Source organism: Streptomyces sp. NPDC096048, assembly GCF_044763415.1.
GTDB lineage: Bacteria > Actinomycetota > Actinomycetes > Streptomycetales > Streptomycetaceae > Streptomyces.
In genome coordinates, this window is record NZ_JBIWGG010000006.1 from 338,324 (window position 1) to 393,372 (window position 55,049).

Consider the following 55,049-nt stretch of genomic DNA (forward strand, 5'->3'; position numbering starts at 1 on the left):
GTCGCACCCTAGAGGGTAGGTGAGGCGGATCGGGGGCGTGTACCACCTGCGGGCCGCCGGGGCGCGCATTGACACAAAGGGGCGTGCGGTGTCGGACGTGCCGACTACATTCGGAGAGACGGTGGCCGCAGGCTGGAGACCGGCACGGGCGGCGCACGGGCACGGAACGAGCAGAGGACCGCACAGGGGGTGAAGGGGCCGTATGGCGAAGAGGGACGTACCACTGCGCTGGGACCGCAAGATGCAGCAGCGGCTCGCGCGCGGGGAGGCCGCCGCTCTGGGCGAGCTCTACGACCGGTTCGCCTCGCTCGTGCACGGCCTGGCGCACCGCGTGCTCGGTGACGAGCGGGCCGCCGACCACATCACGCGCGACGTCTTCGCGCACGTCTGGGAGCATCCGGACGCCTACGACCCCCGGCAGGGCCCGCTGCGCACCTGGGTCGCCACGCTGACCCACCGCCTGGCCGTGCAGCGGCTGCGCGCCACCGAGACCGCCGCCCTCGCCCGCGGCGGCCCCGGCACCACCGAGGAGCTGGAGAGCAAGGTGCGCCACGCCTCGGTCGCCGCCCGCGCCGACTACATCGTCCAGTCCATGCCGGCCCCGCTCCGGGCCGCCCTGGAACTGGCCTACTTCCAGCGCCGCGACTACCGCCAGACCGCCGCCGACCTCGGCGTCACGGAGGACGAGGCCCGCCGCCGCCTCCGCCTCGGCCTCCAGCTCCTCTCCACCGCCCGCGACGCCGGCGCCCCGCAGACCCCCGGGGCACCGCCGGGATACGGGGGTGCGGCATGAAGGGGGCGTACGACGAGGCCGGGGGCCCCGGGGCCGCCGACAACCCCGGCACGTACGGCGGCCCCGGGCACCGCGGCCGCCCCGGCACCACCGAGGACGTCAACGCCCTGCCGGGTGCCCCCGGGGGGCCGGAACACCATGACGGGGGCGACGGGCCCGGCGGGCCGGTGCCGGACGAAGGGGCTCATGGGCCGGAAGCGCCCGATGCGCCTGAAGGGCCGGACGTGCATGAGCCCGAAGTACCGCCTCATGGACCTGACGGGCCCAGGCCTCACCGCGGGGTCGGCGGCCCCGATGGGCCGGCGTCCCACGACGCAGGCGGCGGATCCGGTCCCGGTCCGCGTGTACCGCTGCCCCGTGTGTCCGCCGAGGACGGCGGGCGGACGTTGCCCGACGCGGTACCGGGCGGGGCGATCGCGCTGGGGCACCACGTGCTGACGTCGCTCCTCGGGGCGTGGGCGCTGGCCGCCTGCTCGGCCGAGGAGGCGGCCGCCGTCGATGAGCATCTCGGCGAGTGCGACGCCTGTGCCGACGAGGCGCTGCGGCTGCGTGAGGCCGTCGGGCTGCTCCAGCGGCCGGAGAGCCTCGACCTGGACCCCGCCCTGCGCACCCGCGTCCTGGAGGGGTGCCTGGAGCGGCGCCCGCCGCGCATCCCGGTGCCCGAGTGGGCCACGCCGTACGACGCCGAGACCGCGCGGCTGGACGCGCTGCTGCAGGACATCGGCGACGCCGAGTGGCACGCGCCGGTCCGGCTGCGCTGGTTCGAGGCCGACGAGGCCGCCAGCCGCCGTACCACCGTCGCCGGTGTCATCGCGCACCTGCTGACGGTGGACGGGCTGGTCGCGGTCACCCTGGGCCTCGACGACCCGCTGGGCGACATCACCGCACCCACCCCGGCGCCGGCCGGCCGCACCGAGGCGTACTGGCGGGCCTCGCACTACCCGCCCACCCGCGCGGTGCGGGCACCCTGGCGCGAGCAGGGCCACGGCATCGTCCGCACCGCGTCGTTCACCGGCGACGCGGGCCGGATGCCGGTGTCGTACGGCGACTTCGAGCTACCGCTGCACGACGCGATGCTGGACCGGGCGTTCGAGTGCTGGGTGCACGCGGAGGACATCGCCGACGCGGTGGACTACCCGTACGAGCCGCCCTCCGCGCGCCATCTGAACCGCATGATCGACCTCGCGGCCCGGATGCTGCCGGGCGCCCTGGCGGCCCGCCGCAGGGCCGGGCTGGCCGCGCCGGGTGCCCGCCCGCACCTGGTCACGGCGGGTGAGCCGGGGCGCAGCCTGCGGCTGGAGATCGAGGGCTCGGGCGGCGGCGAGTGGCTCATCCCGCTCGACTCCCCGGGCGCGGTGGGCTCCGCCGAGCACGAGGTGGCCCATGTCGCCCTGGACGGCGTGGAGTTCTGCCGGCTGGCCGCGGGCCATGTGCCTCCGGCGGAGGCGGCGGCCGGTCAGGTGGGCGACCGGGAGGCGATCAGCGACGTGCTGTTCGCGGCGGCGAGCTTGAGCCGGATGTAGGGGCGGGGGGCGGTTCGTGGGCGGCTGCGGGTGAGTGGGGGCTGGTCGCGCTGTTCCCCGCGTCCCTTCAGGAGGCACGGGGACTACGCGAGCAACCACCGGCCCCCCGCAGCCGCCGCTGAACCAGAACCCCCGCCCCGCTAGGCGAACACCACCGTCCGGCGACCGTTCAAGAGAATCCTCCGCTCCGCGTGCCACTTCACGGCCCGCGCCAGCGCCTGGCACTCCACGTCCCGCCCCACCGCGACCAGCTGGTCCGGCGTGGCGTCGTGGCCGACCCGCTCGACCTCCTGCTCGATGATCGGCCCCTCGTCGAGGTCGGCCGTCACGTAGTGCGCGGTCGCGCCGATCAGCTTCACGCCCCGCGCGTGCGCCTGGTGGTACGGCTTCGCGCCCTTGAAGCTCGGCAGGAAGGAGTGGTGGATGTTGATGATCCGGCCGCTGAGCTGCTTGCACAGGTCGTCCGAGAGGACCTGCATGTAGCGGGCCAGCACGACGAGTTCGACGTCCTCCTCGCGCACGATCTCCAGGACGCGCGCCTCGGCCTCCGCCTTGGTGTCCTTCGTCACGGGGATGTGGTGGAAAGGGATGTCGTAGGACCCCACCAGCTCGGCGAAGTCGGTGTGGTTGGACACCACCGCGGCGATCTCCACCGGCAGCGCGCCGATCCGCGCCCGGAAGAGCAGGTCGTTCAGGCAGTGCCCGAACCTGCTGACCATGAGGACGATGCGCATCTTCTCGTCGGCCCGGTTGATCTGCCAGTCCATGTGGAAGGCGTCACCGATGGCCGTGAAGCTGGCGCGCAGCTTGTCCACGGTCACTGCGGGTACCTCCCGCGCTTCAGGCAGCGGGGGAGCGTCGGCCGAGAAGTGGACGCGCATGAAGAACAGTCCCGTGTCGTGGTCGCCGAACTGCTGGCTGTCCTCGATGTTGCAGCCGGTCATGAACAGGTAGCTCGAAACGGCGTGCACGATGCCCTGCTTGTCGGGGCAGGACAGGGTGAGGACGTACTGGTCGGCCGGGGCGGCGGCCCGGGTGACGGCCGCGGAGGACTGCTCGTTCATGCAGGACAGGGTCCCATATCCGGACCCTTTCCCGGCGGGTGTCCCGTCAGGCGGACCGGGTCAGGATCCGCAGCACCTCCAGCGTGCGCGGCTCCGTCTCCGGGTCCTCGCCGTCACCGGCGGCCAGCCGCACGTGCGCGTCGCGCGCCGCCCGCACCGCCTCCGGCCAGTCCGGGTGGTCGAGGTACGCGTGCACGGGCGCGTCCGGCCCCACCTGGTGCATGATCCGCAGGACGCGCAGCACGGCGGTGTCCACGAGCGCCGCCTCCTGCGAGTCGCGGAAGACCGTGCCCACGTACTTCTCGGCGGACCAGTGGTCCAGCCAGGTGTCCTCCACCAGCCGGTACACCGCATCGGTGACGTCGCCGTAGCCGTCCACACCGGCCAGCCAGACGTCCCGCTGGAAGGCGGGGGCGGAGAGCATGTGCAGCGCCGAGCGCACCTGGCTGCGCCAGCGCCACCACGGCATGTCGTTGAGTGGCATGCCGCCCATGGTGGAGGAGCGACGGCCGCGACGGGAAGAGTTCTCCGAACCTTGCACGGTCATCGATCGTACGTTCCCCTCCGCCCGAGCCTCACCTACCCCCGCAATTCACCCCGGCGTCACCACGCGTTGACCGCAGGTCACTCACAGGTTAGCCGTGTGACGGAATCGTGCGGGTACATGACCGGCAGGCGACCCACCCGCAGCACCTTCCTCCGCGGCCCGCGCGGCCGCTCCCGGGCCACCCGCACCGGCGCGCTGTCCGCGGGCGCCCTGGTGGCGTGTGCGTCGCTCGCCGCCGGCTGCGGGATCGTCCCCGGTGCCACGGGGGGCTCCGGGGACGATCCGATCACCGTCATGACCTGGGCCCCGCAGGACACGGGCGCGACCAACAAGCCGGGCATGCCCGCCTTCGCGCAGGCCTACGCCCGCTGGATCAACGACCGGGGCGGCCTCGACGGCCGCGAACTCAACGTCCTGACCTGCAACGACCACAACAACGGCATCGCCGCCGCGAAGTGCGCCCGGCGCGCCGTCAAGGAGAACGCGGTCGCCGTCGTCGGCTCCTACAGCCAGCACGCCGACTCCTTCTTCCCCGTGCTGGAGAGCGCCGGCATCCCGTACATCGGCGGCTACGGCATCACCAACACGGAGTTCACCAGCCCGCTGTCCTACCCGGTCAACGGCGGCCAGCCGGCGCTGCTGGCGGGCCTCGGCAGCACGCTCGCCGACTCGTGCGGGCCCGTCACGCTCGTCCGGCCGGACACCATCGCGGGCGACCAGCTGCCCGCGCTGCTCGACTCGGGACTGACCGCGGGCGGGCACGAGCGGGCCGAGGACCAGCGGGCGGCGGAGGACGCCACCGAGTATGACGGACAGTCCGAGCAGGCGCTGGAGAGCACGACCACCGGCTCGGCCGAACCGGGGTGCGTGGTACCCGTCCTGGGAGACCGCACCGGCACCTTCATGGACTCCTTCCGGCGCGCCCGCGAGGACTACCCCGAGGTGGGCACCGCGAGCGTGCTCGGCAGCGTCGACCAGGCCACGATCAACGCGAGCGGCGGGGCGGCCGGACCCTACGAGGGGGCGTACGTCACCGGCTGGTACCCGGCGGTGAACGACCCGGCCTGGAACGCGATGAAGAAGGTGATCAAGGAGGAGTCGTTCGGGGACAACGACGTCGACGCGGCGGACGCCGGGGTGCAGACCACCTGGATCGCGTACACCGTCTTCAAGGCGGCCGTCGAGTCGCTCGGCGGCGGCGAGGTCAGCGCCCACACCCTGACCCGCGCCCTCGACGACGGACCGAGGATCGACACGGGCGGGCTCACCCCGCCCCTCCGGTGGAAGTTCCAGGCCGGGCTGGCGTCGGTCGGCTTCCCGCGCCTGGTCAACGCCGAGGTCACCCTCCAGGTCGTACGGCAGGGCCGCCTGGTGTCGGCCCGCGAGGGCGCCGTGGACACCACCCGCACCCTGCGGAACGCCGACGTGGCCTGAACGAGCCGGCGGCACGGGCGGCCGGGCGGGGGCCGCCCGCCCGGCGGGTCACAGCTGGGTCGGCTGGCGTTCCGTCAGGCCGTACTTCTTGGCGATGGTGTTCCAGAGCTTGGCGGCCTCGGCCTTCTCCTTGCTCGCCGTGCCGCTCGCCCGGTTGCCGGCCTGGGTGTGGCTGGTGGTGCGGGCCTTGCCCTTCTTGCAGCCCTTCTTGCCGGCCGTCTGGTCGGCCCAGGCCGCGTAGTGGTTGTCGGCCGACGCCGAGGCCTGCCACGCCTTGGTGAGCGCGGTGGTCAGCTCGGTGTGCCGCGGCAGCTTGTCCACGGACAGCTGGGAGAGGCTGGTGACCAGCCCGGTGCGCTGCTTGGCGGCGTCGCGCAGGTCCTTGGCCGCCTTGGGCAGGTTGTCGCAGGACTTCACGTCGCCGACGGCGTTGATCACCGTGGTCCGGCCGGTGCCGCTCTCGGCCAGCAGCTTGTCCAGCTCGACGGCCTGCTGCCGGACCGGGTCCACGGACGGCGAGGGGGAGGCCGACGCGGACTCGGAGACCGGGGCCGTGGCGGACACGGTCTGGTTGCCGCCCTCGTCCTCCTCGCCACCCCCGCCGGCCATCATGGCGCCGGCGCCGACACCGACGACGGCGATACCGACGCCCACGGCCGCGAGGAGCGGCAGGCGCGAACCGGTCCGCCCGCCGCGGCCGCCCCGGCCGCCCCCGCCGTCGTGCCCGCGTCGCCTGCCGCCACCACCACTACCGCCGCCGCCCGGGCCCTGCGGGGCATACGTGGGCTGGTCGCCGGGGCGCGGATGCTGCGGCTCGTCGAAGGCGGGCAGCTGCTGGGTGGCCGAGGCCGGGCCGTCGGCGCCCGGCGCGCTGCGGAAGAGGTTGTCGAACTCGGCGGGCGGCTGCCGCCCCTCGTCACCGCCGGGCGCCGCACCGTACGGGGCCGGGGCGGGGCCGCCGGGCACGGGCGCGATGAACTGCGTGGCCTCGGCGTCCGGGTGGGGGGCGGGCGCGGCGGGGGCGGGCTGGTAGCCGGACGCGGGCTGCGCGGGGTACTGCGGTGCCCGGCCGAGGAACTGCGTCGACTCGGCGTGCGGCTGGGCCGGTCTCTCCGGCGGCAGCGCCCCCGGCGCCACGGGGGGTATGTACTGCGTGGCGCCCTCGTCCGCGGGTATCCCGACCGGCGGCAGGTACTGCGTGGCGCCCTCGTCGGCGGGCGCCGGAGGCGCGGAGGGGTGCGGCGCGTGCGACTGGTGCGCGTGCGGCACGTGCTGCTGATACGTCTGCGGCTGGGGCGCGGACGCCTGGGACTGGGGCGCGTGCGGCGCGTGCGGCTGATACGCCTGCGGCTGAGGCGCGGGGGCCTGGCCGTGATGTCCGTGCTGCCCGTACGACGGCTGCGCTCCGTAGGTCCGGCCGTCGGCCGGTCCGCCGTACGCGGGGCCCTGCGCGCCCTCCGGGGGGAGCGGGCCCGGGCCCGCCTGGGGCGGCAGGGCGCCGGGGGCCTGCGCCGGGCCGCTCTGCGCGGGCCAGGCATGCGAGGCGGACGGCTGCGGGGACGGCTGGGCGGCCGACGGGTCGTTCTCCGGGTACCCCCAGGGCTGGGCGCCGGGCGGCGTGGGCCAGTCCTGGCCCTGGGCCGGGCTCTGCTGCTGCTCCGGGCCCCACGGCCGGTCCCAGGCCTGGCCGCCCGGCGGCGCCGAGGCGGGCACGGGCCGGCCGGCCTGCGGGTCGGCGGGGCCGCCGGCCGAGCCCGGCAGCAAGGGCTCGCCGCCGTCCGAGGGCAGCACGATGCCTTCGTGCGCTTGCCGCGCCGAGGGCTCCTCGCCCTGTCCACTCTGCGTCACCGGGACTCCTACGAATGGGGGACCTTCGGAATCGTCGGCTCACGCTACCGGGTCCCCGGAGCCCACTGCCACGCCGCATGGGGCGTGGGCTCCTTCCCTGTGACAGCAGTAACAAAACCAGGCCGCGGCACGCTGTCCATGACACTTCCCGCTCACCGTGCCCGAGTTTCCGGCACGTTCACGCGCCGGCGGCCCGTTCGTTCACGCGGCGGCCTGGAGATCGAGCCGCGCCCCGAACTCCCTTACCACCGCCTCCTCCCGGTACGGTTCCAGCCGGGCCTGGAAGTCCTCCAGGTATTCCGCGCCCCGGTTCGAGCGCAGCGTCTCGAGGAGTTCCACGGCCTTCGTCGCGGTGTTGCAGGCCTGTTCCACCTCGCGCTGCTGCACCTGCGCGGTGGCGAGCAGCACATGGCCGATGGCCCGCCTGCGGGCCCGCGACTGCGGATGCCCGTCCAGGGACTGCCGCGCGTACCGCGCCGCCGCGTCGGCCTGCCCCAGGTCCCGATGGCAATGCGCCAACTCGTCGGCGAGATACGCCTCGTCGAAGTGCGCGATCCACACCGGGTCGTCCCCGGAGGCCGCATCGGCCGCCTCCATCGCGCCGACCGCCCGCCCGGCCGCCGTGTGGGCCGCCCGTACGTCGCCCAGCAGCGCGTGGCCGCGGGCCTCGGCCGCGTGGAACATCGCCTCCGCGCGCGGCGTCACCCGCCCGCGCGCCCCCTCCTGCGCCGCGCGCGCCAACTGCGCGATCTCACGCGGGTTTCCGAGCTGCGCGGCCAGGTGGCTCATGGACGCGGCGAGGACGTACCCGCCGTAGCCGCGGTCCCCGGCCGCCTGTGCCAGCCGCAGCGACTGGATGTAGTACCGCTGGGCCAGGCCCGGTTGCCCGGTGTCGACGGCCATGTATCCGGCCAGTTCGGTCAGTCGGGCCACCGTGGCGAACAACTCCCGCCCGACCGCCTCCCGGTAGGAGCCCGCGAGCAGACCGGAGACGACGCTGTTCAGGTAGTGCACGACGACCGGGCGCACGTGCCCGCTGCCGTACTGGTGGTCCAGGTCCACCAGCGCCTGCGTCATCGCCCGCACGGCCGCCACGTCGGACGGGCCCACCCGCGGCCCGGCCGAGCGCGACACCTGCGAGTCGGGGGCGGAGATCAGCCAGTCCCTGCTGGGCTCGACGAGCGCGGACGCGGCGACGGAGGAACCGGACAGGAAGTCCCGGCGCCCCACGTCGCTGCGCCACAACTCGCAGACCTGCTCGATGGCTCCCAGTACCGTCGGCGAGAACTGGAGGCCGACACCCGAGGCGAGGTTCTTGCCGTTGGCCATGCCGATCTCGTCGATCGTGACCGTGCGGCCCAGCTTGCGCCCGAGCGCCTCGGCGATGATCGCCGGTGCCCGGCCGCGCGGTTGCTGTCCGCGCAGCCAGCGGGCCACGGACGTCTTGTCGTACCGCAGGTCGAGGCCGTGCTCGACCCCGCACATGTTGACCCGGCGGGCCAGGCCCGCGTTCGAGCAGCCCGCTTCCTGAATGAGCGCCTGCAGTCGTTCGTTCGGCTGCCGCGCGACGAGAGGCCTTGCGGCCATGGCGTAACCCCCATGCGGTCTCATGCGTCTCGATGCTGTCCCGGCGGATCGCTGGACGAGGAGGATCCGGCCGTGAAGATCAATGCCCCGTCGATGTGCCGACAATGCGAGACTTGCGAAGCTTGCGAGGATTGCCGGGACCGCGGCTGGAGCCGGCCCCACCCCTGGCTACCCAGCTCTCGCGGCGAATCCTCCCGCGCGCCCCCACACATGCACCCATGCGCCCCGGATGCGGAATCGATGCTCCTCCCCCGCGCGCGCACCCCCCCGTAACCCCCGTTGAGCACGGGAGTTGAGTTCCACGTGGAAGAGACCATCCCCGGCACCGAAGCCGCTCAGATCCCCCAGCAGCGCGGCACATCGCTGCTGGAGACCGCCGTACGCTATGCCGAGGAGCGCCACTGGGACGTGTTTCCCGGCACCTGGCTGGTAGCCGCCGACGGGGTGCAGCACTGCTCCTGCGGGGACCCCGTGTGCGCCGCCCCGGGCGCGCACCCGGCGCGCGAGGACTGGGCGACGCAGGCGACGGGCAGCGCGACCGTGGCCCGCCGGATGTGGCAGAAGCAGCCGACGGCGTCGATCCTGCTGCCCACGGGGCGGACCTTCGACGCGATCGACGTCCCCGAGACCGCGGGATTCCTGGCCCTGGCCCGGATGGAGCGGATGGAGCTGACGCTCGGGCCGGTGACCCTGACGCCGGACCGGCGGATGCGGTTCTTCGTTCTTCCGGGCGCCGCGGTGAAGGTACCCGACCTTGTGCGGCGGTTGGGGTGGTCGCCGGCCTCCCTCGACCTGACGGCGCTGGGGGAAGGGACGTACGTGGCCGCGCCGCCCACGCGGTACGGGACGCGGGGGGCCGTGCAGTGGGCCTGCCGGCCGACGCCGGCGAACCGGTGGCTGCCGGATGTGGAGGAGTTGATCTCGCCGTTGGCGTACGCGTGCGGCAGGGATCGGTAGGGGACGCCTTCTCGTCCGCCGGGTTGCTGTCCGGTCGGTGACCGCGGGCCCGTCGTCGTTGACCGGGCTCACGCGGCGAAGCCGCGGATCGGCACAGCCCCGCGCCCCCTTCCAGGCGCTTCCCCCCGTAGGGTGCGAAGCCGACGGAGGGAGACGTGGTGAGCGCGAGCGCCGTACGCGTACAAGGGCTCTGGAAGCGGTTCGGGCAGCAGGTCGCCGTGGGCGGGATCGATCTGGAGTTGCCCGCGGGCAAGTTCATCGGGCTCGTCGGACCGAACGGGGCCGGGAAGACCACCACCCTCTCCATGGTGACCGGGCTGCTGCGGCCGGATCAGGGACTGGTGGAGGTCGTCGGGCACGACGTCTGGCGTGATCCGGTGGAGGTGAAGGCCCGGATCGGGGTGCTGCCCGAGGGGCTGCGGCTGTTCGAGCGGCTGTCCGGGCGGGAACTCCTCGCCTACACCGGGCGGTTGCGCGGACTGCCCGGGGGCGAGGTGGACAAGCGGGCCACGCAGCTGCTCGACGTGCTCGACCTGTCCGGAGCCCAGCACAAGCTGGTCGTCGACTACTCGACCGGCATGCGGAAGAAGATCGGGCTCGCGGCAGCGCTGCTGCACAACCCCGAAGTGCTCTTCCTGGACGAGCCGTTCGAGGGCGTCGACCCGGTCTCCGCCCAGACCATCCGAGGCGTCCTCGAGCGCTACACCGCCTCCGGAGCCACCGTCGTCTTCTCCTCCCACGTCATGGAGCTGGTGGAGTCGCTGTGCGACTGGGTGGCCGTCATGGCAGCCGGCCGCATCCGCGCCACCGGCACACTCGCCGAGGTGCGCGGCGAGGCGGCCTCCCTTCAGCAGGCGTTCCTCGAACTCGTCGGTGCCGGGGTCCGGGACGCCGGGTCCGACCTGGACTGGCTGGGCGGCGGGTCCCGATGAGCGCGGAGGCCGAACCCTTCACCTCCGGCACGCCGGACACGCCGGGCACACCCGCCGCGTCAGCCGCGTCCGTCACGTCCGTCACGTCCGTCACGTCCGTCTTCGTACGGCTGAAACTGTCCCTGCTGCGCAACGGGCTGCGGCAGTCCGGCGGCCGACGGGCCGCCTACATCGCCTCGGCCGTCCTCGTGCTGCTCTTCACCGCGCTCCAGCTGATCGGCCTGATCGCGCTGCGCGGCTACGCGCACGTGGACTCGCTGGTCGTCCTGCTGGCGGCGGTGCTGGGCCTCGGCTGGGCGGTGATGCCGCTGTTCTTCCCCGGCGGCGACGAGACGCTCGACCCGACCCGGCTGGTGATGCTGCCGCTGCGGCCCCGCCCGCTGGTGCGGGCCCTGCTCACGGCGTCGCTGGTGGGCATCGGGCCGCTGTTCACGCTGTGCGTGTTCGCCGGTTCCGTGGTCGCGGTCGCGCACGGCGGGGCGGCGTACGCCGTCGGGGTCGTCGGCGCCGTCCTCGCGCTGCTGGTGTGCGTCACCCTCGCCCGGGCCGTCGCCGCCGCCAACGTGCGGCTGCTGACCAGCCGCAAGGGACGCGACCTCGCGGTGCTGAGCGGCCTGGTCGTCGCGGTCGGGGCGCAGCTGGTCAACTTCGGCGCGCAGCGGCTCGGCTCGTCGGGACTGGAGCAGCTCGACCCGGCGGCCGACGTGCTGCGCTGGGTGCCGCCCGCGTCGGCGATCGGCGCGATGGACGCGGCGAGCGAGGGCTCGTACGGCATCGCGCTCGCCCAGCTGGCGCTGACCGCGGCGGCCCTGGTGCTGCTGCTGCGGGTCTGGTCCCGCCACCTGACACGGCTGATGACCACGCCCGACGGGTCCACCCTGCCGAGCGACACCCGGCCGGTGCGCGAGCGCGGCTCGGCCGGACCGCTCGCCCGGCTGCTTCCCGCGGGCCGCACCGGCACCACCATGGAGCGCGCCCTGCGCTACGTGTGGCGCGACCCCAAGACCAAGGCGGCCTGGGTGACCTCGCTGGCCATCGGTCTGATCGTGCCGGTGTTCAACGCCTGGCAGGGCACCGGCTCGGTCTACTTCGCCTGCTTCGCCGCCGGGATGCTCGGCATCCAGATGTACAACCAGTTCGGTCAGGACACGTCCGCGTTCTGGATGGTCGCGATGACGATCTCCTCGACCCGGGACGCGTACGTCGAGCTGCGCGCCCGCGCGCTGGCCCTGCTGCTGATCACCCTGCCGTACGCCACCCTCGTCACCGTCCTGACCACGGCGATGCTCGACGACTGGCGGACCCTGCCCGAGGCGCTCGGCCTGTCCTTCGCGCTGCTCGGCGCGATGCTGGCGACCGGCGCGTGGACCTCGGCGCGCTTCCCGTACTCCATCCCGCAGGAGGGGTACAAGAACGTCGCCCCCGGCCAGGTCGGACTGGCCTGGATCTCGATCCTCGGCGGCATGGTCGGCGCGGCCCTGCTGTGCGCTCCCGTGATCGCGCTGACGGTCTGGCTGAACGTGCGCGAGGGCGACGGGGGCTGGCTGGTGCTGCCGGTGGGCACGGTGTACGGCGCCGCGCTGACGCTGCTCGGTCTGCGGCTGGCGGCGCCGCGCACGGCGGGGCGGCTGCCGGAGATCCTCACGGCGGTCAGCAAGGGGTGAGGGCCCGCCCCGGGTGCGGTCAGCCTTCCCGGAGGGAGTCCAGGAAGGGCTCGATGGCCGCCCGCCACGCCTCCGGCTGGTCGTAGTGGACGAGGTGGCCCGCGTCGGCGACCTCCGCGTACTGGCCGCGGGGCAGCACGCGGACCATCTCCTGCGCCTCGGCCCGGCCCAGCTCGCCGTCGAGGCCGCGGACGACCAGGGTCGGGCAGCGCACCTGGGCCAGCTCCTCCCAGTGGGCGTCGTAGACCCAGGTCTCGCGGGACCTGAGCATCTGCTCCGGCTCGAAGACGGGCCGCCAGCCGTCCGGGGACTCGGCCATCACCTCGGCGTAGAACGCGCCCCGGGCCGGGTTCGGCCGCTCCACCCAGGGGTCGTCCTCGCCGAACCACTTGCGTACGTCGGCGAGCGTGGCGAAGGGGACCGGCCAGGCGCGGAACCACTCGGTCCAGGTGTGCTGCGAGGCGGCGCCGAGCGCGGAGGCCCGCATGTCGCAGATGATCAGGCCGCGGACCAGGTCGGGGCGTTTGGCGGCGAGCTGCCAGGCGGTCAGCGCGCCCATGGCGTGGCCGATCAGGACGGCCGGGCCGAGGCCGAGCTGCTCCAGGGTGGCCTCCAGGTCCTCGACGTAGGCCTCGCGGGTGTAGGACCCGCGCGGGGGCTTGTCGCTGCGGCCGTGGCCGCGCTGGTCGAGGGCGACGGCGCGGTACCGGCCGGAGAGCCAGCGGGCGGTGGGGGCCCAGTGCGAGGCGCGGCCCATCAGACCGTGCAGTAAGAGCACGCCCGGCAGGTCGCCGGCGCCGTACGCGGGGTCCCCCCGGTCCGGGGCCCCCGGTGCCGTGTCTCCCGGTGCCGTGTCGTGCGTCCGGTCGGTCTTGGGAGGGTCGCCGAACTCCCAGGCCGCGAGGCGTACGCCGCCCGCGCCGGTCACGTCGATGCGCCGCGCCATAGGTCCTGGCACCCCCAAGCTCCGCTCGGACCGCCCGCCCCTGCCGGGCCGGCCGGTCCTGTGAACCGTGAACCGTGTCCTGCCTGCCGTGCCTTGCCGTACCTGCCGTGGTGTCCGCGGCCGATCGACGCCCGCAGAGTATCGAATGTCTATTCGAGAGCGCCGTCTTGCCGAGCAACACCCCTCATTCGAGTGACACCTCTCAGGGATTGATCGCCGTCGCCGAGGGGAGATCTTCAACGGGAGGCGGACCGCTCGGGGAAAACGGTCCGAGGGGATTGACCCTGAGAGCTCGGGGCTCCGGGTCAGCACAGGGGAGGACAGGCCCCGGCGCCACACGGCGCCGGGGCCCTCTCCACCTCTCCGGCACGCCCACCCCTCTCCGACCGGCCCCGCGCCGACCGGCCCTTCTCCGACCGGGCGACATCGCTGTCAGGCCACGGCCGAGCGCCCCGCACGTCATATGCCTCACGCCACAGCCTTGCACGCGAAGCGTCCGGGCGCTGCGATTCGGCGCACTGAATCCCGGAAACGACGGGATCGGCTCGGTGGCGCGATTTCCCCCCATATGGCGGGAAGTTGACGGACCGACGACCACTCAGCGCTTGGCGACGAACACGTGGGAGGCGACGTCCGCCTCCAGCTCGGCCGCCTCACCGCCGCTGCCCACCAGCACACCGCCCGCCGACTCCGTCACGCTCACCACCGAACCGGGCTGCACACCCGCCCGGCGCAGCGTGTACATCAGCTGCGCGTCCGTCTGGATCGGCTCGCCGATCCGGCGCACGACGACCGTCTTGCCGTCCAGCCCCGGGTCCAGGTCGGCGAGCGACACCATGCCCTCGTCCAGGAACGGGTCGGCGATGTCCGTCTCGCCCAGCTCCTCCAGGCCCGGGATCGGGTTCCCGTACGGCGACTCGGTCGGGTGCCGCAGCAGCTCCAGCACGCGGCGCTCGACGGCCTCGCTCATCACGTGCTCCCAGCGGCAGGCCTCGGCGTGCACCTGCTCCCACTCCAGGCCGATCACGTCGACGAGCAGGCACTCCGCGAGCCGGTGCTTGCGCATCACGCGGGTGGCCAGCCGCCGGCCCTCGTCGGTCAGCTCCAGATGCCGGTCGGCCGCCACGGACACCAGACCGTCGCGCTCCATCCGCGCCACCGTCTGGCTGACCGTCGGGCCGCTCTGGTCGAGCCGCTCGGCGATCCGGGCGCGCATCGGGACCACACCTTCCTCCTCCAGCTCGAGGATGGTGCGGAGATACATCTCCGTGGTGTCGATCAGTCCGGACATTCGTGCCCCTTGATGAGATTGCCGGAGGCTACGGCCCACCGGCGCGTGCGCTGGCCCTGGATTCAATTCTGACGCATACCACCGACAAGCGTGCATCGCCGCGGAAAGCCGGGCCCGCACGGTCCACCCTGCCGCATCGACGCCGTATTGACACCGCACTGGTCCAGACCGCACGGTGATCCGCGACGCAGCCACACCGAAGGGGTCCCGCATGAGCGACCGCAAGCCGGCCGGCCAGTTCATCGACGCCGCGATCGACCTCCTGCGACGCGTCCGCGACGAGGAGGCCGAGACCGTCGAGGCGGCCGGCACGCTGCTCGCCGACACCGTGCAGAACGGCGGCCGGCTCTTCGCCTTCGGCGCCGGTCACTCCTCCCTCGCCGCCCAGGACGTCGTCTACCGCGCCGGCGGACTCGCCCTGATGAACCTGCTCGCCGTGCCCGGCGTCGTCGGCGTCGACGTGATGCCGGCGACGCTCGGCTCCGCGCTGGAACGCGTCGACGGCCTCGCGAGCGCCGTACTGGACTCCTCGCCGCTCCGCGAGGGCGACACCCTGGTGATCATCTCCCTCTCCGGGCGCAACGCGCTGCCCGTGGAGATGGCCATGAACGCCCGTGCGCTCGGCGTGCGGGTCATCGGCGTGACCTCGGTGGCGTACGCCACCGAGACCAAGTCACGGCACACCTCCGGGACCTTCCTCAAGGACCACTGCGACATCGTGCTGGACTCCAAGATCGCCGTCGGCGACGCGGAACTCACCCTCGACACCGTCCCGGCGCCCTTCGCACCCGCCTCCACGGTCGTCACCAGCGCCCTCCTCCAGGCCGTGATGGCCACGGCGGCCGCCACCCTCGCCGACCGGGGCATCGAGCCCCCACTGCTGCGCTCGGGCAACGTGGACGGCGGCCACGAATGGAACGGACGCGTACTGGAGCAGTACCGGGACCGGATCTTCTACCGCCGCTGAGCGACTACGGCACGGGAGAAGCGGGGCGCCGGGGCGCACCCCGCGGACCCGCGCGGAGCGCACCGCCCGGACCGGCACAGGGCGCGCGGCGGAGACCGGAACCGGGCGCACCGCCCAGGCCGGCCCACGCCGCACCGCTACCGCTTCTCCACCGCGCCGGCCAGGTCCAGCGCCGCCGCGATGCGGACCGCCACGTCCTCGGCGTACATCGCGTCGGGCCGCTCGAACGCGCTGCGCCCGGCGCCCCGCAGAAACGTGACGACGCCCAGCGTCCGGCCCCGGCTGCGCAGCACCGCGCACAGGCCGTGCACCGTGTCCGCCGGCCACTGCCGGGCCGCGGCCCACTCACGCACCTGCTCGGCCGGCACCGCGCGGACACCGGCGCTGGCCCGCACCGAACCCGCCCGCTCCACGCACTGCACCGCCGGGTGCCCCTCGCCGTAGCGCACCGGCATCCCGGCCGTCCCGGTCGGCACGCTCGGCCCGGGCGCGCCGGACGGCGTGGCCGCGACCCGGACCAGCCGGACCGGCTCCGAGGCGTCGGTGTCGTTCACCGCCCCGCCCACGACCCGGTCGATCAGGGCGTGGTCGGCGAACCCGGCGAGCGCGAAGTCCAGGTGGACGACCGCCGCCTCCGCCGGGTCCTCGCACTCGGCCGCCGCACGCGCCGCGCGGTGCAGCTGGTTGCCGCGGAAGCGCAGCAGGGCCGCGTCCTGCTCGGCCTGCTTGCCCTCGGTGATGTCCTCGAACAGCCAGCCGACGCCCAGCGGCACCGGCTCCTCCGCCAGCGGAGACGCCAGCCGCACGAACCCGCTGCGCCAGCACCGGCGCCGCTCGCCCTCCGGGGTGCGCACGCTCGCCCAGACCTCGGCGGGCGCGGGCGGCGGACCCTCCGCCAGTACGTGGGTCAGCGCGTTCTCCAGCTCCTCCACGCCCTGGGCGAGCAGATCGCCGAGCGGCCGGCCCAGGACGGAGGTGCGCCCGGCGCCCAGCGCACGCGCCGCGTGGGCGTTCACGACGGCGGGGCGCAGGTCCACGTCCACCAGCACGACGCCCCAGCTCGCGTCCTCCAGCAGGGCCTCGCTCAGCGCGATGGACCGCTCCAGGTCGATCTGCGCGTGCACCTCGCTGAACGCGCAGTACACCCCGGCGGGGCGCCCGTCGGGACCGCGCACCGCCGCGGACTGGGTGCGCACCAGCACCCGCCCGCCGTCCTTGGTCAGCAGCGCGAACTCGTTCACCTGCCGCCCCGGGGCCCGCATCGCGGACAGCAGCCGCTCCTCGACCTCCCCGGCGTCCGCCCGGCGCACCGCCCACCCGGCGAAGCCCTGCCGCCCCACGGCCTCGGCCGCGGTCCAGCCCAGGATCCGCTCCGCCTCGCGGTTCCAGTGGGTGACGACGCCGTGCGCGTCGAAGGCGCACAGGGCGGCGTCCATCCCGTCGAGGAGCGCGGCCAACAGGTCCGCGCCGTCCCGCTCGGGCTGTTCCGGCTCGTCCGGCCCCAGCTCGTCGGTGGTCCCACTACGCCGGGAAGCACTCACCTGGACCCCCTGCAGGCTGCGTCCGCCGTACGGTACGTCGGTTCGCTCACTGGCCTTCATTCAACTCGAACGTGATGCAGCACACACCGAGTTCCCGCAAGATTGCAGAAATCGTTGTACTGCGGAAACTCGGCATACGCCCCCGTCATGAGGGGTGCGGAGCGAGCCGCAGACCGACCCGCTCGTCGCTCTCGCCGTCCAGCACGTACCGCTCCCGTTCAACACTCGTAGAGCGGGACCCGCGGCTCCCCCTGTCGCTTCGTCATGGGCGAAACCGTAGGTGACCAGCGAGGACGCGTCCATGGGAGGTCGGTGGGGAAGCGACTCGGAAAATCGATTGAACGGCGGCCGACCGGTTCCTAAGGTGTGCGGTACACAAGAAGGGAGGTGGTTCGGCAGATGTATGAGAACCGGACGCGTGAGGTGGCTGCGGGCTAGCGGCCCGTCACCACACCGAGTGCGGTGCCGGACCAGCGCGTGGAAGACGCGTGCAGCCGGCCCAATCCCGAGCAGTCACCCGACCCGCGAGTCGCCGGTAAGTCCGGCCGGCTCCTCCACTGGAGGAACCAGACTCGCGGGTCGTCTGCGTTTCCGGACTCGTCGGACTCGTCAGTCCGCGATGTCGGCGTAGCCCTCGATGTCGCGCGGATCGCGGGAGCCCGGGCCCACGTAGCGGGCGGAGGGGCGGACCAGGCGGCCGGTGCGCTTCTGTTCGAGGATGTGGGCCGACCAGCCGGCCGTACGGGCGCAGGTGAACATCGAGGTGAACATGTGGGCCGGGACCTCGGCGAAGTCCAGCATGATGGCGGCCCAGAACTCGACGTTGGTGGCCAGGACGCGGTCGGGGCGGCGGGCGTGGAGCTCCGCCAGGGCGGCCTTCTCCAGGGCCTCGGCGACCTCGAAGCGCGGGGCGCCCAGTTCGCGGGCGGTGCGGCGCAGGACGCGGGCGCGGGGGTCCTCGGCGCGGTAGACGCGGTGGCCGAAGCCCATGAGGCGCTCGCCGGCGTCGAGGGTCTTCTTGACGTAGGCCTCGGCGTCGCCGGTGCGCTCGATCTCCTCGATCATGTGCAGGACGCGGGAGGGGGCGCCGCCGTGCAGCGGGCCGGACATGGCTCCCACGGCGCCGGAGAGGGCCGCCGCCACGTCCGCGCCGGTGGAGGCGATGACGCGGGCGGTGAAGGTGGACGCGTTCATGCCGTGCTCGGCGGCGGAGGTCCAGTAGGCGTCGACGGCGGCGACGTGCTTGGGATCGGGTTCGCCGCGCCAGCGGATCATGAAGCGTTCGACGACGGACCGCGCCTTGTCGATCTCCCGTTGCGGGACCATGGGCAGGCCCTGGCCGCGGGCCGACTGGGCGACGTAGGAGAGGGCCATGACGGCGGCGCGGGCGAGGTCGGCGCGGGCCTGCTCGGCGTCGATGTCCAGGAGGGGTTTGAGGCCCCAGACCGGCGCGAGCATGGCGAGCGCCGACTGCACGTCGACGCGGATGTCGCCGGAGTGGACCGGGATCGGGAAGGGCTCCGCGGGCGGCAGGCCGGGGTTGAAGGCGCCGTCGACGAGCAGGCCCCAGACGTTGCCGAAGGAGACGTGTCCGACCAGGTCCTCGATGTCGACGCCGCGGTAGCGGAGGGCGCCGCCCTCCTTGTCGGGTTCGGCGATCTCCGTCTCGAACGCGACGATTCCCTCTAGCCCGGGTACGAAGTCGGACATCAGGCGGCTCCTCGTGATCGTGATGTGTGGCGACCTGTGCGGGGGCGGTGCGGTCGTCCCCATGGGCCCGCCGGTCCATCGGATCCGGCGGGTCCGTCGGATCCACGGTCGTGTCGACGACTCGCGGTCCTGGCGGTCCCCCCTGTGATGCCCCGTACGGTCGGCGGTCATCCAACCGGAGCGGGAGCAAGCACGATATCCCCGAGTGCCACGCTTGGGGAGGGGTTGCGGCACTCAGTGCCACTGGGTGACATAAGACACGGGCGCGGCGGCCCGGATACGGCAGGATGGCCGGTGTGACCGATCGCGAAGCCGACTCCGCCGTTCCCTTCGATCTCGCCTCGATGCGCAAGCAGTACCGGGCCGAGGGGCTCTCGGAAACCGAGCTGGCGGCGACTCCCGTCGAGCAGTTCGCGCGCTGGTTCAAGCAGGCCGCGACGGAGGGCGGGCTGTTCGAGCCGAACGCCATGGTCGTCTCCACGGCGGACGCGGAGGGCCGGCCCACCTCCCGCACGGTGCTGCTCAAGCACTTCGACGAGCAGGGGTTCGTCTTCTACACGAACTACGACTCCCGCAAGGCGCGTGACCTGGCCGAGAATCCGTACGTCTCGCTGCTGTTCCCCTGGCATCCGATGGCCCGGCAGGTGATCGTGTCGGGGGTCGCGCGGCGTACCGGTCGGGACGAGACCGCCGCGTACTTCCGGACCCGGCCGCACGGCTCCCGGCTGGGTGCCTGGGCCAGCGTCCAGTCGGCGGTGGTGGCGGGCCGGGACGCCCTGGACTCCGCGTACGCCGAGCTGGCGGCGCGTTACCCGGAGGGTGAGCAGGTGCCGGTGCCGCCGCACTGGGGCGGGTTCCGGGTGGTGCCGCGGGCGGTGGAGTTCTGGCAGGGGCGGGAGAACCGGCTGCACGACCGGCTGCGGTACGTGGCGGAGGCGGGCGGGGGCTGGCGGGTGGAGCGGCTCGGTCCGTGAAGCCGCCCGCCGTCTAGTACCCGCCCCACACGTACGTCGTGCGGTGGCCGTCCAGAAGCGCGGACACACGGGCACGGAAGTCGTCGGTGAGTTCGGGCCAGTTCCAGAACTCGAAGCCGAGTCGGCCGAAGGCGAGCGGCGCCTCGTCCCAGGTCCAGTCGGGGACGGGGACGGCCGTGGCGCAGGCGGGGCAGTCGACGGACGCGGCGCCCGTGTCGTACCAGGTCCGCATGGCGGTGCTGAAGCGCTGCCAGGCCGCTCCGTCGTCCGTGTCGTCCGGTGGGGTGGGCGCGTGGCAGAGCGGGCAGCGGGCCGCGCCGGGCATGTCCGCGCCGCTGGTGAAGCCGGTGCGCCGGGTGTGGACGGCGAGTCCGTCCTGGGGTGCGAAGTCCCAGTCGTCGGTCACCGCGCGCTCCCAGTGCGGGCCGGGCGGGTGCCCCAGCGGCTGTCCGGGGACGCACCGGGTGCGTTCGGCGAAGACGATGCCCTCCGCGACGAGCCACTCCAGGACACGCCGAGCGAGCCCTTCGGCGTCGGTCTCGTCCGCGTCGAGGTCGACGATCACTTGGAAGCCGTCGCCCATGAGGTCAGCCCGGCGTCCCGTCCAGTGCCCCGTCCAGCAGCCGGGCCCACTGCTCGACCACCCGTTCCCGGCGGGCCGCGTCGTCGGTGAGGAGGTTGGCGAGGCCCAGGCCGCGGGCCATGTCGAGGAGGCCCTGGACGGTTTCGCGGGTGCCGGGGCGGGTCTCGTCGGCGCCGAGGAGGTCGACCGCTATGCGGTGCGTCTCGCGGCCGACGCGGGCCTCCAGCTCGGTCACCCGGCCACGCAGCTGCTCCTCGTCGGAGGCGGCCACCCACAGGTGGAGGGCGGCGCGGAACAGGGGGCCCGTGTAGAGGTCGACCAGGGCGGCGACCACCGCGCGGCGGTCCGCCGCCGCCGCGCCCTCGGGGAACACGGCGCGCAGCGCGACGGAGCGTTCCTCGGCCACGTACTCCACGGCCGCCGTGAAGAGGTCCTCGCGGGTCGGGAAGTGGTGCTGGGCGGCGCCTCGGGAGACGCCGGCGTGTTCGGCGACGACGGAGACCGTGGAGCCCGCCCAGCCGCGTTCGGCGAGGCAGGCCACGGCGGCTTCGAGGAGCCGTCGCCGGGTGGCCCGGCTGCGGTCCTGCTTGGGAACGCGCTCCGCGCGGTCGGCCGTGTTCACGGCGCCGCTCACACCACCCATTCCGGATCCCGTCGTTCGAGGAAGGCCGTCATCCCCTCGCGGGCCTGCGGGGAGGCGAACAGCCGGGCCGAGAGCGCCGTCAGTTCTGCCGCGTCCCGGTCGAAGGCCTCCAGCACCCTAGCCGTGAGCAGCCGTTTCGTCTCGGCCAGAGCCTGTGGTGAGGCGCGACGCACACCGTCGAGTACGGGTGCCAGTACGGCGTCCACGTCGTCCCCCGCCGCCGTGACCAGGCCGATGCGGGCGGCCTCGGCGGCGTCGAAGCGCTCGCCGGTGAGGTAGTGGCGGGCGAGGGCGCGGGGGTCGGTGCGGGGCAGGAGCGGGAGGGAGATGACGGCGGGGGCGACGCCGATGCGGACCTCGGTGAAGGCGAACGTCGACGTGGTGGACGCGCCCGCGATGTCGCAGGCGGCGAGCAGACCGAGGCCGCCCGCGCGGACGTGCCCGGTGACGCGGGCGACGACCGGCTTGGGCAGCTCGACGATCTGCCGCAGCAGGCCGGCCAGGGCGTCCGGGGCGGGCGGGTCGCGCAGGTCGGCGCCGGCGCTGAAGGTGTTGCCGGTGTGGGTGAGGGCGACGGCGCGGACGCCGGTGTCCTCGCCGGCTTCGGTGAGGGCGGTGGCCAGGTCGCCGACGAGGGCCGCCGAGAGGGCGTTGCGGTTGTCCGGGGAGTCGAGGGTGAGCGTCTCGACGCCCCGGTCCCGGGTACGGCGGACGAGGCTCATGAACGGTCCCGCAGTTCCCGGCGGAGGATCTTGCCGCTGGCCGCCCTGGGCACGCCGTCGATGAAGGTGACCCGGCGGACGCGTTTGTAGGGGGCGACGCGTTCGGCGACGTACATCATGATCTCGCCCTCCGAGAGGTCGGGTGCGGCCGGCTGGCGCACCACGTAGGCGTGCGGCACTTCGTTGCCGTCGTCGTTGTAGGCGCCGATGACGGCCGCGTCGGCGATGCCCGGGTGGGTGAGCAGGAGGGCCTCCAGTTCGGCGGGGGCCACCTGGAAGCCCTTGTACTTGATCAGCTCCTTGACGCGGTCCACGACGAACAGCCAGCCGTCGGCGTCGACGTGCCCGACGTCCCCGGTGTGCAGCCAGCCGTCCTCGTCGATCAGGGCGGCGGTGGCGTCGGGGCGGCCCAAGTAGCCCTTCATGACCTGGGGTCCGCGGATGAGGATCTCGCCGGACTCGCCGGCGGGGAGGTCCTTGCCGGGGTCGTCGAGGGAGACGACGCGCATCTCGGTACCGGCGATGAGCTTGCCGACGGTTCCGGGCGGCGCGGCGCTCATGGCGTCCAGGGGGACGACGTGGGTGCCCGGGGACAGTTCCGTCATGCCGTACGCCTGGCCGACGGGCGGCAGGCCGAGCCGCTGGGAGCAGGCGGCGGCGAGCTTCGCGTCCAGGGGGGCGGCGGCGCTGACGATGTACTTCAGGGACGAGAGGTCGTAGTCGGCGACCAAGGGGTGCTTGGCGAGGGCGAGGACGATCGGCGGGGCGACGTACAGGCCGGTGATGCGGTGGTTCTGGATGGCGGCGAGGAACTGCTCCAGGTCGAAGCGGGGCAGGACGACGACGGTGGCGCCGAGCCTCAGCGGGGCGTTCATGAGGGCGGTCAGGCCGTAGATGTGGAAGAAGGGCAGTACCGCCAGGACGCGGTCGCCCGGTGCGGCCGGCATCAGTGGTTCGAGCTGGGCGAGGTTGGTGGCGATCTGCCGGTGGGTGAGCATCACGCCCTTGGGGGTGCCGGTGGTGCCCGAGGAGTACGGCAGGGCGGCGACGTCCTCGGCGGGGTCGACGGCGACGGACGGTTCGGGCGCGGCGGAAGCCAGCATGTCGATGAGCGACCGGTGGCCGGGCGCGCTGTCGCAGACGAGGATCTCCTGGACGCCGCCCGCGAGTTCGGCGGCCCGGCGGGCGGTGTCCAGCAGGGGTGAGACGGTGACGATCCAGCGGGCCCGCGAGTCGCCGAGCTGCTTGGCGAACTCCTCCGCCGTGGCGAGCGGGTGGACGGTGGTGACCGAGGCACCCGCGCGTGTGGCGGCGTAGAAGGCCAGCGGGAAGGCGACGGTGTTGGGGCTGTGCAGGGCGAGGACGTCGCCCTTGCGTACGCCGGTCTCGGCCAGGGCGGCGGCGACGCGCCGGTGGAACCGGTCCACCTGCTCGTACGTGAGGGTGGTGCCGTCGGTGCCGTCGATCAGCGCCGGGGTGTCGCCGTAGGCGGCGGCCCGGCCGAGCACGGCGTCGTGGATGGGCAGGTCCACGGGCGGGACGTCTGCGTACTCGCTGCGGAACATGGTTCCTCCAGTACGGACCGGTGTGGGCTAGTACGACTTGGGCAGGCCGAGGGTCTGGTGGGAGACGTAGTTGAGGATCATCTCCCGGCTCACCGGGGCGATACGAGCCACGCGCGACGCCGCTATCAGCGAGGCGAGCCCGAACTCGCGCGTGAGGCCGTTGCCGCCGAGGGTGTGAACGGCCTGGTCGACGGCCTTCACACAGGCCTCCCCGGCCGCGTACTTGGCCATGTTGGCGGCCTCGCCGGCTCCCATGTCGTCACCGGCGTCGTAGAGGTGCGCCGCCTTCCGCATCATCAGGCGGGCCAGTTCGAGGTCGATGTGCGCCTGGGCGAGGGGGTGGGCGATGGCCTGGTGGGCGCCGATGGGGGTCTTCCAGACGGTGCGCTCGCGGGCGTAGTCGAGGGCGCGGGAGAGGGCGTACCGGCCCATGCCGATCCCGAACGCCGCCGTCATGATCCGCTCGGGGTTGAGCCCGGCGAAGAGCTGGAGGAGGCCCGCGTCCTCGTCGCCGACGAGCGCGTCGGCGGGCAGCCGTACGTCGTCGAGGGTCAGCTCGAACTGCTTCTCGGCGGCGTTCAGCTCCATGTCGATCCGACGGCGCTCGAAGCCGGGTGTGTCACGGGGGACGATGAACAGGCAGGGCTTGAGCTTGCCGGTGCGGGCGTCCTCGGTGCGGCCGACGACGAGGGTGGCGTCGGAGATGTCGACGCCGCTGATGAAGACCTTGCGGCCGGTGAGGATCCAGTCGGTGCCGTCGCGGCGGGCGGTCGTGGTGATGCGGTGGCTGTTGGAGCCGGCGTCGGGTTCGGTGATGCCGAAGGACATCATGCGGGTGCCGTCGGCGAGGGTGGGGAGCCAGTCCTGTTTCTGGGCCTCGGTGCCGAAGCGGGAGATGACGGTGCCGCAGATCGCCGGGGAGACGATCATCATCAGCAGGGGGTTGCCCGCGGCGCCCATCTCTTCGAGGACCAGGGAGAGTTCGGTGATGCCGCCGCCGCCACCGCCGTATGCCTCCGGCAGGTTGACGCCGATGTAGCCGAGTCTGGCGGCTTCCTGCCAGAAGTGTTTGTTGTCGGCTGCGAGGGTGCGGGGGTGGTTCCTGGCGAAGGTGGACACCGCTGCGCGGAGGGACTTGTGCTCGTCGGATTCGATCACGGGGGTCATGCGACTCCTTCGTCGGCGGGTCTCGTCGTGGCTTGTCGCGCTCACGCGGCGGAGCCGCGTGTTCGATGCGGCCCCGCACCCCTAGGTGCCTTGGACCACCGCCAGCAGGGAACCCACCGTGACCTGTTGTCCCGGGGTGGCGTTCAGCGCGGCGAGTGTTCCGGTGGCCGGGGCGGTGATCTTGTGTTCCATCTTCATCGCCTCCAGCCAGAGGAGGGGCTGGCCGGCCTGGACCGCCATCCCCTCCGTGAGGCCCTCCGCGACGCGGACGACCGTGCCCGGCATGGGGGCGAGCAGGGAGCCCGGGGCGTGCTGGGCGGTGGGGTCGGGGAAGCGGGGCAGGGCGGTGAGGCGGGTGGCGTTGACATGGATCTGGTCTCCGTACGTCGCCACCTCGAACGTGCGCCGGACACCGTCCGCTTCCAGCAGGACCAGGTGCGCGTCGGCGTGGACGACGCGCACGCCGTCGGCGGTGTCGGCGGTGAGGCCGGTGCGCGTGTGGTGGTAGCGGACCTCGTGTTCCTCGCCCGCCATGGCGTAGCGCTTGAGCTGGGGCTGCGAGGTCAGGTTGCGCCAGGCACCGCCGAAGCGGGAGCGGCCGTGCGCGTCGGCGAGGGCGGCGGCCAGCGGGGCGAGGGGGTCGGCCGTCCCACCACGGGTGAGGTCGGCGAGGTGGCGGTCGTAGAAGCCCGTGTCCATGCGGGCGGACGTGAACTCCTCGTGGCGCAGGGAGCGGACGAGGAGGTCCCGGTTGGTGACCGGGCCGTGGATCGCGGCCCGGTCCAGGGCACCGGCGAGTCGGCGGACGGCCTCCGCGCGGGTGGGTGCGTGGGCGACGGCCTTGGCGAGCATCGGGTCGTAGTGGACGCCGATGTCGTCGCCGTCGGTGTAGCCGGTGTCGAGGCGGATGCCGTTGGGCACGGTGAGACGGTGCAGGCGGCCGGTCTGCGGGGCCCAGCCGTTCGCCGGGTCCTCGGCGTACAGGCGGGCCTCGACGGCGTGGCCACGCGCGCGCGGGGGATCGTTTTCGAGGGCGTGGCCCTCGGCGACACGGAGTTGGAGGGCGACGAGGTCGATGCCGAAGACCGCCTCCGTGACCGGGTGCTCGACCTGGAGGCGGGTGTTCATCTCCAGGAAGTGCGCCCGGCCGTCCGCGACGAGGAACTCGACGGTCCCGGCGCCGACGTAGTCGACGGCGCGGGCGGCGCGTACGGCGAGGTCGTGGAGTTCACCGGTGAGTCCGGGCGTCAGGCCGGGCGCCGGGGCCTCCTCGATGACCTTCTGGTGGCGGCGCTGGAGGGAGCAGTCGCGGGTGCCGAGGGCCCACACGGTGCCGTGGGTGTCGGCGAGGATCTGCACCTCGACGTGGCGGCCGTTCTCGAGGTAGGGCTCCACGAACACCTCGCCGTCACCGAAGGCGCTCGCCGCCTCCGCGCGGGCGGCGGTCAGTTCGGCGTCGAGGTCGGCGAGGCGCCGTACGACGCGCATGCCGCGTCCGCCGCCGCCCGCCGCCGCCTTCACCAGGACCGGCAGGTCGGCCTCGGTGACCTCGCCCAGCGGGGGGATGCCCATCAGTTCCTTGGCGCGCGTCTTGGAAGCCATCGCCTCGATCGCCTCCGGTGGCGGTCCGATCCAGGTCAGGCCCGCGTCGACGACGGCGCGCGCGAAGTCGGCGTTCTCGGAGAGGAAGCCGTAGCCGGGGTGGACGGCGTCGGCGCCGGCGGCGATCGCGGCCTTCACGATCAGGTCGCCGCGCAGGTAGGTGTCGGCGGAGGCCGCGCCCGGCAGTCGTACCGCGGCGTCGGCCACGCGCGCGTGGAGTGCGTTCTCATCGGCGTCCGAGTGCACCGCGACCGTCCGGATTCCCCCCTCACGGCAGGTGCGGAAGATCCGGCAGGCGATCTCGCCCCGGTTGGCGACGAGGACAGTGCTGATCAAGGTGATCCCCTTACATCCGGAAGACGCCGAAGCCGCCGCGCGCACCCTCGTAGGGCGCGGTGTGGATGGCGGACAGGCACAGGCCGAGCACGGTGCGGGTGTCGCGCGGGTCGACGACGCCGTCGTCGTAGAGCCGCCCGGACAGGAACATGGGCAGCGACTCGGACTCGATCTGCTGCTCCACCATGGCGCGCAGCGCCGCGTCGCCCTCGTCGTCGTACGGCTGTCCCTTGGCGGTGGCGGACTGGCGGGCGACGATGGAGAGCACGCCGGCGAGTTGCTGCGGGCCCATGACGGCGGACTTGGCGCTGGGCCAGGCGAAGAGGAAGCGGGGGTCGTAGGCGCGGCCGCACATGCCGTAGTGGCCGGCGCCGTAGGAGGCGCCGAGGAGGACGGAGAGGTGGGGCACGCGGCTGTTGCTGACCGCGTTGATCATCATCGCGCCGTGCTTGATGATGCCGCCCTGCTCGTACTCCTTGCCGACCATGTAGCCGGTGGTGTTGTGCAGGAAGAGGAGCGGGATGTCACGCTGGTTGGCGAGCTGGATGAACTGGGCCGCTTTCTGCGACTCCTCGCTGAACAGCACCCCTTGGGCGTTGGCCAGGATGCCCACCGGGTAGCCGTGCAGGGCCGCCCAGCCGGTCGTCAGGCTCGTCCCGTACAGCGGCTTGAACTCGTCGAAGTCGGAGGCGTCGACGATCCGGGCTATGACCTCGCGCGGGTCGAAGGGGGTCTTGAGGTCGCCGGGGACGATGCCGAGGAGTTCCTCCGGGTCGTACTTCGGCGGCTCGGCCGGGCCCGGATCGGGGTGTGCCTTGCGGTGGTTGAGGCGGGCGACGACGCGGCGGGCCTGGCGGAGGGCGTCCGGTTCGTCCAGGGCGAAGTAGTCGGCGAGGCCCGAGGTGCGCGCGTGCATCTCGGCGCCGCCCAGCGACTCGTCGTCGCTCTCCTCGCCGGTGGCCATCTTGACCAGCGGCGGCCCGCCGAGGAACACCTTCGCGCGCTCCTTGACCATGATCACGTGGTCGGACATGCCGGGGATGTACGCGCCCCCGGCGGTCGAGTTGCCGAACACGACGGCGAGGGTGGGGATGCCGGCCGCCGACAGCCGGGTGATGTCCCGGAAGATCCCGCCGCCGGGGATGAAGATCTCCTTCTGCGAGGGCAGGTCGGCGCCGCCGGACTCGACCAGGCTGATGCAGGGCAGCCGGTTGGCGAGCGCGATGTCGTGGGCGCGCAGGGCCTTCTTCAGCGACCAGGGGTTGCTGGCGCCGCCGCGCACGGTCGGGTCGTTGGCGGTGATCAGGCACTCGACGCCCTCGACCGTGCCGATGCCGGTGACCAGGGAGGCGCCCACGGTGTACTCGCTGCCCCAGGCCGCCAGCGGCGACAGCTCCAGGAAGGGCGTGTCGGGGTCGAGGAGCAGCTCGATGCGCTCGCGGGCGAGGAGCTTGCCGCGCTTCCGGTGCCGGGTGACGTACTTCTCACCGCCGCCGGCCAGCGCCTTGGCGTGCTCGGTGTCGAGGTCGGCGAGTCTGGCGAGCATGGCCTCGCGGTTGGCCCGGTGGTCGGGGGCGGCGGGGTCGAGGGCGGAGGTCAGGACGGTCACAGCGGGCTCCCCGGGGTGTACGGCGGGACGGTCGCGGCAAGCTCCCCCGGGATGTACGGCGGAACGGTCACAGCAGCGCCTCCGGGATGTCCAGGTGGCGGGCGCGCAGCCACTCGCCGAGCGCTTTGGCCTGCGGGTCGAAACGGGCCTGGGCCGCGACGCCCTCGCCGAGGAGTCCCTCCACGACGAAGTTGAGGGCGCGCAGGTTGGGGAGTGTGTGCCGGGTGACGGGCAGGTCGCGGGCCTCGGGGATCAGCTCGCGGAAGCGGTCGGCGGTCAGTTCGTGGGCGAGCCACCGCCAGGCGTCGTCCGTCCGCGCCCACACGCCGACGTTGGCGTTCCCGCCCTTGTCGCCGCTGCGGGCGCCGACGACGAGTCCGAGGGGGGCGCGGCGCGCGGGCCCCGGCGGGAGCGGCTTCGGCAGCGGTGGTTCCGGTACTTCCGCCAGTACGGCGGTGTCCTGGGCGCCGGGTACGGGAATCCGTTGCCCGTCGTGGAGGACGGCCACATGGTCGACGGCGTCATGGGGGACGTACACATCCTCGAAGACCCCATAGGGCGCGCCCTTTCCGGGTGGCGCCAGCACATGGAAGCCGGGGTAGCTGGCGAGGGCCAGCTCGATGGCGGCCCCGCTCAACGCCCGTCCGACGACCTGCTGGTCGGCGTCCCGGACGACGAGCCGCAGCAGGGCACTGGCCGTCTCCTCGGTCGGGGCGTCGGGCCGGTCGGTGCGGACGAGGTCCCAGCGGACGTCGGCGACCTTGCCGAGGGCGGGCTCCAGCTGGGCCCGCACCAGGGCTGCCTTGTCCTCGACACCGAGGCCGGTGAGCACGAAGGCGACCTCGTTGCGGAAGCCGCCGAGACGGTTGCGGCCGACCTTGAGGGCGGGCGGCGGGGCCTCACCGCGCACGCCCTCGATCCGTACCCGGTCGGGCCCGTCCCGGGTGAGCCGTACGGTGTCCAGCCGGGCGGTGACATCGGGCCCCGCGTACCGGGCGCCGCCCGTCTCGTACAGCAGCTGGGCCGTCACCGTGCCGACGTCGACGAAGCCTCCGGTGCCGTCGTGCTTGGTGATGACGCAGCTGCCGTCGGCGTGCAGTTCGGCGAGCGGGAAGCCGGGGCGCCGGACGTCACCGTCGTGGAAGAACGCGTAGTTGCCGCCGGTCGCCTGCGCCCCGCACTCCAGCACATGTCCGGCGACGACGGCGCCCGCGAGCCGGTCGTACTCCGTCGGCGCCCAGCCGAAGTGCGCGACCGCGGGCCCGGTGACCAGGGCGGCGTCGGTGACCCGGCCGGTGACGACCACGTCGGCGCCCGCGCGCAGGCACTCGGCGATGCCGAAGCCGCCGAGGTAGGCGTGCGCGGCCAGCGCTCCCGGGTGGGCGGCGGTGAGGTCGTCGCCCTCGACGTGCGCGACCCGTACGGGGATGCCGAGCCGTGCGGCGAGGGCGCGTACGGCGTCGGCGAGTCCGGCGGGGTTGAGCCCGCCCGCGTTGGCGACGATCTTGACACCCCGCTCGTGGGCGAGGCCGAGGCACTCCTCCAGCTGCCGCGGGAAGGTGCGGGCGTACCCGGCGTCCGGGTCCTTCCGCCGGTCGCGGCCCAGGATGAGCATGGTCAGCTCGGCGAGGTAGTCGCCGGTGAGGACGTCCAGCGGGCCGCCGGTGAGCATCTCGCGCATGGCGTCGAAGCGGTCGCCGTAGAAGCCGGAGGCGTTGCCTATGCGGAGGACGGTCACCGGGCGTCCCCCTTCGGCGGGCGTCCGGTGACCGGCGGGTGTCCGGCTCCCGGCGGGCGTCCGGCTCCCGGCGGTCCGGCGAAGGCCTGGGCGATGTCCAGCCAGCGGTCGGCGTCCGGGCCCTCCGCGGTGAGGGCGAGGTCGGCGCGGTGGGCGCGCTGGGTGGCGAGGAGGCAGAAGTCGAGGGCGGGGCCGGTGACGCGTTGCCGGGCGTCCTCGGGGCCGTACGCCCACACGTCCCCGCCCGGCCCGGTGAGTTCGACGCGGAACTGCTCGGCGGGCGGGGTGAGCCCGTGGGCCGCGTGGGCGAAGTCCCGGGCGCGGACGCCGATGCGGGCGATGTGCCTGAGGCGGTCGGTGGGCGGGCGCCTCACGCCGAGGGTGTCGGCGATGTCGAGGCCGTGGGCCCAGGTCTCCATCAGGCGGGCGGTGGCCATCGAGGCGGCGGCCATCGGCGGGCCGTACCACGGGAAACGGGCGCCCGGGACGGACTCGCGCAGCGCCTTGTCGAGGGCGGCGCGGCCCTCCCGCCAGGCGGCCAGCAGCTCGGCGGGTGTCTGCCGGGCGCCTTCCTCGGCACCGTCGTCGACGTACCGGTCGGGCGCGGCGAGGGCCTGCTCGACCAGTTCCCGGAAGCCGTCCTCGTCGGTGACGGCGGTCAGGGCGGCGCGGTCGGTCCAGGCCAGGTGCGCGATCTGGTGGGCGATCGTCCAGCCGGGAGCCGGGGTGGTGCGCGTCCACTGCTCTGGACTCAACCGGGCTACCAGCGCGTCGAGTTCCTCGCTCTCCTCGCGCAGGTCGTCGATCACGGACGTCGGGTCGGACACGGGACGCTCCCCTCGGGCACGGCGGTGTGCGGGGCGGTGTGGGGGGAGCATGGCAGGGGCGGCAGTAACAATCAAGCATGCTTGCATGATTTTCGGAGACGTCCCCTCGGCGCGGGCCGGCAGGGGGATGCCTCAGTCCTTCTCGGCGTGCCAGACCGTGACGTCCGAACGGAGGAAGGCGAGGTCCGGCAACGCGGTCGACTTCGTCTGGACGACGAGCAGCGCGATGTCCCCGTTGCGGTGTCTGACGCAGATCTCCATGCCGGCCGACGCGGCGGCGAGCGGGAGGCGGCGGCTCTTCTGACCGGCGGTCATCAGGGCGCACTCCTCGTATCCGGCACCCGGTCCGCCGAACATCATGGTGAAGACGCTGGTGTCGCTCTCCAGAGCACAGCCGACGTCCTCGCAGTCGAAGCGGATGTCCCCTTTGCGGTCCTCCCGCAGTTCCCCGTCGGCGAGGCTGATCGAGGTGTCGGCGTCCACCGACATGGCGTTGTAGGAGTGGGCCCGCGGTGTCTTCGTCCCGGCGGCGGAACCGTCGGCCACCGATCCCGACGTGGCCGAAGGGTCGGCCTCCGACGCACCCGCCGACCCCGCCCCCTCCGTGGCCGCGGAGCCGGACGCGGCATCCCCGGAGGCCGTGTCACCGGGCGCCGAAGACCCGCCCTTCCCCGCACCGGGCGTCCCGGACGCGGACGCCGCCGTGTCCCGGGTGCGGTCCCGGGCGGCGTCCCACGCCGCGTCGAGGACCGTCCACGCCGCCGTGATCACGATCCCTCCCGCGGCCAGGGCGGCGGCCGCGATGAGGGCGACGCGTCTCCTGCGGCGCTTGCGCTCCTCCGGCCCGGCCGGCCGCTGCGGCGCGGTCGGGCCGTAGGGACCGGCGGGCCACTGCGCGGCGCCCGGCCACGGTGCCGCGCCCGGCCACTGCGCGGTGGCGGGCCCCTGCGGGGCGGCCATCGAGTGCGGGGCGGCCATCGGATGCGGGGCGGTCCACGGCCCCGTGTGCACCGCGGTGGGAGCCGGTTGCGGGACCGGCGCGGGCGGCGGCACCGTCACCTCCGGCCCGGCGACCTCCTGCCAGACGGCCGGACCCGCCCCGGCCTCGGCGTCCCGTCCCAGCTCCCGTCGGCACCACTCGAGGACCTCCGCCGCGGTGGCCCGATCCCCGGGGTCGGCGGCCATGCACCGGGCGATCAGCGCGCGGAGCTGTTCGGGCAGCCCGGACAGGTCGGGCTCGGAGTGCACGATGCGGTAGAGGACGCTGACGGCGGGCCCGTCCCCGTAGAGCGGTTCCCCCAGTGCGGCGAACGCGGCCGTCTGGCCGAGCGAGAAGATGTCGGTCGCCGCCGTGACGTCGCCCCCCGCCGCCTGCTCGGGTGCCATGAACTGGGGCGTGCCGATGGCGGCGCCCGTGGCGGTGTGCGCGGTGCTGTCGGCGGCGACCGAGATGCCGAAGTCGATGACGCGGGGCCCGTCGGAGGCGAGCAGCACGTTCGACGGCTTGAGGTCCCGGTGCACGATGCCCGCGCCGTGGATCACCTGCAGCGCCTCGGCGACGCCCGCCATCAGCCACAGCACCGCCGGCGCCGGCAGCGGCCCGCTCCGGGCGACGACGTCGGACAGGGCGGGCCCCGGCACGTACAGCGTGGCCAGCCAGGGTGGGGTACCGTCCGCGTCGGCGTCGATCAGCTCGGCCGTGTAGGCGCCCTTCACCTGTCGGGCCGACTTGATCTCGCGGCCGAAACGCCGCCGGAAGGCCGGGTCGTCGGCCAGTTCGGACCGTACGACCTTGATGGCCACCGGGCGGCCGCCCTGGGTGTGCGACAGGTAGACCCGGCCCATGCCGCCCGCACCGAGCCGGGCGGCGAGCCGGTAGCCGCCCACCGCGCGTGGATCGTCGTCCTGCAAAGGCTGGAAGACCTCGGCCGTGTGGTTCATCGGTTCCCTCCCCATGATCCCGATGAGATGACCAGGTCCGCAGCCTATGCGGTGGGGGTGAACGCCGGTCCGGCCGGGGCGCCGGTGATCAGTGCGCCTGGGACGCGTCCGGGAGCACCTTGGCCCGGCGCCGCCCCACCTGCGTGCGCACCGCCCCCATGCTGGCCGCGATGACCAGGGCGATGGCGGCGGACTGGGTGGCGGACAGGGCCTGGTCGAGGACGAGGAAACCGGCCGCCGCGGCGATGGCGGGTTCCAGGCTCATGAGGATGGCGAAGGTGGGCGCGGGCAGGCGGCGCAGGGCGAGGAGTTCGAGGGTGTAGGGCAGGACGGAGGAGAGCAGGGCGACCCCGGCGCCCAGCGCCAGAGTCATCGGGTCGAGGAGCTTGCCGCCCGACTCGGCGATGCCCAGCGGCAGGAACAGCACCGCCCCGACCGCCATGGCGAGGGCCAGCCCGTCGGCCTGCGGGAAGCGGCGCCCCGTACGTGCGCTGAAGACGATGTACGCCGCCCACATCGCGCCCGCCCCCAGTGCGAAGGCGACGCCGGCCGGGTCGAGGCTGCCGAAGCCGCCGCCACCGAGGAGGAAGACACCGGCCAGGGCGAGCGCGGCCCAGACGAGGTTGACCGCGCGGCGGGAGGCGAAGACGGAGAGGGCGAGCGGGCCGAGCACCTCCAGGGTGACGGCGGGGCCGAGGGGGATGCGGTCGACGGCCTGGTAGAAGAGGCCGTTCATACCGGCCATGGCGATACCGAAGACGACGACCGTGCCCCAGTCGGCCCGGGAGTGGCCGCGCAGCCGGGGCCGGCAGATGAGGAGCAGTACGACGGCGGCCACGGCCAGCCGCAGGGTCACCACGCCGAGCGCGCCGGCCCGGGGCATGAGGCTCACCGCCAGCGCGGCGCCGAACTGCACGGAGAGGCCACCGGCGAGGACCAGGCCGACCGGCCCCAGGGAGCCCCTACCGCGCGGCGCACCCGCCGGCTCGGACGCGGGCCCCGGACCCGCCACGGGTGCGGCGGCGGCCGGGGTGGACGGGGTGGCGGCGCTGGGGGTGTTCACGGGGCCTTCCTGGGGCTTGGCGCGAGGTGTTGGCGCGGGACGGAACTCCTGCCGGGCAGCACGCGTCACACTGCGCCGACCGGTCCAGGGTAATGACCTCCGGACAGGACCGTGCAAGGTTTACACACCTGACGATGAGTCCCTCGCCCCGCCCGGGTCAACTCCGTCCGTCATACGGACCGCCCGCCACGACGGGTACCGTCCCAGGCGAACCCCGTGACCGAATCCCGTGCCCGCCCCACCACATCTCCCGAGGTCCCGTGCGACGACTTCTTGCCCGCCTCTGGCGGCTCCTGCGCCCTGTTCAGAGCCGCGTCATGTGGATCCTGCACACCAAGTTCGTGGTCGGCGTGACCGGCGTCGTGCGCGACGACGAGGGCCGGGTCCTGCTGCTGAAGCACCGGATGTGGCCACCGGGCCGTCAGTGGGGCCTGCCGAGCGGTTTCGCGCGCAAGGGGGAGGACTTCCGGGAGACCGTGGTCCGCGAGGTGCGGGAGGAGACGAACCTCGATGTGGAGGTGGGCCGCCTGGTCATGCTGAACAGCGGCTTCCGCACCCGGCTGGAGGTGGCCTACGAGGCCCGCCTGCTGGGCGGCGAGCTGCGCATCGACCCCTTCGAGATCCTGGAGGCCCGCTGGTGCCGCCCGGACGAGCTGCCCGAGGGCGTCCAGCCGGTGTGCCGTCCGTTGGTGCGGGGCGAGACGGCTCCCTGAACCGCCCCGCGCGGGTGTGTCGAAAGCGCCGGTCTCCGGTCGACGCGGGGGGTCAGGACACACACCCTTCGTGAAGTGACCCGGCCGGACCGGCCGGGCGCCTTCCAGAAGCCGTACGACAGCTGTACGACCGGACGCCGCCGGTCAGCCCATGCTCTTGGCACCGTCCAGGGACTCGCGGATGATGTCGGCGTGGCCGGCGTGCTGAGCGGTCTCGGCGACGATGTGCATCAGCACCCGGCGGGCCGACCACTGCCTGTCGGCCTCGAACCACGGGGCCTTCGGCAACGGCTGCGCGGCCCCCAGGTCGGGCAGCGTGGCAACCAGGTCGTCGGTCCGGCGGGCCGCCTCGGCGTAGTCGGCCAGGACCCCGGCCAGCGTCTCACCGGGCAGCATCCGGAACTCGTCGGCCCGCTGGGCCCAGTCGGCCTCGGTCATGGTCGTGAAGTCGCCCATCGCCGACGGGCCGTCCACGATGAAGTTCGCCCAGCTCCGCTCGACCGAGGACACGTGCTTGATCAAGCCGCCCAGGCAGAGCTCGCTCGCGGTGGTCCGGAGTCCGGCCTGCTCGTCGGTGAGGTCACGGGTGGTGAACCGCAGGAAGCGCCGTTGGTGGGCCAGCATCTCCAGCAGGTCGGCGCGCTCACCGGCGACGGCCGGGGCCTCGGTCGGGTCCCCGGTGGTCGCGTCCCCGGTGGACAGATCGCGGGTGGTCGACGCGTCGAGAGTGGTCATGGTCTCCGCCTTCCGGTGTACTGCTCCGTCGGTCGAGGACCACGCTAGGGGCCGTATAGGTCAGATCGTGTCCTAGATCACCCACGACGCGGCGCGGAGTACCTGGAGCGCGATCCCACCGCCGCCCATCAGCAGGCCCAGCCCCTCGGTGTCGCCGAGGGCGTCCCCGGACAGCCGGGTGACACCCTCGGTGGCAGGCCCCTTCGCCGTGCCGGGCAGCAGCCACGCGACGCCGTCGACCGTGTCGCCGCCCGGCGCGGTCACCACGAGGTCGGCACGGCCGCATAGGAGCGATCACGCGACGGCGAGGACGCGCGGTTCCGATCAGGCACCCGAGGCGGGGGCACCGTCTTCCGTCGCTTGCGGCCGACGGGCAACGAACGAGCCGAGGCCCACTTCGGCACGGATCAGGCCTTCCCTCTTCAGGTGGGCCAGCGCCTTCTGAGCGGTCGACGCCGCAATGGCGAATTCGGCCGACAACTCGACCACCGACGGAACCCGGGCATCAACGGGATAAGTGCCGTCCGCGATGCGCGCCTCAATGGCAGCGGCGACCTGCCGCCACACGGGCCGGGTGCGATCAAGCTCGGGAGTCATGCGGTGGACGCTAAAACCCTGCGGTAGACCGCGCGACCGCAGTACACTGCGGTAGACCGTGGAGACCACTCCCACTGAAGACCCCCGCGACGGGTGGAGCCGTCCGGGGGCGTGGTCACCAGCCGAACCTGATCGGAGCTGTTGACATGACCAACCTTATCGGCCGCCCAGCCACATGGGTGAGCCTCATGCTCAACCCACGGGGCACCCACCGCCGCACCGGAGCTCGCCCCGCCGTCCCCACCGCCCCCCGCCAGCAAGCCACAGCCAGCGTCATCCCCCTCCCCTCCCACCGCAGCCCCTACGGCCTGCCCACCAGCCTCGACGGCACCGAGACCGTGGCCGTACGTCCATACCTCCTCGCGGGCGCGCTGTACGAACTGGAGGCGGCCGCATGACCCAGTCACCCGAGCCGCGTCTGCTCCCCTGGTCCGGCCCCGAGGGCAAGCCCTGTTACCTGATCACCGACCGCGACGGTGGGCCCGTCTCACGGCTGGCCGACACCACCGAGAGCACCCAACTCGGGATGGGCCTGGAACTCCTGGCCCACGCCCGCTCTCTCCTCCCGGACGCTCCGGACGGCGAACTCCGCTACCTCGCCGAGCGACTGACGGAGTGCCTCACCGACGTCCTACGGGTGGCCGAGAGCCGCGGCCGGCGGCTGCGAGCCTTCGACTCGGTGAACTGAGAAGGAGACGCCCCGTGGCGGCCCCGACTCCTCCCGCGGGGCCGTCCTGCCTCGGGCGACCGCGAGCGGAACGGGGCCGGGCCGCTGCCTCTAGGGTGGCCACGCGAAGGTTCGCCGATCGGTCCGGAGATGCCATGCCAGTGCAGATGAAGTTGGCCGCGATAACCCTCGACTGCCCCGACCCACCGGCTCTGGCGGAGTTCTATCGGCAGGCCACCGGCCTCGAGCCCCACCCCGAATCGGGTGCCGACTTCGCGGGTCTCAACCGTGAGGACGGCCTCTTCATCGGATTTCAGCGGGTCGACGACTACCGGGCTCCGGTTTGGCCGGGCCAGAGCGTTCCCCAGCAGCTGCACCTCTGCTTCAACGTCGCGGACCTGGACGAGGCCGAGGCCCTGCTGCTTGAGCTGGGGGCGGGGAAGCCGGATCACCAGCCTCATGAGGCTGCCAGAGCCCGTGTACTCACCGACCCCGTTGGTCATCCCTTCTGCATCTGCCGAGGCTGATCAGGGACCCGGGAGGGACTGCCGCCACCTGCCCGTCACTCTCCCTCCAACGCCTCCGCCAGCACCTCCGCCAGATGCCGCCCCCGTACCCCCGCCAACTGCTCCAGCTGCGTCCGGCACGAGAAGCCGTCCGCCAGGACCACCGCCCCGTCCGGTGCCTCGCGCACCGCCGGGAGCAGCTGGTCCTCCGCGCAGGCGGCCGAGACCTCGTAGTGGCCGTCCTCGAAACCGAAGTTGCCCGCGAGCCCGCAGCAGCCGCCGGTCAGCTCGCCGGTCAGGCCGGCCGCCTCGCGCAGGCGGCGGTCGGCCGCGTCGCCCAGCACCGCGTGCTGGTGGCAGTGGGTCTGGCCGGTGACCGGGCGGTCCAGGGTGGGCGGCGTCCAGTCGGGGGCATGGCGCTCCAGGGCCTCCGCGAAGGTCAGCACGCGGGCGGCGAGCCGAGCCGCCCGTGGGTCGTCGTGCAGCAGCTCGGGCAGATCCGTGCGCAGGGCGGCGGCGCAGCTCGGTTCCAGGACGACGACCGGCGCCGAGGTCTCCAGCACCGGGGCCATCAGGTCCAGCGTGCGGCGCATCACCGCGCGGGCGCGGTCCAGTTGGCCCGTGGAGACGTACGTCAGTCCGCAGCAGACCCGGCCCCGGCGGGCCGTCAGCAGCGCGGTCGGCGACTTCGTCGTGCCGTCTCCGACGCGCCCGCCCCGCGCCCGCAGCGTCGGCGGCAACGCCACCCGCAGCCCCGCCGCCTCCAGCACCCGTACGGCCGCCCGGCCCACGGCCGGTGACAGGTGCTCGGTGAAGGTGTCCGGCCACAGGACCACCAGCTCGCCGGAGCCCTCGGCGGCAGGCCGCCGGCCGCGCCACCACCGGCTGAACGTCTCCCTCGCCAGCCGCGGCACCTCCCGCTCCCCCGCGATGCCGCCCAGCCGTTTCGCCACCGCGGCCAACGGGCGCACGGAGGCCAGCGCGTTGACGACCGGAGCCGTCCGCGTCCGCGCCGCCCAGCGCAGCCACACCGGCAGCCATCCCATCGCGTAATGGGCGGCGGGGCGGCGGCGGCCGGCGTAGTGGTGGTGGAGGAACTCCGCCTTGTACGTGGCCATGTCGACCTCGACCGGGCAGTCGGAGCGGCAGCCCTTGCAGGACAGGCACAGGTCGAGGGCGTCCCGGACCTCCGTGGAGCGCCACCCGTCGGTCACCAGCTCACCGGCGAGCATCTCGTGCAGCAGCCGGGCGCGCCCGCGAGTGGAGTGCGCCTCGTCTCCCGTCGCCCGGAACGACGGGCACATGACCGAGGAGCCCGCCGCCGACGTCGTACGGCACTTGGCGACCCCGACGCAGCGCCGTACCGCCGCCGAGAAGTCACCGCCGTCGGAGGGGTAGCCGAACGTCACGTCCACCGGCTCGCGCGGCAGGACGGAGAAGCGGAGGTTCGAATCGAGGGGCGCCGGGCGGACCAGCATGCCCGGGTTGAGGAGGTCGTCCGGGTCCCAGACGGCCTTCGCGCGCTCGAAGAGGGCGACCGTCTCCTCGCCGTACATCCTCGGCAGCAGCTCCGCCCGCGCCTGCCCGTCCCCGTGCTCCCCGGACAACGAACCCCCGTGCGCCACGACCAGGTCCGCCAGCTCCTCCGAGAAGCGGCGGAAGCGGGCCACCCCGGCGTCCGTCAGCAGGTCGAAGTCGATGCGTACGTGGATGCAGCCGTCCCCGAAGTGCCCGTACGGCGTGCCGCGCAGGTCGTGGGCGGACAGGAGGGCCCGGAAGTCCCGCAGGTAGGCGCCCAGCCGGACCGGCGGCACCGCGCAGTCCTCCCAGCCGGGCCACGCCTCCGAGCCGTCCGGCATCCGCGTCGCCGTACCGCTCGCGTCCTCCCGGATCCGCCACAGCGTCCGCTGCCCGGCCGGATCGGTCATCACCAGCGCGTCGACGACGTCGGCCGCGCGGACCACCGCCTCCGCACGCGCGCGTGCCTCCGCCTCCGTGGCGCCGCCGGTCTCCACGAAGAGCCACGCCCCGCCCCGGGGCAGCCCGGCCGCGGACGTCGGCGGCACCAGGTCCGCCGCCATGCCCTCCACCGTCAGCGGCCCGAGCGGCAGCAACCCGGCCGCCGCCTCCGCCGCCCCGGCCTCGTCGGCGTATCCGAGCACCGCCAGCGCCCGCGCGCGCGGTGCCTCGACCAGCCGGACCACCGCCTCGGTCAGCACGCCCAGCGTGCCCTCCGAACCGCAGAAGGAGCGGGCCACGTCCGCGCCCCGCTCCGGCAGCAGCGCGTCCAGCGCGTAGCCGGAGATGCGGCGGGGGAGGTCGGGGAAGCCGGTGCGCAGGCGTGCCAGGTCGCCGTCGACCAGTTCGCGCAGGCCCTCCGGTGCCCCGGCCCACTCCCGCCCGAGCCGCAGCCGCTTCCCCCGCGCGGTGAGCACCGTCAGTTCGCGCACGCTGTCCGCCGTCGTGCCCCACGCCACCGAGTGGGAGCCGCACGAGTTGTTGCCGATCATTCCGCCGAGCGTGCAGCGGCTGTGGGTGGACGGGTCGGGACCGAAGCGCAGGCCGTGCGGGGCGGCGGCCCGCTGGAGGCGGTCGAGGACCAGGCCCGGCTGGACGACGGCCGTGCGCGTCTCCGCGTCGAGCGAGACCAGCCGGTTCATGTGCCGGGTGAAGTCCAGGACGACGCCCGTGCCGGTCGCCTGCCCCGCGATCGACGTGCCCCCGCCCCGCGCCACGACCGGCACCCCGCGCGCCCGGCACACCTCCAGTACGGCGGCCACGTCGTCGGCGTCTCTCGGTGCCACCACCCCGAGCGGCACCCGACGGTAGTTGGACGCGTCCATGGTGGTCAGGGCCCGGGAGGTGACGTCGAAGCCGACCTCGCCGCGTACGGCCGTGCGCAGTGCTGCCTCCAGATCGGTCATGTCGTCCAGCATGGGCTCTTGTGGTTCGCTACAGGTCCGCAAGGCGGAGATCTCGTCTCATCGGACGGACATGGCTTCGCCCGGTTTGGCCGACGGGATACCCTCCGGCACGTGGCTGAGATCCAGATTCCTGCTGACATCAAGCCCGCGGACGGTCGATTCGGCGCGGGCCCCTCCAAGGTGCGGGTGGAGGCGCTGGACGCCCTGGCCGCCACCGGTACGTCCCTGCTCGGCACCTCCCACCGCCAGGCCCCGGTCAAGAACCTGGTCGGCAAGGTCCGTGAGGGCATCCGCGAGCTGTTCCGGCTCCCCGACGGTTACGAGGTGATCCTCGGCAACGGCGGCTCCACCGCGTTCTGGGACGTCGCGACCCACGGCCTGATCGAGAACCGGTCGCAGCACCTGAGCTTCGGCGAGTTCTCCTCCAAGTTCGCCAAGGCGGCGAAGCTCGCCCCGTGGCTGGCCGAGCCGACGGTCGTCTCCTCCGACCCGGGCACCCACCCCGAGGCGCACGCCGAGGCCGGCGTGGACGTGTACGCGTTCACGCACAACGAGACCTCGACCGGCGTCGCCATGCCCATCAAGCGGGTCGCCGGCGCCGACGAGGGCTCCCTCGTGCTGGTCGACGCGACGTCCGGCGCCGGCGGCCTGCCCGTCGACATCGCCGAGACCGACGTCTACTACTTCGCCCCGCAGAAGTCCTTCGCCTCCGACGGCGGCCTGTGGATCGGCGTGTTCTCCCCGGCCGCGATCGAGCGCGCCGAGCGGATCCACGCGAGCGGCCGGCACGTCCCGGAGTTCTTCTCGCTGCCGACGGCGATCGACAACTCGCGCAAGAACCAGACGTACAACACCCCGGCGCTGGCCACCCTGTTCCTCCTGGGCGAGCAGCTGGACTGGATGAACGGCCAGGGCGGCCTCGACTTCACCACCGGCCGCACCAAGGACTCCTCGTCCCGCCTGTACTCCTGGGCGGAGGAGGCCAAGTACGCCACGCCGTTCGTCTCCGACCCGGCCAAGCGCTCGCAGGTCATCGGCACGATCGACTTCGCCGACGACATCGACGCCGCCGCCGTCGCCAAGGTGCTGCGCGCCAACGGCGTCGTCGACACCGAGCCGTACCGCAAGCTCGGCCGCAACCAGCTGCGCGTCGCGATGTTCCCTGCGATCGACCCGGCGGACGTCGAGGCGCTGACCAAGTGCGTCGACTACGTGATCGAGAAGCTCTGATCACCACTATCGAGAAGCTCTGATCACCACTCCCGCGGTACGACGATGACCCGCGGTACGACGCTGAGGGGCGCCCGGCACTCGCCGGGCGCCCCTCGTCGCTCTCCCGCCCCTCGTCGCCCGCCCGCCCCTACCGGCTGAGCCGCTGGAAGCGCCGCACCGCCAGCGGCAGGAAGATCGCCGTCAGGATCGCCGGCCACACGCCCGCCATCAGCAGCGCGTGCCGCTCGACCCACGAGTCGCCGCCGCCGACCGGCGTGCCGAACAGTTCGCGAGCCGCCGCCGCCGTGGAGGAGATGGGGTTCCAGGCGGCCACCCAGCCCAGCCAGTCGGGCATCAGCTGCGGGGCGACGAAGATGCTGGAGATCATCGTCAGCGGGAACGCCACCGCGAACAGGCCGCCCGCCGCTTCCGGGTTGGGGACCAGCAGCCCGAGCCACACGCCGAGCCAGATCAGCGCGAACCGCAGCCACAGCAGCAGGCCGAAGGCCGCCAGGAAGCCCCAGCCGCCGCCCGGGCGCCAGCCCATGGCCAGCGCCGTCAGCATCAGGATCGTCAACTCGGCGCAGGCGACCACGAGATCGGTCACCCCGCGCCCCGCGACCACCGCGGAGGAGGCCATCGGCATGGAGCGGAACCGGTCGATGACGCCCTTGGTGGAGTCGTAGACGACGACGGTCGCGGTGTTGATGAAACCGAACGCCATGGTCATCACGAACATGCCCGGCATCAGGAAGTCCTTGTAGTCCCCACCGCCCGGCACCTTCATCGCGCTGCCGAAGACATAGCCGTAGAGGAGGACGGACAGGATCGGGAAGCCGAGCTGCCAGGCGATGTTGACGGGCTGACGCTGGTAGTGGGTCAGGCCGCGGCGGACGACGTTGCCGCAGTCGGCGATCAGCCAGTAGAGGCGGCCGTGCTTCTGCGGTGCCGTCGTCAGGTGTGCCGCCGTCAGGTCCGGGTCGAGGTCGAGAGCGCTCATGCCGCCACCCGCTCCTTCTCCTTCGTCTCCGCGCTCGTGCGGTGGCCGGTCAGGCGCAGGAACACGTCGTCGAGGCTCGGCCTGCGCAGTCCGATGTCCTCCACCCGGACACCCTCGTCCTGGAGGGTGCGCGCCACCTCGGTCAGGGCCGGCACCCGGTCGGTGACCGGGGCGTGCACCCGCAGCCCCTCCTCGTCGGCCTCGGGTTCGCCGTCGCAGACCCGGGCGACCACCTTGACCACCCTCGGGATCTCCGACCGGTCCGCCACCACGACCTCGATACGGTCGCCGCCGACCAGGTTCTTCAGCCCGTCCGGGCTGTCGTCGGCGATGGACCTGCCCTGGTCGATGACGGTGATGTGGGAGGCGAGTTTGTCGGCCTCCTCCAGGTACTGCGTGGTCAGCAGTACGGTCGTGCCGCCCGCCACCAGCGCGCGGACGGAGTCCCAGACCTCGCCGCGGCTGCGGGGGTCGAGGCCCGTCGTCGGCTCGTCCAGGAACAGGACGGACGGGGCGAGGATCATCGACGCGGCGAGGTCGAGGCGGCGCCGCATGCCACCGCTGTACTTGCCGACGCCCCGGTCCGCGGCGTCGGTCAGGTCGAACTGCTCCAGGAGCTGGACGGCCCGCGCGCGGGCCCGCCTGCCGCCCAGGTGGAACAGGCGCCCGAACATCTCCAGGTTCTGCCGGCCGGTGAGCACCTCGTCCACGGCCGCGTACTGGCCGGTGAGGCCGATCCGCGACCGCACCTCGCGCGCCTGCCGGGCGACGTCCAGGCCCGCCACCTCGGCCCGCCCCCCGTCCAGCCGGACCAGCGTGGACAGGATGCGCACCGCCGTGGTCTTGCCCGCGCCGTTCGGCCCGAGCAGGCCGTGCACGGCGCCCTCGCGGACGGCCAGATCGAAGCCGTCGAGGGCGCGTTTGTCGCCGTACCGCTTCTCCAGGCCCTCGGCCCGGACCGCGTAACCGTCGCTCATGGGTCCCCCTCTCACTCCCTCACTGAGTACACCGTACCCTATTGCGCGTACACCGTACTCAGTTATTGCTCGCGGACTTAGACTGCCCTCATGGCAAGCGGTACGGAGACCAGCGGCAGCGGTGACATCGGCCGCACCCTCGAACTGTTGTGGGACACCGGCAGGCGGCCCAGCCGGGGGCCCAAACCGGGCCTGACGCTGGAGCGGATCGTGGAGGTCGCCGTCGAGGTCGCGGACCGGGACGGGCTGGGCGCGGTCTCGATGCGCCGGATCGCCACGGAGCTGGGCACCGGCACGATGTCCCTGTACCGCTACGTCCCCGGCAAGGGCGAGCTGCTCGACCTGATGCTGGACCGCGTGCAGCGCCCGTCCGAGAACCCCGGCGACTTGGGCGACGGCGGCTGGCGCTCGGCGCTGGAGGCGCTCGGCCGCGCCGCACTCGCCCTCTACCGCCGCCACACGTGGCTGCTGGAGGTCAACCAGTCCCGCCCGGTCCTCGGCCCGAGCGCCCTGGACGGCATGGAGAGGGTCCTCGCCCGGATCAAGCCGATGGGTCTGACCGACCCCGAGCTGATGTCGGTGATCATCATGATCGACGGGTACGTCGTCGGCGCCGCGCGCACGCAGGTGTACGAGGCGGAGGCCGAGCGCCGGTCCGGGCTGACGGACGCGCAGTTCTGGGGGGCCCAGCAGCCCACGCTGGAGAAGGCCATGCTCAGTGGGCGCTACCCGGTCCTGGCCTCCCTGTCCGAGGACACGTTCGGCCCCGGCTTCGACCACTTCGAGTTCGGGTTGCAGCGCATCCTGGACGGGCTGGAGGTGCTGGTGGCCGCGCGGGGCGCGGCGGGCGGTTCAGCGGCGGCGGAAGAGTCGCCGTAGCCCGAGGAACACGGCGGCGCACGCGACGACCAGGCCGACCGCCCCGACCTTGAGGGTGTCGCCGCCGGACCCGTCGTCCCCTCCGGAGCCCGCTCCCGAGGCGTCGGAGCCGCCCCCCGCCGCATCGCCGCCGCCTCCGGGCGCGTCCTCGGCCTTCACGGGGCTGCCGGCGCCCTCCATGCCGAGCAGCAGCTTCTCGCCGTCCGTGGTGTAGGTGACGGACTCCCCCTGCCCGAGCGGCACGCTGATCCGCCCCTTGCGCTGGATCTTCCCGCCGTTCCAGTCGTACCAGATGCCCCCGAGGTAGCCGCGCACGGCGAGCGTCTCGCCGTCCGGGGAGAAGGCGGCGTCGGTGGCCCAGAGGTCGACGGGGGCGGCGCGCCGGAAGACGTTGGTGCCGGAGGCGGAGAGCGTCGCCGGGCCCTCGTACAGGTGCCCGCCGTCCTCGTTCTTGTCGAGGAGGTAGACCCGCCCGGTCTTCGGGTGGACGGCCATCGACTCCGCGTCGCGGGCGCCGTCCGCGTACTTCACGACGTACTGCGTCGCCTTGACCGTCTGGTCCTTCAGCTCCTTGGGCTCGGGCAGCTCGTAGATCCACACGTGGGGCCAGGTGCCGCCGAGGTTGTCGCCGATGTCGCCGACGAAGAGGCGGTTGCCCGGCCCGACGGAGATCGCCTCGACGTCCCGGGGCGTGCCGACGCCGGAGAGCGCGACGCGGGCGACGGTCTCGCCGGTGGCGCCGTCCACGGCGTACAGGTACGGCCCGTTGTCCTGGTCGTTGTGCGTCCAGTAGACGCCGGGGTGCAGGCGGGAGGCGGCGAGGCCGCTGGACTCGGTGATGCGCGGGTCCTTGATCGTGAACCCGTCGCTCCCGTCGTCCCCGTCCGCGGCGGAGGCGGGCACGGCGAACGCGCCCACGAGAAGGGCCGCGGCGAGGAGGGCGAAAGGTCGGCGCATGCGCCAAGCCTGCCATCCCGCACGGGCGTTCACGGCGGGGGTCACGCACGGAGTCACGCTGGGTGGTCGGGCTCACATCGCGCCGGCGAGGCGGATCGTCCATGATGAGCGGATGCTCAGGTTCATGTTCGTCGGTGACTCCATGACGATCGGGAGCGCAGGCGAACACACGTGGCGCTACCGGCTGTGGCAGCACCTGCGCGACTCCTACGGCCGCCCGTTCACCTTCGTCGGCCCCCGCGAGACGCTGCACGACCAGTCGACGGACGCCCCCACCTCGTACGCCTACGCCGACCCCGACTTCCCCCGCGCCCACCTGGCCGGCTGGGGCGAGGGCTGGCACCACATGGCCCCGCTGATCGGCGAGACGGTGCGGACCTGCCGCGCGGACGTGCTCCTGGTCTCGCTCGGCCTGATCGACCTCGGCTTCTACACGAACGCGGAGCAGACGGCCGACAACGTCCGGGCCTTCGTGGCGGCGGCGCGCTCGGCGAACCCGCGCGTCCGCATGGCCGTGATGCCGGTCGTCCCGAACATCCGGGTGGAGGCCGACGAGACCTTCGCCGACCAGGTCACCCGGTTCAACGACCTTCTCGCCGAGACGATCGCCGACCTCGACGACCCGCGCTCCTCGCTGCTGCTCGTCCCGCCGCCCGCGTCGTACGACTTCCACGTGGACACGTACGACGGCACGCACCCCAACGAGAGCGGCGAGCACAGGATCGCGGCGGCGTTCGCGGCGGCCATGGACGAGGAGTGGGGGCTGGGCGGGTCCTACGCCGCCTCGTAGGCCGCCCTGATCGCCCGGACCATGCGGTCGGCACAGGGCCGCACGCCGTCACCCCACCGCTCCTCCCGCTCGTGCCCGAGGTAGCCGGCACGGGCGTGGGCCATCGGCGGCCGGCACTCGGCGGGCAGCCGCCCGAGGGCCCACTCGGCCGCCGCGTCCTTCGACCGGATGTCGCCGGTCACGAGCGTGCTCCAGATCCGGGCGAGGGTGAGCAGCACGTTGCGGGTGTCCGACTCCAGCTCGGCCATGAGCCCCGGCACCCCGGCGACGATCGCCCGCCGCAGGTCCCCGTGCGGGACGGGGTCGAGCAGGGTGGCGGGCGGCGGTCCGTACAGCGGGGCGTCGGCGCGCAGCACCATCGTCAGGAGCGGGGCGAGGTCGGGGTCGTCCTCGGGCTCGGGGACGTGGCCGCGCTCGTAGGCGTCGCGGAGCCACTCGCCGTAGAGGTAGTCGCAGCGGGGCGGGTAGCGCCAGGGCCTGACGTCGTCCCGTGCGACGACGATCAGCTCGACGGGGCGATGCCCTTCGCCGCCGGACAGCTTCGGCAACTCTTCTGTGAGCGTTGCGCGTTGCGCGTGCGTCGTGGGGTGCCGTACGACGACGAGCAGATCGAGGTCACTGTGCGGGCGCAGGCCGCCGAGGGTGGCGGAGCCGTGCGCGTAGACGCCGAGCACGTTGCCGTCGCCGAGGTGGCGCCGGACGAGGGCGACGAGGTGGTCGGTACTGTCCCGCTCTGGCATATGCGCGTCCTCCCGTGTCCCGGTCGCCGTGCGTATCGTTGTAACGCGCGGCTGCACTCGTCGGTGGGGCAGCCGGGGAGGAGCGCCACGATGACCGTCCTTGAAGACAGGATCGCCATGGCCGACGCCAACACGGAATGCTTGGACGAGTGGTTCGAGCGCCTGGAGCGGATGCCCGTCCCCGAAGGATTCAGGGTTGAGATCGTCGGGGGCAACGTCCACATGACACCGCAGCGCGACACGCATTGGGCAATCATCCGCCGGATCGTACGGCCCATCGAGGACCGGTTCGGAATGGACGTCCTGGTCCTTTCGGACGTCCGCATCGACTTCCCGGGCCACGAGAACGGCTTCTGCCCGGACGTGGCCAAACTTCGCGACGGAGCGGAGCGGGACGACACAGGCCACTGGCGCCACGAGGACGTCGAGTTCGTGGCCGAGGTCATCTCCCAGGGCACCGCCGCCAACGACTACGGCCCCAAGAAGCTCGCCTACGCCGCAGCCGAGGTCCCCCTCTACCTCATCGCCGACCCGTACCAGGGCCGCTGCCACATCTTCACGCACCCCAAGGACGGCGACTACACCACCGAGACAAGGGTCGTCTTCGGGGAGGACCTGGACCTCACCGACACCGTCCTCGGCCTCACCCTAAGGACCGGCGCCTTCCCCCGCGACTGACCGAACGACCCGAACCGCTTGCCTGGAGCGCACTCCAAGTCGTTGGCTTGGGGACCATGAAGTACACGCAGCTCGGACGCACGGGACTCAAGGTCAGCCGGCTCGTCCTCGGGACCATGAACTTCGGCCCGCAGACCGACGAGGCCGACAGCCACGCCATCATGGACGCGGCGCTGGACGCAGGCATCAACTTCTTCGACACCGCCAACGTGTACGGCTGGGGTGAGAACAAGGGCCGTACCGAGGAGATCATCGGCAACTGGTTCGCCAAGGGCGGCGACCGGCGCGACCGGACCGTCATCGCCACCAAGGTCTACGGCAACATGGCCGCCGACGGCGAGGCGTGGCCCAACCACGACAAGCTGTCCGCCGTGAACATCCGGCGGGCCGTCGACGCCAGCCTCAAGCGGCTCCGGACGGACCACATCGACCTGTACCAGTTCCACCACATCGACCGCGCCACCGGGTTCGACGAGATCTGGCAGGCCATCGACACCCTGGTCCAGCAGGGCAAGGTGCTGTACGCCGGGTCCTCGAACTTCCCCGGGTACAAGATCGCCCAGGCCAACGAGACCGCCGCCCGGCGCGGCGGCACCATCGGCCTGGTCAGCGAGCAGTGCCTGTACAACCTGGCCGAGCGCCGCGCCGAGATGGAGGTCATCCCGGCCGCGCAGGACTACGGCCTCGGAGTCATCCCGTGGTCGCCGCTGCACGGCGGGCTGCTCGGCGGGGTCCTGAAGAAGGAGGTACAGGGCGGACGGCGCGCCTCCGGGCGGGCGGCCGACGTCCTGGCCGACCCCGCGGGCCGTGCACAGATCCAGGCCTACGAGGACCTGCTCGGCAAGCACGGCATCGAGCCCGGCGAGGCCGCGCTGGCCTGGCTGCTGACCCGGCCCGGCGTGACCGGCCCGATCGTCGGCCCGCGCACCGCGGAGCAGCTCACGTCGGCACTGCGGGCCGTGGAGCTGGAGCTGTCGGACGAGCTGCTGACCGGGCTGGACGAGATCTTCCCGGGGCCGGGGCCGTCGCCGGAGGCGTTCGCCTGGTAGCGGGGTGAGCGGGGCGGCGGCCGCCCCACGGCCTGCTCAGGGCCGCTTATCCGAGCGCCGCCGCCACCGCCACCACGACGAGCATCAGTACGAGTACACCGGCCATGATCCGGTTACGGGTCTTCGGGTCCACGCCCCGAGCCTAACCGGACGCGCCGAGCGGGCTGCGGGCGACCGTCTCGTAACGGGGCTGCTCGCCCGGCACCCCGGACCTCGGCAGGTTGCTGCGCACCAGCGCCAGGTCGGTCACGGTCCAGGCGCGGCTCCGGAAGCCGTCCAGCGCCTCGACGTACGGCCCCACGTCGAACGCCTCCCGGCCGCGGGCCACGGTCAGGTGGGGCGTGTAGCGCCGGTGCTCGCCCATCTCGACGCCCGCCTTGCGCCCCGCCGCCTCCGCCCGGTCCGCGAGCAGCCGCAGGGTCGCCACGTCACCCTCCGCTCCGGCCCACAGCACCCGTCCGTGCCCGAACTGGCCGCCCCCGCGCAGCGCCAGCTCGAAAGGCGCGGTGCGGTGGGCGGCACGCTCCAGGCGTGCCGACAGATCCGGTACGAGGTCGTCGTCCACCTCGCCGTAGAAGGCGAGCGTGAAGTGCCAGCCGGGGCGGCCGGTCCAGCGCGGCCCGTCCGCGCCGGGCAGCTTCCGCAGCGCGGCCACCTCGGCGGCGAGGGCGGCGGTGACGTCCTCGGGGGGCAGTACGGCGGCGAACAGTCTCATGCCGGTCAGTCTCCCCCGGAGAACACGCGTACGTCCGCGCGTGTCCCGGTCACCGTGCGTATCGTTGTACCGCGCGGCTGCACTCGCGTCGGGGGCAGCCGGGGAGGAGCGCCACGATGACCGTCCTTGACGACAGGATCGAGATGGCCGAAGAGAGCACCGGGCTGACTCTGGACGTCATGTTCGAGTGGCTCGAGAAGATGCCCGTCCCCGAGGGATACAAGACCGAGATCGTCGGGGGTCACATCTTCATGACGCCGCAGCGGGACACCCACTGGGACATCATCGCGGACATCTACGACCAGCTGCGAACCAAGTATCCACGCAAGCGCGTGAAGTCCGACGTCCGTATGGACTACCCGGGGTATCTCAACGGCTTCGCGTCCGACGTCGTGGCCTTGGCCGAAGGGGCCCGGAAGGACGACAAGGGCCATTGGCGCCCCGAGGACGTCGAGTTCGTGGCGGAGGTCGTCTCCCGGAGCACGGCGGGCAACGACCACGGCCCCAAGAAGGACGCCTATGCCGCCGCCGACGTCCCGGTGTATCTGATCGTGGACCCGTATGCCGGGGAGTGGCACCTGCACACCCTGCCGAAGGACGGCACGTACCACGCCGCCGTGAGCTTCGGCTTCGGCGAGGACATCGACCTGACCGGCACCGTCGTCGGCCTCACCCTCCAGACCGACGACTTCCCCCGCGACTGACGCCGGGGCCGCTACGCCGCCGGCGCCAGCTCCTCACGCCGTTCGCGTGGCACGAAGCGCACCTGCGGGTGCCCCCGGTGCCAGCCGACCGTCAGGCGCAGGTTGCCGACGCGGGCCAGGACCAGGCCGATGACGAGCGCGGCGGTGGCGGCGACCGCGCCGCCCGCGGCGAAGCCCACCCGGGCACCGTACGTGTCCGTGACCCAGCCGACGATCGGGGCGCCGACCGGGGAGCCGCCGAGGAAGACCATCATGTACAGGGCCATGACGCGGCCCCGCATGGCCGGGTCGGTGGACATCTGGATGCTGGTGTTGGCGGTGACGTTGACCGTCATGCTGAAGACGCCTATCGGGACCATCAGCAGCGCGAACAGCCACAGCTCGGGTGCCGTCGCCGCGACCATCTCCAGGGCGCCGAAGGCCAGCGCCGCCGCGATCAGCACCCGCAGCCGGGCCGTGCCGCGCCGGGCGGCGAGCAGGGCGCCGGCGACCGAGCCGACGGCCATGAGGGTGTTGAAGAGGCTGTAGGCGCCCGCGCCCGCGTCGAAGACGTCGTCGGCGAAGGCGGACAGGAAGACCGGGAAGTTGAAGCCGAAGGTGCCGATGAAGCCGACCAGCACGATGGTCCAGATCAGCTCGGGGCGCCCGGCGACGTAGTGCAGGCCCTCGCGCAGCTGTCCCTTGCCGCGCGGGGCACGCTGGACGGCGTGCAGTTCGCGGGCGCGCATCAGCAGCAGGCAGCTCAGCGGCGCGACGAAGGACAGGCCGTTGGCGAGGAACGCCCAGCCGGTGCCCACTCCGGTGATCATCAGACCGGCGACGGCGGGGCCGATCAGGCGGGCGGACTGGAAGTTGGCCGAGTTGAGGCTGACCGCGTTCTGGAGCTGGTCGCGGCCGACCAGCTCGGCGACGAAGGACTGGCGGGCCGGGTTGTCGACGACGGTCGCCAGGCCCATCGCGAAGGCGGCGACGTAGACGTGCCAGACCTGGACGTGTCCGGTGAGGGTGAGCACGGCGAGGAAGAGCGCGGTGACGGCCATCGACGACTGGGTGACCAGCAGCGTGGGGCGCTTGCGCAGGCGGTCGACGAGGACGCCGCCGTAGAGGCCGAAGAGCAGCATCGGCAGGAACTGGAGAGCCGTGGTGATGCCGACGGCCGCCGAGGAGCCGGTGAGGCTGAGCACCAGCCAGTCCTGGGCGATGCGCTGCATCCAGGTGCCGATGTTGGAGACGACCTGGCCCAGGAAGAACAGGCGGTAGTTCCGGACCCGGAGGGAGGCGAACATCGAGGTCTTGCGAGCGGCGTCGGGGGTGGGCGGGTCGTCGTGTCCGTCAGGTGCGGGGGCGGAAGCTGCTCCGGGTCCCGTACTCAAAAGGGTTCGCCTCCTCGCGGTTGCTCTCTACCGGTGTGCGAGCTTCTCCAGCACGGGGGCGGCGGCGCGCAGTTTCGCCCACTCGTCCTCGTCGAGTCCCTCGACCAGCGTGGCCAGGAACGCGTTCCGCTTGCGGCGGCTCTCCTCGAGCATCACCACGGCCCGCTCGGTCTGCGTCACGACCTTCTGGCGCCGGTCCTCGGGGTGCGGCTCCAGCCGGACCAGCCCCTTCGCCTCCAGCAGCGCCACGATGCGGGTCATCGAGGGCGGCTGGACGTGTTCCTTGCGGGCGAGTTCGCCCGGGGTCGCGCTGCCGCAGTTGGACAGGGTGCCCAGCACCGACATCTCGGTGGGACTGAGCGACTCGTCGACCCGCTGGTGCTTGAGGCGACGGGACAACCGCATCACGGCTGAGCGCAGGGAGTTCACGGCGGCGGCGTCGTCGCCATGCTTGAGGTCCGGCATGTTCCTTAGCGTAACTCATTAGGCTAGCGAAATACCACTGCTCACCCGCCCGCGTGCCCGTGACACCCGCCACGGAAACCCGGACTTCACCCGTACGAGTGAGCTGTTTCCGGAAATCGGAGCATCACCCGGTCGGTGGGGGTGACCCTCGTGCACATGGGGACCAGCGTGCTCAGCCTGCGGATGGACGGGGAGCTGCTCGACCGGCTCCGGCACCATGCGGCGAAAAGGGGAATGAGCGTCCAGGACTATGTCGTCCGGACGCTCATTCGGGATGACTTCGACGAGCGGTTCCAGTCCGCCGTGGAGGAGACGGAACGGTTCTACGGGGTCACGTGAGACCCACCGGTCGGGCGCTGATCACGCCGCTCACGTGAGCCCCAGGGCCGGCATCAGGTAGTAGAAGGCGAACACCGCCGACACCACGTACATCGTGACCGGGACCTCCCGGCCCCGTCCGGCCGCCAGGCGCAGCACCGAGAAGGTGATGAAGCCCATGCCGATGCCGTTGGTGATCGAATAGGTGAACGGCATCATCAGCATCGTCACGAAGGCCGGGACGGCGATCGTGAAGTCGGACCAGTCGATCTCCCGGATCGAGCCGGCCAGGATCAGGAAGCCGACCGCCACCAGCGCCGGAGTGGCCGCCTGGGACGGGACCATCGTGGCGACCGGCGTGAGGAACAGCGCCATGGCGAACAGCGCGCCGGAGACGATGTTCGCGAAGCCGGTGCGCGCGCCCTCGCCGACGCCCGCCGTGGACTCCACGAAGCAGGTCGTGGCCGAGGCGGAGCTGGCACCGCCCGTGGCGACCGCGACGCCGTCGACGAAGAGGACCTTGTTGATGCCCGGCATCTGGCCCTGGGCGTCGGTGAGCTTCGCCTCGTCGCTGACGGCCATGATCGTGCCCATCGCGTCGAAGAAGCACGACAGCAGCACGGTGAAGACGAACAGCACGCCGGTCAGGAGGCCGACCTTCTCGAAACCGCCGAACAGGCTGACCTCGCCGACCAGACCGAAGTCGGGGGTGGCGACGGGGTTGCCGGGCCACTCCGGGGTGGTCAGACCCCAGGAGGGGATGTCGGCGACCGCGTTGATGATCATCGCGAGCACGGTCATCACGACGATCGAGATCAGGATCGCGCCGGGGGTCCTGCGGACGATCAGCGCCAGGGTGAGCAGCACACCGAGGGCGAAGACCAGCACCGGCCAGCCGAGCAGGTGCCCGCCGGTGCCCAGCTGGAGGGGGACGGTGGTCTGGGCGGCGTCCGGCATCCGGGTGACGAACCCGGAGTCGACCAGGCCGATCAGCATGATGAACAGGCCGATACCGATGGCGATGGCCTTGCGCAGGCCGTAGGGCACGGCGTTCATCACGCGCTCACGCAGGCCGGTGGCGACCAGCAGCATGACGATGAAACCGGCCAGCACCACCATGCCCATGGCGTCCGGCCAGGACATCCGGGGGGCTAGCTGGAGGGCGACGACGGAGTTCACGCCGAGGCCGGCGGCGAGCGCGATCGGGACATTGCCGATGACGCCCATCAGGAGCGTGGTGAACGCCGCCGTCAGGGCGGTCGCGGTGACCAGCTGACCGTTGTCGAGCTGGTTGCCGTACATGTCCTTCGCGCTGCCCAGGATGATCGGGTTCAGCACGATGATGTAGGCCATCGCGAAGAAGGTGGCGAAACCGCCGCGGATCTCACGGGGCAGCGTGCTGCCGCGCTCGGAGATCCGGAAGTAGCGGTCGAGGCCGTTCTGCGGGGGCCGCCTGTCTTCGGGCGACTCGGGGGACGGGGGGACCTTGGCGGAGGCCGAGGTAGGCATGCGAGGACCTCATCACCAACAGGTTCCCCCACGGCCTTATTGGTGTTTCCTACGAATGAAAGCGGTCAGAGACAAACGGGTTCAGTATGAACGTATGAGCCCCGGAGCGCTATCTCCGCGCGTAGACCCCGGTGGTGCGGTCCGGTGAACACGCGGTCGGCCTCCTCGTAAGCTGTACGCATGAAGAAGTGGACACCCACGCACGAGGCGCCGGCGCCCCTGGAGGGCCCCGTGGTTCCGACCATCGTCGGCGGCACCGTCCTCTGGTTCGTCCTCTTCCTCGTGCAGCTGCCCTTCTACGGCTGGTTCGACGACCACGGGCACACCTGGTGGGTGTGGACCTGCCTGGCCGGCGCCGGGCTCGGACTGATCGGCATCTGGTACGTGCGGGGGCGCGACGCCGCGCTCAAGCGGGCCGCGACGGACGACACCGCCTGACACCCCTGCCCAGCCACCAGAGCTGCCCCAGCCGCCCGAGCTGCCCCAGTCGCCCGAGCCGCCCGAGTCGGCTGCCGAGCCGCACCTGCTCCGACCCGATCACGCGCCCGGGTCCGACCTGCCTGCGCGCCCCGTAGTACCAGGGCATCACGGGCCGGATCAGCCGCTCCTACCCGGGTCGGATCTTCCCCGCGTTCGGCGGGTGAAGCCGTAAATCCGCCCTTACCGTCGAACGCATGACGCATCTCGACGCGGACGACCGACTCGACCCGGCGGACCCCGCGCACACCCCTTCGCCGACGACCGGCCTGACCGCCGCCGGGGTCGCCGAACGGGTCGCGCGCGGTCAGGTCAACGACGTACCGGTGCGCAGCAGCCGCTCACTGGCCGACATCGTCCGCGCCAACGTCTTCACCCGGTTCAACGCGATCATCGGCGTGCTGTGGGTGATCATGCTGTTCGTCGCGCCGATCCAGGACAGCCTGTTCGGCTTCGTGATCCTCGCCAACACCGGCATCGGCATCATCCAGGAGTGGCGGGCGAAGAAGACCCTCGACTCCCTGGCGCTGATCGGCGAGGTCCGCCCGACCGTACGCCGGGACGGGACGGCCGCCGAGGTCAGCACCTCGGAGATCGTGCTGGACGACGTCATCGAGATCGGGCCCGGGGACAAGGTCGTCGTCGACGGGGTGTGCGTCGAGGCGGACGGGCTGGAGATCGACGAGTCCCTGCTCACCGGCGAGGCCGACCCGGTGGTCAAGCAGCCGGGGGACCAGGTCATGTCCGGCAGCTTCGTGGTCGCGGGCGGCGGCGCGTTCCGGGCGACCAAGGTGGGGCGCGAGGCATACGCCGCACAGCTCGCCGAGGAGGCCTCCCGCTTCACCCTGGTCCAGTCCGAGCTGCGCTCCGGCATCTCCACGATCCTGAAGTACGTCACCTGGATGATGGTCCCCACCGCGATCGGCCTGATCCTCAGCCAGCTGGTCGCCAAGGACAACGAGCTGGACGACTCCATCGCGCGGACGGTCGGCGGCATCGTCCCCATGGTCCCGGAGGGCCTGGTCCTGCTCACCTCCGTCGCCTTCGCGATCGGCGTCATCCGGCTCGGCCGCAAGCAGTGCCTCGTCCAGGAACTGCCCGCCATCGAGGGCCTGGCCCGCGTCGACACCGTCTGCCTGGACAAGACCGGCACCCTCACCGAGGGCGGCATGGACGTCACCGAGCTGCGCCCGCTCGACGGCGCCGACGAGCGTCACGTCCGCACGGTGCTCGGCGCCCTCGGCGCGTCCGACCCGCGCCCGAACGCCTCCCTCCAGGCGATCATCGACGCCTACCCGGTCGCCGAAACCGAGGGCCGGCGCCGCGCCGCGTCCCTGCCCTTCTCCTCCGCCCGGAAGTACAGCGGCGCCACCCTCGTCGAGGACGACGGCGCCGCCGGCACGTGGCTGCTGGGCGCGCCGGACGTGCTGCTGGCCGAGGAGGACCCCGCGCTCGCCGAGACCGCACGGCTCAACGAGCGGGGGCTGCGC

52 protein-coding genes (1 of these 52 cut by a window edge) are annotated in these 55,049 nt (G+C 72.8%); 21 read left to right on the forward strand and 31 right to left on the reverse strand.

Going from position 1 to position 55,049, the window contains the following annotated elements:
• Positions 1 to 202 precede the first annotated feature (202 nt).
• Both ACIQ6R_RS18765 and ACIQ6R_RS18770 read left to right on the forward strand, forming a co-directional pair.
• Positions 203 to 793 carry a sigma-70 family RNA polymerase sigma factor gene (locus ACIQ6R_RS18765; RefSeq protein WP_375924971.1) on the forward strand — a complete coding sequence of 197 codons (591 nt, stop codon included), beginning with the start codon at positions 203 to 205 and terminating at the stop codon, positions 791 to 793.
• On the forward strand, positions 790 to 2,316 hold the full coding sequence (locus ACIQ6R_RS18770; RefSeq protein WP_404222499.1) for a zf-HC2 domain-containing protein: 1,527 nt from the start codon (positions 790 to 792) through the stop codon (positions 2,314 to 2,316). Before ACIQ6R_RS18765 ends, ACIQ6R_RS18770 begins: the two co-directional genes overlap by 4 nt.
• A gap of 140 nt (positions 2,317 to 2,456) precedes the next feature.
• Here the strand turns inward: ACIQ6R_RS18770 and purU are convergent, their stop codons facing one another.
• Together purU and ACIQ6R_RS18780 are read right to left on the reverse strand one after the other, a co-directional pair.
• Positions 2,457 to 3,380 (reverse strand): formyltetrahydrofolate deformylase, encoded by a 924-nt coding sequence (gene purU, locus ACIQ6R_RS18775; RefSeq protein WP_404175926.1) that lies wholly within the window; start codon positions 3,378 to 3,380, stop codon positions 2,457 to 2,459.
• 46 nt (positions 3,381 to 3,426) lie between these two features.
• Positions 3,427 to 3,927 (reverse strand): hypothetical protein, encoded by a 501-nt coding sequence (locus tag ACIQ6R_RS18780; protein ID WP_404175928.1) that lies wholly within the window; start codon positions 3,925 to 3,927, stop codon positions 3,427 to 3,429.
• Between the two features lie 117 nt (positions 3,928 to 4,044).
• Between ACIQ6R_RS18780 and ACIQ6R_RS18785 the strand changes: the two genes are divergently transcribed.
• Entirely contained in the window at positions 4,045 to 5,361 is a 1,317-nt protein-coding gene (locus tag ACIQ6R_RS18785; RefSeq protein ID WP_404175931.1) for an ABC transporter substrate-binding protein, read from the forward strand.
• Between the two features lie 48 nt (positions 5,362 to 5,409).
• Here the strand turns inward: ACIQ6R_RS18785 and ACIQ6R_RS18790 are convergent, their stop codons facing one another.
• Entirely contained in the window at positions 5,410 to 7,209 is a 1,800-nt protein-coding gene (locus tag ACIQ6R_RS18790) for a hypothetical protein (protein WP_404222500.1), read from the reverse strand.
• 201 nt (positions 7,210 to 7,410) lie between these two features.
• The gene (locus ACIQ6R_RS18795; protein WP_404222501.1) at positions 7,411 to 8,796 is read right to left on the reverse strand and encodes a transcriptional regulator; all 1,386 of its coding nucleotides are present in this window, start codon (positions 8,794 to 8,796) and stop codon (positions 7,411 to 7,413) included.
• Positions 8,797 to 9,099: 303 nt separating this feature from the next.
• On the opposite strand from ACIQ6R_RS18795, the gene ACIQ6R_RS18800 reads away from it, so the two are divergent.
• The 3 genes from ACIQ6R_RS18800 (at position 9,100) to ACIQ6R_RS18810 (ending at position 12,349) form a co-directional block, all read left to right on the forward strand.
• Positions 9,100 to 9,753, forward strand: coding sequence for a bifunctional DNA primase/polymerase (locus tag ACIQ6R_RS18800; protein WP_404222503.1), 654 nt, complete (start codon positions 9,100 to 9,102; stop codon positions 9,751 to 9,753).
• Positions 9,754 to 9,908: 155 nt separating this feature from the next.
• On the forward strand, positions 9,909 to 10,685 hold the full coding sequence (locus ACIQ6R_RS18805; protein ID WP_404222504.1) for an ABC transporter ATP-binding protein: 777 nt from the start codon (positions 9,909 to 9,911) through the stop codon (positions 10,683 to 10,685).
• Positions 10,682 to 12,349 carry a transporter gene (locus ACIQ6R_RS18810; protein ID WP_404222505.1) on the forward strand — a complete coding sequence of 556 codons (1,668 nt, stop codon included), beginning with the start codon at positions 10,682 to 10,684 and terminating at the stop codon, positions 12,347 to 12,349. The genes ACIQ6R_RS18805 and ACIQ6R_RS18810 overlap by 4 nt, the downstream gene beginning before the upstream one ends.
• A gap of 19 nt (positions 12,350 to 12,368) precedes the next feature.
• Here the strand turns inward: ACIQ6R_RS18810 and ACIQ6R_RS18815 are convergent, their stop codons facing one another.
• Positions 12,369 to 13,295 carry an alpha/beta fold hydrolase gene (locus ACIQ6R_RS18815; RefSeq protein WP_404222507.1) on the reverse strand — a complete coding sequence of 309 codons (927 nt, stop codon included), beginning with the start codon at positions 13,293 to 13,295 and terminating at the stop codon, positions 12,369 to 12,371.
• Between the two features lie 598 nt (positions 13,296 to 13,893).
• Positions 13,894 to 14,586 carry a metal-dependent transcriptional regulator gene (locus ACIQ6R_RS18820; protein WP_404175952.1) on the reverse strand — a complete coding sequence of 231 codons (693 nt, stop codon included), beginning with the start codon at positions 14,584 to 14,586 and terminating at the stop codon, positions 13,894 to 13,896.
• Between the two features lie 211 nt (positions 14,587 to 14,797).
• Here ACIQ6R_RS18820 and ACIQ6R_RS18825 point away from each other — a divergent pair, with 211 nt between their 5' ends.
• A complete protein-coding gene (locus tag ACIQ6R_RS18825; protein WP_404222508.1) occupies positions 14,798 to 15,553 on the forward strand; it encodes an SIS domain-containing protein in 756 nt (251 codons plus the stop codon).
• 137 nt (positions 15,554 to 15,690) lie between these two features.
• Here ACIQ6R_RS18825 and ACIQ6R_RS18830 read toward each other — a convergent pair whose 3' ends face one another.
• Entirely contained in the window at positions 15,691 to 17,154 is a 1,464-nt protein-coding gene (locus ACIQ6R_RS18830) for a PAS domain-containing protein (protein ID WP_404222509.1), read from the reverse strand.
• Positions 17,155 to 17,703: 549 nt separating this feature from the next.
• On the reverse strand, positions 17,704 to 18,804 hold the full coding sequence (locus ACIQ6R_RS18835) for a citrate synthase 2 (RefSeq protein ID WP_404175964.1): 1,101 nt from the start codon (positions 18,802 to 18,804) through the stop codon (positions 17,704 to 17,706).
• A gap of 287 nt (positions 18,805 to 19,091) precedes the next feature.
• Here ACIQ6R_RS18835 and pdxH point away from each other — a divergent pair, with 287 nt between their 5' ends.
• A complete protein-coding gene (gene pdxH, locus ACIQ6R_RS18840; protein ID WP_404222510.1) occupies positions 19,092 to 19,778 on the forward strand; it encodes a pyridoxamine 5'-phosphate oxidase in 687 nt (228 codons plus the stop codon).
• A 13-nt stretch (positions 19,779 to 19,791) separates the two neighbouring features.
• On the opposite strand, the gene ACIQ6R_RS18845 is transcribed toward pdxH, so the two are convergent.
• The 11 genes from ACIQ6R_RS18845 to ACIQ6R_RS18895 form a co-directional block, all read right to left on the reverse strand.
• Positions 19,792 to 20,361, reverse strand: a complete 570-nt coding sequence (locus ACIQ6R_RS18845) for a hypothetical protein (RefSeq protein WP_404222511.1) — start codon at positions 20,359 to 20,361, stop codon at positions 19,792 to 19,794.
• 4 nt (positions 20,362 to 20,365) lie between these two features.
• Complete coding sequence (locus ACIQ6R_RS18850) at positions 20,366 to 21,004, reverse strand: TetR/AcrR family transcriptional regulator (RefSeq protein WP_404175973.1); 639 nt, start codon at positions 21,002 to 21,004, stop codon at positions 20,366 to 20,368.
• Positions 20,992 to 21,726 carry an enoyl-CoA hydratase family protein gene (locus tag ACIQ6R_RS18855; RefSeq protein ID WP_404222512.1) on the reverse strand — a complete coding sequence of 245 codons (735 nt, stop codon included), beginning with the start codon at positions 21,724 to 21,726 and terminating at the stop codon, positions 20,992 to 20,994. Before ACIQ6R_RS18855 ends, ACIQ6R_RS18850 begins: the two co-directional genes overlap by 13 nt.
• Positions 21,723 to 23,291: a 4-coumarate--CoA ligase family protein gene (locus ACIQ6R_RS18860; RefSeq protein WP_404222513.1), complete on the reverse strand. Its 1,569-nt coding sequence runs from the start codon at positions 23,289 to 23,291 to the stop codon at positions 21,723 to 21,725. The genes ACIQ6R_RS18855 and ACIQ6R_RS18860 overlap by 4 nt, the downstream gene beginning before the upstream one ends.
• Before the next feature lie 27 nt (positions 23,292 to 23,318).
• A complete protein-coding gene (locus tag ACIQ6R_RS18865) occupies positions 23,319 to 24,458 on the reverse strand; it encodes an acyl-CoA dehydrogenase family protein (RefSeq protein ID WP_404222514.1) in 1,140 nt (379 codons plus the stop codon).
• Between the two features lie 81 nt (positions 24,459 to 24,539).
• Positions 24,540 to 26,396, reverse strand: a complete 1,857-nt coding sequence (locus ACIQ6R_RS18870) for a biotin carboxylase N-terminal domain-containing protein (RefSeq protein ID WP_404222515.1) — start codon at positions 26,394 to 26,396, stop codon at positions 24,540 to 24,542.
• Positions 26,397 to 26,406: 10 nt separating this feature from the next.
• The gene (locus ACIQ6R_RS18875) at positions 26,407 to 28,005 is read right to left on the reverse strand and encodes an acyl-CoA carboxylase subunit beta (protein ID WP_404222516.1); all 1,599 of its coding nucleotides are present in this window, start codon (positions 28,003 to 28,005) and stop codon (positions 26,407 to 26,409) included.
• 67 nt (positions 28,006 to 28,072) lie between these two features.
• Positions 28,073 to 29,743 carry an acyclic terpene utilization AtuA family protein gene (locus ACIQ6R_RS18880; protein WP_404222518.1) on the reverse strand — a complete coding sequence of 557 codons (1,671 nt, stop codon included), beginning with the start codon at positions 29,741 to 29,743 and terminating at the stop codon, positions 28,073 to 28,075.
• Entirely contained in the window at positions 29,740 to 30,570 is an 831-nt protein-coding gene (locus tag ACIQ6R_RS18885; RefSeq protein WP_404222519.1) for a TIGR03084 family metal-binding protein, read from the reverse strand. The genes ACIQ6R_RS18880 and ACIQ6R_RS18885 overlap by 4 nt, the downstream gene beginning before the upstream one ends.
• Positions 30,571 to 30,702: 132 nt before the next feature.
• On the reverse strand, positions 30,703 to 32,511 hold the full coding sequence (locus ACIQ6R_RS18890) for a protein kinase (protein ID WP_404222520.1): 1,809 nt from the start codon (positions 32,509 to 32,511) through the stop codon (positions 30,703 to 30,705).
• 88 nt (positions 32,512 to 32,599) lie between these two features.
• Positions 32,600 to 33,574: an EamA family transporter gene (locus tag ACIQ6R_RS18895; protein ID WP_404222521.1), complete on the reverse strand. Its 975-nt coding sequence runs from the start codon at positions 33,572 to 33,574 to the stop codon at positions 32,600 to 32,602.
• A 260-nt stretch (positions 33,575 to 33,834) separates the two neighbouring features.
• Here ACIQ6R_RS18895 and ACIQ6R_RS18900 point away from each other — a divergent pair, with 260 nt between their 5' ends.
• Positions 33,835 to 34,287, forward strand: coding sequence for an NUDIX hydrolase (locus tag ACIQ6R_RS18900; protein ID WP_404222523.1), 453 nt, complete (start codon positions 33,835 to 33,837; stop codon positions 34,285 to 34,287).
• Between the two features lie 144 nt (positions 34,288 to 34,431).
• Here ACIQ6R_RS18900 and ACIQ6R_RS18905 read toward each other — a convergent pair whose 3' ends face one another.
• The 3 genes from ACIQ6R_RS18905 to ACIQ6R_RS18915 all read right to left on the reverse strand — a co-directional run bounded on the left by ACIQ6R_RS18905 (position 34,432) and on the right by ACIQ6R_RS18915 (position 35,619).
• Positions 34,432 to 35,022 carry a DinB family protein gene (locus tag ACIQ6R_RS18905; protein ID WP_404222525.1) on the reverse strand — a complete coding sequence of 197 codons (591 nt, stop codon included), beginning with the start codon at positions 35,020 to 35,022 and terminating at the stop codon, positions 34,432 to 34,434.
• Positions 35,023 to 35,094: 72 nt separating this feature from the next.
• Positions 35,095 to 35,286: a hypothetical protein gene (locus tag ACIQ6R_RS18910; protein WP_404222526.1), complete on the reverse strand. Its 192-nt coding sequence runs from the start codon at positions 35,284 to 35,286 to the stop codon at positions 35,095 to 35,097.
• Positions 35,287 to 35,346: 60 nt separating this feature from the next.
• Positions 35,347 to 35,619: a GntR family transcriptional regulator gene (locus ACIQ6R_RS18915; RefSeq protein ID WP_403556142.1), complete on the reverse strand. Its 273-nt coding sequence runs from the start codon at positions 35,617 to 35,619 to the stop codon at positions 35,347 to 35,349.
• Positions 35,620 to 35,807: 188 nt separating this feature from the next.
• On the opposite strand from ACIQ6R_RS18915, the gene ACIQ6R_RS18920 reads away from it, so the two are divergent.
• The 3 genes from ACIQ6R_RS18920 (at position 35,808) to ACIQ6R_RS18930 (ending at position 36,813) form a co-directional block, all read left to right on the forward strand.
• Positions 35,808 to 36,017 (forward strand): hypothetical protein, encoded by a 210-nt coding sequence (locus ACIQ6R_RS18920; RefSeq protein ID WP_404222527.1) that lies wholly within the window; start codon positions 35,808 to 35,810, stop codon positions 36,015 to 36,017.
• A complete protein-coding gene (locus ACIQ6R_RS18925) occupies positions 36,014 to 36,307 on the forward strand; it encodes a hypothetical protein (protein ID WP_404222528.1) in 294 nt (97 codons plus the stop codon). Before ACIQ6R_RS18920 ends, ACIQ6R_RS18925 begins: the two co-directional genes overlap by 4 nt.
• Positions 36,308 to 36,441: 134 nt before the next feature.
• Positions 36,442 to 36,813: a VOC family protein gene (locus ACIQ6R_RS18930; protein WP_404222529.1), complete on the forward strand. Its 372-nt coding sequence runs from the start codon at positions 36,442 to 36,444 to the stop codon at positions 36,811 to 36,813.
• 35 nt (positions 36,814 to 36,848) lie between these two features.
• Here the strand turns inward: ACIQ6R_RS18930 and ACIQ6R_RS18935 are convergent, their stop codons facing one another.
• Positions 36,849 to 39,716 (reverse strand): FAD-linked oxidase C-terminal domain-containing protein, encoded by a 2,868-nt coding sequence (locus tag ACIQ6R_RS18935; RefSeq protein WP_404222530.1) that lies wholly within the window; start codon positions 39,714 to 39,716, stop codon positions 36,849 to 36,851.
• A gap of 111 nt (positions 39,717 to 39,827) precedes the next feature.
• On the opposite strand from ACIQ6R_RS18935, the gene serC reads away from it, so the two are divergent.
• Positions 39,828 to 40,946, forward strand: coding sequence for a phosphoserine transaminase (gene serC / locus ACIQ6R_RS18940; RefSeq protein WP_404222531.1), 1,119 nt, complete (start codon positions 39,828 to 39,830; stop codon positions 40,944 to 40,946).
• Positions 40,947 to 41,076: 130 nt separating this feature from the next.
• Here serC and ACIQ6R_RS18945 read toward each other — a convergent pair whose 3' ends face one another.
• Both ACIQ6R_RS18945 and ACIQ6R_RS18950 read right to left on the reverse strand, forming a co-directional pair.
• Positions 41,077 to 41,928 (reverse strand): ABC transporter permease, encoded by an 852-nt coding sequence (locus ACIQ6R_RS18945; RefSeq protein ID WP_404222532.1) that lies wholly within the window; start codon positions 41,926 to 41,928, stop codon positions 41,077 to 41,079.
• The gene (locus ACIQ6R_RS18950; protein WP_404222533.1) at positions 41,925 to 42,905 is read right to left on the reverse strand and encodes an ATP-binding cassette domain-containing protein; all 981 of its coding nucleotides are present in this window, start codon (positions 42,903 to 42,905) and stop codon (positions 41,925 to 41,927) included. Before ACIQ6R_RS18950 ends, ACIQ6R_RS18945 begins: the two co-directional genes overlap by 4 nt.
• A 90-nt stretch (positions 42,906 to 42,995) precedes the next feature.
• Here ACIQ6R_RS18950 and ACIQ6R_RS18955 point away from each other — a divergent pair, with 90 nt between their 5' ends.
• Positions 42,996 to 43,784 (forward strand): TetR/AcrR family transcriptional regulator, encoded by a 789-nt coding sequence (locus tag ACIQ6R_RS18955; RefSeq protein WP_404176036.1) that lies wholly within the window; start codon positions 42,996 to 42,998, stop codon positions 43,782 to 43,784.
• On the opposite strand, the gene ACIQ6R_RS18960 is transcribed toward ACIQ6R_RS18955, so the two are convergent.
• Positions 43,758 to 44,741 (reverse strand): WD40 repeat domain-containing protein, encoded by a 984-nt coding sequence (locus ACIQ6R_RS18960; RefSeq protein WP_404222534.1) that lies wholly within the window; start codon positions 44,739 to 44,741, stop codon positions 43,758 to 43,760. The two genes, ACIQ6R_RS18955 and ACIQ6R_RS18960, sit on opposite strands and share 27 nt — an antisense overlap.
• A gap of 112 nt (positions 44,742 to 44,853) precedes the next feature.
• Between ACIQ6R_RS18960 and ACIQ6R_RS18965 the strand changes: the two genes are divergently transcribed.
• Entirely contained in the window at positions 44,854 to 45,531 is a 678-nt protein-coding gene (locus ACIQ6R_RS18965; protein WP_404222535.1) for a GDSL-type esterase/lipase family protein, read from the forward strand.
• On the opposite strand, the gene ACIQ6R_RS18970 is transcribed toward ACIQ6R_RS18965, so the two are convergent.
• On the reverse strand, positions 45,516 to 46,271 hold the full coding sequence (locus ACIQ6R_RS18970) for an aminoglycoside adenylyltransferase family protein (protein WP_404222536.1): 756 nt from the start codon (positions 46,269 to 46,271) through the stop codon (positions 45,516 to 45,518). The genes ACIQ6R_RS18965 and ACIQ6R_RS18970 overlap by 16 nt on opposite strands.
• A gap of 90 nt (positions 46,272 to 46,361) precedes the next feature.
• Here ACIQ6R_RS18970 and ACIQ6R_RS18975 point away from each other — a divergent pair, with 90 nt between their 5' ends.
• A complete protein-coding gene (locus ACIQ6R_RS18975; protein ID WP_404222537.1) occupies positions 46,362 to 46,949 on the forward strand; it encodes a Uma2 family endonuclease in 588 nt (195 codons plus the stop codon).
• A 56-nt stretch (positions 46,950 to 47,005) separates the two neighbouring features.
• Complete coding sequence (locus tag ACIQ6R_RS18980) at positions 47,006 to 47,998, forward strand: aldo/keto reductase (RefSeq protein ID WP_404176045.1); 993 nt, start codon at positions 47,006 to 47,008, stop codon at positions 47,996 to 47,998.
• 142 nt (positions 47,999 to 48,140) lie between these two features.
• Here ACIQ6R_RS18980 and thpR read toward each other — a convergent pair whose 3' ends face one another.
• On the reverse strand, positions 48,141 to 48,713 hold the full coding sequence (thpR, locus tag ACIQ6R_RS18985; RefSeq protein ID WP_404222538.1) for an RNA 2',3'-cyclic phosphodiesterase: 573 nt from the start codon (positions 48,711 to 48,713) through the stop codon (positions 48,141 to 48,143).
• A 116-nt stretch (positions 48,714 to 48,829) separates the two neighbouring features.
• Here thpR and ACIQ6R_RS18990 point away from each other — a divergent pair, with 116 nt between their 5' ends.
• Positions 48,830 to 49,417: a Uma2 family endonuclease gene (locus ACIQ6R_RS18990; protein ID WP_404222539.1), complete on the forward strand. Its 588-nt coding sequence runs from the start codon at positions 48,830 to 48,832 to the stop codon at positions 49,415 to 49,417.
• Between the two features lie 11 nt (positions 49,418 to 49,428).
• Here ACIQ6R_RS18990 and ACIQ6R_RS18995 read toward each other — a convergent pair whose 3' ends face one another.
• Together ACIQ6R_RS18995 and ACIQ6R_RS19000 are read right to left on the reverse strand one after the other, a co-directional pair.
• Positions 49,429 to 50,790 (reverse strand): MFS transporter, encoded by a 1,362-nt coding sequence (locus ACIQ6R_RS18995; protein ID WP_404222540.1) that lies wholly within the window; start codon positions 50,788 to 50,790, stop codon positions 49,429 to 49,431.
• A gap of 27 nt (positions 50,791 to 50,817) precedes the next feature.
• Positions 50,818 to 51,255, reverse strand: a complete 438-nt coding sequence (locus tag ACIQ6R_RS19000) for a MarR family winged helix-turn-helix transcriptional regulator (RefSeq protein WP_404176057.1) — start codon at positions 51,253 to 51,255, stop codon at positions 50,818 to 50,820.
• A 156-nt stretch (positions 51,256 to 51,411) separates the two neighbouring features.
• Here ACIQ6R_RS19000 and ACIQ6R_RS19005 point away from each other — a divergent pair, with 156 nt between their 5' ends.
• Positions 51,412 to 51,594 carry a hypothetical protein gene (locus tag ACIQ6R_RS19005; protein ID WP_055417808.1) on the forward strand — a complete coding sequence of 61 codons (183 nt, stop codon included), beginning with the start codon at positions 51,412 to 51,414 and terminating at the stop codon, positions 51,592 to 51,594.
• A 30-nt stretch (positions 51,595 to 51,624) separates the two neighbouring features.
• Here ACIQ6R_RS19005 and ACIQ6R_RS19010 read toward each other — a convergent pair whose 3' ends face one another.
• The gene (locus ACIQ6R_RS19010; RefSeq protein WP_404176060.1) at positions 51,625 to 53,082 is read right to left on the reverse strand and encodes an NCS2 family permease; all 1,458 of its coding nucleotides are present in this window, start codon (positions 53,080 to 53,082) and stop codon (positions 51,625 to 51,627) included.
• Between the two features lie 180 nt (positions 53,083 to 53,262).
• Here ACIQ6R_RS19010 and ACIQ6R_RS19015 point away from each other — a divergent pair, with 180 nt between their 5' ends.
• Positions 53,263 to 53,520: a DUF2530 domain-containing protein gene (locus ACIQ6R_RS19015; protein WP_404176063.1), complete on the forward strand. Its 258-nt coding sequence runs from the start codon at positions 53,263 to 53,265 to the stop codon at positions 53,518 to 53,520.
• Between the two features lie 236 nt (positions 53,521 to 53,756).
• Positions 53,757 to 55,049, forward strand: the 5' portion of a protein-coding gene (locus ACIQ6R_RS19020; protein ID WP_404222541.1) for an HAD-IC family P-type ATPase. Its footprint extends 1,107 nt past the window's final position; 1,293 of the gene's 2,400 nt are visible here — the first part of the coding sequence; the start codon lies at positions 53,757 to 53,759; its stop codon lies off the right edge, out of view.

Bases quoted from the DNA above. Each gene is read 5' to 3' on its own strand.
- ACIQ6R_RS18765 (WP_375924971.1), top strand. From the start codon at position 203: ATGGCGAAGAGGGACGTACCACTGCGCTGGGACCGCAAGATGCAGCAG.
- ACIQ6R_RS18770 (WP_404222499.1), top strand. From the start codon at position 790: ATGAAGGGGGCGTACGACGAGGCCGGGGGCCCCGGGGCCGCCGACAAC.
- purU (WP_404175926.1), bottom strand. From the start codon at position 3,380: ATGAACGAGCAGTCCTCCGCGGCCGTCACCCGGGCCGCCGCCCCGGCC.
- ACIQ6R_RS18780 (WP_404175928.1), bottom strand. From the start codon at position 3,927: ATGACCGTGCAAGGTTCGGAGAACTCTTCCCGTCGCGGCCGTCGCTCC.
- ACIQ6R_RS18785 (WP_404175931.1), top strand. From the start codon at position 4,045: ATGACCGGCAGGCGACCCACCCGCAGCACCTTCCTCCGCGGCCCGCGC.
- ACIQ6R_RS18795 (WP_404222501.1), bottom strand. From the start codon at position 8,796: ATGGCCGCAAGGCCTCTCGTCGCGCGGCAGCCGAACGAACGACTGCAG.
- ACIQ6R_RS18810 (WP_404222505.1), top strand. From the start codon at position 10,682: ATGAGCGCGGAGGCCGAACCCTTCACCTCCGGCACGCCGGACACGCCG.
- ACIQ6R_RS18815 (WP_404222507.1), bottom strand. From the start codon at position 13,295: ATGGCGCGGCGCATCGACGTGACCGGCGCGGGCGGCGTACGCCTCGCG.
- ACIQ6R_RS18820 (WP_404175952.1), bottom strand. From the start codon at position 14,586: ATGTCCGGACTGATCGACACCACGGAGATGTATCTCCGCACCATCCTC.
- ACIQ6R_RS18825 (WP_404222508.1), top strand. From the start codon at position 14,798: ATGAGCGACCGCAAGCCGGCCGGCCAGTTCATCGACGCCGCGATCGAC.
- ACIQ6R_RS18830 (WP_404222509.1), bottom strand. From the start codon at position 17,154: ATGAAGGCCAGTGAGCGAACCGACGTACCGTACGGCGGACGCAGCCTG.
- ACIQ6R_RS18835 (WP_404175964.1), bottom strand. From the start codon at position 18,804: ATGTCCGACTTCGTACCCGGGCTAGAGGGAATCGTCGCGTTCGAGACG.
- pdxH (WP_404222510.1), top strand. From the start codon at position 19,092: ATGGCCGGTGTGACCGATCGCGAAGCCGACTCCGCCGTTCCCTTCGAT.
- ACIQ6R_RS18845 (WP_404222511.1), bottom strand. From the start codon at position 20,361: ATGGGCGACGGCTTCCAAGTGATCGTCGACCTCGACGCGGACGAGACC.
- ACIQ6R_RS18850 (WP_404175973.1), bottom strand. From the start codon at position 21,004: ATGGGTGGTGTGAGCGGCGCCGTGAACACGGCCGACCGCGCGGAGCGC.
- ACIQ6R_RS18855 (WP_404222512.1), bottom strand. From the start codon at position 21,726: ATGAGCCTCGTCCGCCGTACCCGGGACCGGGGCGTCGAGACGCTCACC.
- ACIQ6R_RS18860 (WP_404222513.1), bottom strand. From the start codon at position 23,291: ATGTTCCGCAGCGAGTACGCAGACGTCCCGCCCGTGGACCTGCCCATC.
- ACIQ6R_RS18865 (WP_404222514.1), bottom strand. From the start codon at position 24,458: ATGACCCCCGTGATCGAATCCGACGAGCACAAGTCCCTCCGCGCAGCG.
- ACIQ6R_RS18890 (WP_404222520.1), bottom strand. From the start codon at position 32,511: ATGAACCACACGGCCGAGGTCTTCCAGCCTTTGCAGGACGACGATCCA.
- ACIQ6R_RS18905 (WP_404222525.1), bottom strand. From the start codon at position 35,022: ATGACCACTCTCGACGCGTCGACCACCCGCGATCTGTCCACCGGGGAC.
- ACIQ6R_RS18915 (WP_403556142.1), bottom strand. From the start codon at position 35,619: ATGACTCCCGAGCTTGATCGCACCCGGCCCGTGTGGCGGCAGGTCGCC.
- ACIQ6R_RS18920 (WP_404222527.1), top strand. From the start codon at position 35,808: ATGCTCAACCCACGGGGCACCCACCGCCGCACCGGAGCTCGCCCCGCC.
- ACIQ6R_RS18925 (WP_404222528.1), top strand. From the start codon at position 36,014: ATGACCCAGTCACCCGAGCCGCGTCTGCTCCCCTGGTCCGGCCCCGAG.
- ACIQ6R_RS18930 (WP_404222529.1), top strand. From the start codon at position 36,442: ATGCCAGTGCAGATGAAGTTGGCCGCGATAACCCTCGACTGCCCCGAC.
- ACIQ6R_RS18935 (WP_404222530.1), bottom strand. From the start codon at position 39,716: ATGACCGATCTGGAGGCAGCACTGCGCACGGCCGTACGCGGCGAGGTC.
- ACIQ6R_RS18945 (WP_404222532.1), bottom strand. From the start codon at position 41,928: ATGAGCGCTCTCGACCTCGACCCGGACCTGACGGCGGCACACCTGACG.
- ACIQ6R_RS18950 (WP_404222533.1), bottom strand. From the start codon at position 42,905: ATGAGCGACGGTTACGCGGTCCGGGCCGAGGGCCTGGAGAAGCGGTAC.
- ACIQ6R_RS18955 (WP_404176036.1), top strand. From the start codon at position 42,996: ATGGCAAGCGGTACGGAGACCAGCGGCAGCGGTGACATCGGCCGCACC.
- ACIQ6R_RS18960 (WP_404222534.1), bottom strand. From the start codon at position 44,741: ATGCGCCGACCTTTCGCCCTCCTCGCCGCGGCCCTTCTCGTGGGCGCG.
- ACIQ6R_RS18965 (WP_404222535.1), top strand. From the start codon at position 44,854: ATGCTCAGGTTCATGTTCGTCGGTGACTCCATGACGATCGGGAGCGCA.
- ACIQ6R_RS18970 (WP_404222536.1), bottom strand. From the start codon at position 46,271: ATGCCAGAGCGGGACAGTACCGACCACCTCGTCGCCCTCGTCCGGCGC.
- ACIQ6R_RS18975 (WP_404222537.1), top strand. From the start codon at position 46,362: ATGACCGTCCTTGAAGACAGGATCGCCATGGCCGACGCCAACACGGAA.
- ACIQ6R_RS18980 (WP_404176045.1), top strand. From the start codon at position 47,006: ATGAAGTACACGCAGCTCGGACGCACGGGACTCAAGGTCAGCCGGCTC.
- thpR (WP_404222538.1), bottom strand. From the start codon at position 48,713: ATGAGACTGTTCGCCGCCGTACTGCCCCCCGAGGACGTCACCGCCGCC.
- ACIQ6R_RS18990 (WP_404222539.1), top strand. From the start codon at position 48,830: ATGACCGTCCTTGACGACAGGATCGAGATGGCCGAAGAGAGCACCGGG.
- ACIQ6R_RS19000 (WP_404176057.1), bottom strand. From the start codon at position 51,255: ATGCCGGACCTCAAGCATGGCGACGACGCCGCCGCCGTGAACTCCCTG.
- ACIQ6R_RS19005 (WP_055417808.1), top strand. From the start codon at position 51,412: ATGGGGACCAGCGTGCTCAGCCTGCGGATGGACGGGGAGCTGCTCGAC.
- ACIQ6R_RS19010 (WP_404176060.1), bottom strand. From the start codon at position 53,082: ATGCCTACCTCGGCCTCCGCCAAGGTCCCCCCGTCCCCCGAGTCGCCC.
- ACIQ6R_RS19015 (WP_404176063.1), top strand. From the start codon at position 53,263: ATGAAGAAGTGGACACCCACGCACGAGGCGCCGGCGCCCCTGGAGGGC.